This window comes from Sphingomonas sp. Leaf62, from assembly GCF_001421915.1.
GTDB lineage: Bacteria > Pseudomonadota > Alphaproteobacteria > Sphingomonadales > Sphingomonadaceae > Sphingomonas.
Genome location: NZ_LMLN01000004.1, coordinates 1 through 55573 on the forward strand (window position 1 = coordinate 1; position 55573 = coordinate 55573).

62 protein-coding genes, 1 tRNA gene and 1 pseudogene (1 of these 64 cut by a window edge) are annotated in these 55573 nt (G+C 66.0%); 27 read left to right on the forward strand and 37 right to left on the reverse strand.

What is annotated here, in order from left to right; genetic code table 11:
• Nucleotides 1-487, forward strand: a 487-nt coding sequence (locus ASE91_RS20360; RefSeq protein WP_162233608.1) for a hypothetical protein, incomplete at its 5' end; no start/stop codon positions are given.
• A gap of 39 nt (nt 488-526) precedes the next feature.
• Here the strand turns inward: ASE91_RS20360 and ASE91_RS03065 are convergent.
• The 3 genes from ASE91_RS03065 to ASE91_RS03075 form a co-directional block, all read right to left on the reverse strand.
• Nucleotides 527-835, reverse strand: a complete 309-nt coding sequence (locus ASE91_RS03065; RefSeq protein WP_056622552.1) for a hypothetical protein — start codon at nt 833-835, stop codon at nt 527-529.
• A gap of 154 nt (nt 836-989) precedes the next feature.
• Complete coding sequence (locus ASE91_RS03070; protein WP_327196755.1) at nt 990-1523, reverse strand: spore photoproduct lyase family protein; 534 nt, start codon at nt 1521-1523, stop codon at nt 990-992.
• Between the two features lie 274 nt (nt 1524-1797).
• Nucleotides 1798-1888: transfer RNA gene (locus tag ASE91_RS03075), tRNA-Ser, on the reverse strand.
• A gap of 90 nt (nt 1889-1978) precedes the next feature.
• Here ASE91_RS03075 and ASE91_RS03080 point away from each other — a divergent pair.
• A complete protein-coding gene (locus ASE91_RS03080) occupies nt 1979-2845 on the forward strand; it encodes a peptidylprolyl isomerase (protein WP_056622554.1) in 867 nt (288 codons plus the stop codon).
• A 3-nt stretch (nt 2846-2848) separates the two neighbouring features.
• Here the strand turns inward: ASE91_RS03080 and ASE91_RS03085 are convergent, their stop codons facing one another.
• The 5 genes from ASE91_RS03085 to ASE91_RS03105 are packed head-to-tail and all read right to left on the reverse strand — an operon-like array spanning nt 2849 to nt 6994.
• Complete coding sequence (locus ASE91_RS03085; protein WP_056622556.1) at nt 2849-3463, reverse strand: LysE family translocator; 615 nt, start codon at nt 3461-3463, stop codon at nt 2849-2851.
• 12 nt (nt 3464-3475) lie between these two features.
• A complete protein-coding gene (locus ASE91_RS03090) occupies nt 3476-4054 on the reverse strand; it encodes an ABC-type transport auxiliary lipoprotein family protein (protein WP_056622558.1) in 579 nt (192 codons plus the stop codon).
• 23 nt (nt 4055-4077) lie between these two features.
• Entirely contained in the window at nt 4078-5043 is a 966-nt protein-coding gene (locus ASE91_RS03095; RefSeq protein WP_056001491.1) for an MlaD family protein, read from the reverse strand.
• On the reverse strand, nt 5043-5888 hold the full coding sequence (locus ASE91_RS03100; protein ID WP_200910899.1) for an ABC transporter ATP-binding protein: 846 nt from the start codon (nt 5886-5888) through the stop codon (nt 5043-5045). Before ASE91_RS03100 ends, ASE91_RS03095 begins: the two co-directional genes overlap by 1 nt.
• Nucleotides 5885-6994, reverse strand: a complete 1110-nt coding sequence (locus ASE91_RS03105; RefSeq protein WP_056001485.1) for an ABC transporter permease — start codon at nt 6992-6994, stop codon at nt 5885-5887. Before ASE91_RS03105 ends, ASE91_RS03100 begins: the two co-directional genes overlap by 4 nt.
• Nucleotides 6995-7050: 56 nt before the next feature.
• Here ASE91_RS03105 and ASE91_RS03110 point away from each other — a divergent pair, with 56 nt between their 5' ends.
• Complete coding sequence (locus ASE91_RS03110) at nt 7051-7731, forward strand: HAD family hydrolase (RefSeq protein ID WP_056622560.1); 681 nt, start codon at nt 7051-7053, stop codon at nt 7729-7731.
• A 144-nt stretch (nt 7732-7875) separates the two neighbouring features.
• Here ASE91_RS03110 and ASE91_RS03115 read toward each other — a convergent pair whose 3' ends face one another.
• A complete protein-coding gene (locus ASE91_RS03115; protein ID WP_056622562.1) occupies nt 7876-8319 on the reverse strand; it encodes a hypothetical protein in 444 nt (147 codons plus the stop codon).
• Nucleotides 8320-8448: 129 nt separating this feature from the next.
• On the opposite strand from ASE91_RS03115, the gene ppc reads away from it, so the two are divergent.
• Entirely contained in the window at nt 8449-11124 is a 2676-nt protein-coding gene (ppc, locus tag ASE91_RS03120) for a phosphoenolpyruvate carboxylase (protein ID WP_056622564.1), read from the forward strand.
• Nucleotides 11125-11221: 97 nt separating this feature from the next.
• On the opposite strand, the gene ASE91_RS03125 is transcribed toward ppc, so the two are convergent.
• The 3 genes from ASE91_RS03125 to ASE91_RS03135 form a co-directional block, all read right to left on the reverse strand.
• A complete protein-coding gene (locus ASE91_RS03125) occupies nt 11222-13381 on the reverse strand; it encodes a M3 family metallopeptidase (protein WP_056622566.1) in 2160 nt (719 codons plus the stop codon).
• A gap of 69 nt (nt 13382-13450) precedes the next feature.
• Entirely contained in the window at nt 13451-13948 is a 498-nt protein-coding gene (locus ASE91_RS03130) for a hypothetical protein (protein ID WP_235530284.1), read from the reverse strand.
• 135 nt (nt 13949-14083) lie between these two features.
• Nucleotides 14084-15550: a deoxyribodipyrimidine photo-lyase gene (locus ASE91_RS03135; protein WP_056622998.1), complete on the reverse strand. Its 1467-nt coding sequence runs from the start codon at nt 15548-15550 to the stop codon at nt 14084-14086.
• 216 nt (nt 15551-15766) lie between these two features.
• Between ASE91_RS03135 and ASE91_RS03140 the strand changes: the two genes are divergently transcribed.
• The 13 genes from ASE91_RS03140 (at nt 15767) to ASE91_RS03195 (ending at nt 26869) form a co-directional block, all read left to right on the forward strand.
• Entirely contained in the window at nt 15767-16510 is a 744-nt protein-coding gene (locus tag ASE91_RS03140) for a 3-keto-disaccharide hydrolase (protein WP_200911187.1), read from the forward strand.
• Nucleotides 16507-18201, forward strand: a complete 1695-nt coding sequence (locus tag ASE91_RS03145; RefSeq protein WP_200911188.1) for a GMC oxidoreductase — start codon at nt 16507-16509, stop codon at nt 18199-18201. The genes ASE91_RS03140 and ASE91_RS03145 overlap by 4 nt, the downstream gene beginning before the upstream one ends.
• Nucleotides 18198-18911, forward strand: a complete 714-nt coding sequence (locus ASE91_RS03150; RefSeq protein WP_056622570.1) for a gluconate 2-dehydrogenase subunit 3 family protein — start codon at nt 18198-18200, stop codon at nt 18909-18911. The genes ASE91_RS03145 and ASE91_RS03150 overlap by 4 nt, the downstream gene beginning before the upstream one ends.
• A 188-nt stretch (nt 18912-19099) precedes the next feature.
• Nucleotides 19100-19600, forward strand: coding sequence for a helix-turn-helix domain-containing protein (locus ASE91_RS19845; RefSeq protein WP_056622572.1), 501 nt, complete (start codon nt 19100-19102; stop codon nt 19598-19600).
• A gap of 143 nt (nt 19601-19743) precedes the next feature.
• Nucleotides 19744-20211 carry a hypothetical protein gene (locus ASE91_RS19850; protein ID WP_056622574.1) on the forward strand — a complete coding sequence of 156 codons (468 nt, stop codon included), beginning with the start codon at nt 19744-19746 and terminating at the stop codon, nt 20209-20211.
• Nucleotides 20163-20504 (forward strand): MarR family transcriptional regulator, encoded by a 342-nt coding sequence (locus tag ASE91_RS03165; RefSeq protein ID WP_056622575.1) that lies wholly within the window; start codon nt 20163-20165, stop codon nt 20502-20504. Before ASE91_RS19850 ends, ASE91_RS03165 begins: the two co-directional genes overlap by 49 nt.
• A gap of 304 nt (nt 20505-20808) precedes the next feature.
• Nucleotides 20809-21129: a hypothetical protein gene (locus ASE91_RS03170; RefSeq protein WP_056623008.1), complete on the forward strand. Its 321-nt coding sequence runs from the start codon at nt 20809-20811 to the stop codon at nt 21127-21129.
• A 36-nt stretch (nt 21130-21165) separates the two neighbouring features.
• The gene (locus ASE91_RS03175) at nt 21166-21531 is read left to right on the forward strand and encodes a CsbD family protein (protein WP_056622578.1); all 366 of its coding nucleotides are present in this window, start codon (nt 21166-21168) and stop codon (nt 21529-21531) included.
• Between the two features lie 7 nt (nt 21532-21538).
• A complete protein-coding gene (locus ASE91_RS03180; protein ID WP_056622580.1) occupies nt 21539-23056 on the forward strand; it encodes a helix-turn-helix transcriptional regulator in 1518 nt (505 codons plus the stop codon).
• The gene (locus ASE91_RS03185) at nt 23053-23235 is read left to right on the forward strand and encodes a hypothetical protein (protein WP_056622582.1); all 183 of its coding nucleotides are present in this window, start codon (nt 23053-23055) and stop codon (nt 23233-23235) included. Before ASE91_RS03180 ends, ASE91_RS03185 begins: the two co-directional genes overlap by 4 nt.
• A 31-nt stretch (nt 23236-23266) precedes the next feature.
• The gene (locus tag ASE91_RS03190) at nt 23267-24178 is read left to right on the forward strand and encodes a hypothetical protein (protein ID WP_056001442.1); all 912 of its coding nucleotides are present in this window, start codon (nt 23267-23269) and stop codon (nt 24176-24178) included.
• A gap of 66 nt (nt 24179-24244) precedes the next feature.
• Nucleotides 24245-24385: an entericidin A/B family lipoprotein gene (locus ASE91_RS18560; protein WP_082449796.1), complete on the forward strand. Its 141-nt coding sequence runs from the start codon at nt 24245-24247 to the stop codon at nt 24383-24385.
• 75 nt (nt 24386-24460) lie between these two features.
• Nucleotides 24461-26869 (forward strand): ligase-associated DNA damage response DEXH box helicase, encoded by a 2409-nt coding sequence (locus tag ASE91_RS03195; RefSeq protein WP_082453778.1) that lies wholly within the window; start codon nt 24461-24463, stop codon nt 26867-26869.
• A gap of 278 nt (nt 26870-27147) precedes the next feature.
• On the opposite strand, the gene ASE91_RS03200 is transcribed toward ASE91_RS03195, so the two are convergent.
• Complete coding sequence (locus ASE91_RS03200) at nt 27148-27417, reverse strand: I78 family peptidase inhibitor (RefSeq protein ID WP_235530303.1); 270 nt, start codon at nt 27415-27417, stop codon at nt 27148-27150.
• Nucleotides 27418-27506: 89 nt separating this feature from the next.
• On the reverse strand, nt 27507-30011 hold the full coding sequence (locus ASE91_RS20825) for a S8 family serine peptidase (protein ID WP_056622586.1): 2505 nt from the start codon (nt 30009-30011) through the stop codon (nt 27507-27509).
• 1141 nt (nt 30012-31152) lie between these two features.
• Between ASE91_RS20825 and ASE91_RS03210 the strand changes: the two genes are divergently transcribed.
• Nucleotides 31153-31980 carry a TrmB family transcriptional regulator gene (locus ASE91_RS03210; RefSeq protein ID WP_056001430.1) on the forward strand — a complete coding sequence of 276 codons (828 nt, stop codon included), beginning with the start codon at nt 31153-31155 and terminating at the stop codon, nt 31978-31980.
• 202 nt (nt 31981-32182) lie between these two features.
• Here the strand turns inward: ASE91_RS03210 and ASE91_RS19860 are convergent, their stop codons facing one another.
• From ASE91_RS19860 to ASE91_RS03255, 11 genes and pseudogenes are all read right to left on the reverse strand, one after another.
• The gene (locus ASE91_RS19860) at nt 32183-32674 is read right to left on the reverse strand and encodes a hypothetical protein (RefSeq protein ID WP_056001428.1); all 492 of its coding nucleotides are present in this window, start codon (nt 32672-32674) and stop codon (nt 32183-32185) included.
• 22 nt (nt 32675-32696) lie between these two features.
• Nucleotides 32697-33479, reverse strand: coding sequence for a 3-hydroxybutyrate dehydrogenase (locus ASE91_RS03220; protein ID WP_056622588.1), 783 nt, complete (start codon nt 33477-33479; stop codon nt 32697-32699).
• Nucleotides 33476-33883: a DUF3734 domain-containing protein gene (locus ASE91_RS20375; RefSeq protein WP_235530304.1), complete on the reverse strand. Its 408-nt coding sequence runs from the start codon at nt 33881-33883 to the stop codon at nt 33476-33478. Before ASE91_RS20375 ends, ASE91_RS03220 begins: the two co-directional genes overlap by 4 nt.
• A 117-nt stretch (nt 33884-34000) precedes the next feature.
• Nucleotides 34001-34693 (reverse strand): annotated as a pseudogene (locus ASE91_RS21000) (patatin-like phospholipase family protein); the annotation flags it as partial.
• Nucleotides 34686-35252 carry a carboxymuconolactone decarboxylase family protein gene (locus ASE91_RS03230; protein ID WP_056622590.1) on the reverse strand — a complete coding sequence of 189 codons (567 nt, stop codon included), beginning with the start codon at nt 35250-35252 and terminating at the stop codon, nt 34686-34688. The pseudogene ASE91_RS21000 and the gene ASE91_RS03230, both read right to left, overlap by 8 nt.
• A gap of 129 nt (nt 35253-35381) precedes the next feature.
• On the reverse strand, nt 35382-35804 hold the full coding sequence (locus tag ASE91_RS03235; protein ID WP_056623011.1) for a nuclear transport factor 2 family protein: 423 nt from the start codon (nt 35802-35804) through the stop codon (nt 35382-35384).
• An 84-nt stretch (nt 35805-35888) separates the two neighbouring features.
• Nucleotides 35889-36533 (reverse strand): NADPH-dependent F420 reductase, encoded by a 645-nt coding sequence (locus ASE91_RS03240; protein WP_056622592.1) that lies wholly within the window; start codon nt 36531-36533, stop codon nt 35889-35891.
• 17 nt (nt 36534-36550) lie between these two features.
• Nucleotides 36551-36745: a hypothetical protein gene (locus tag ASE91_RS20385; RefSeq protein WP_235530285.1), complete on the reverse strand. Its 195-nt coding sequence runs from the start codon at nt 36743-36745 to the stop codon at nt 36551-36553.
• A 21-nt stretch (nt 36746-36766) separates the two neighbouring features.
• The gene (locus ASE91_RS03245; RefSeq protein ID WP_056622594.1) at nt 36767-37000 is read right to left on the reverse strand and encodes a DMT family transporter; all 234 of its coding nucleotides are present in this window, start codon (nt 36998-37000) and stop codon (nt 36767-36769) included.
• A gap of 24 nt (nt 37001-37024) precedes the next feature.
• Nucleotides 37025-37405 (reverse strand): hypothetical protein, encoded by a 381-nt coding sequence (locus tag ASE91_RS03250; protein WP_156357634.1) that lies wholly within the window; start codon nt 37403-37405, stop codon nt 37025-37027.
• A gap of 180 nt (nt 37406-37585) precedes the next feature.
• Entirely contained in the window at nt 37586-38479 is an 894-nt protein-coding gene (locus ASE91_RS03255; RefSeq protein ID WP_056622597.1) for a LysR family transcriptional regulator, read from the reverse strand.
• A 198-nt stretch (nt 38480-38677) separates the two neighbouring features.
• Here ASE91_RS03255 and ASE91_RS03260 point away from each other — a divergent pair, with 198 nt between their 5' ends.
• The 5 genes from ASE91_RS03260 to ASE91_RS03280 are packed head-to-tail and all read left to right on the forward strand — an operon-like array spanning nt 38678 to nt 42604.
• A complete protein-coding gene (locus ASE91_RS03260) occupies nt 38678-39595 on the forward strand; it encodes a pirin family protein (protein WP_056622600.1) in 918 nt (305 codons plus the stop codon).
• 35 nt (nt 39596-39630) lie between these two features.
• A complete protein-coding gene (locus tag ASE91_RS03265; protein ID WP_056622602.1) occupies nt 39631-40239 on the forward strand; it encodes an FMN-dependent NADH-azoreductase in 609 nt (202 codons plus the stop codon).
• A 23-nt stretch (nt 40240-40262) separates the two neighbouring features.
• Nucleotides 40263-41093 carry a pirin family protein gene (locus ASE91_RS03270; protein WP_056622603.1) on the forward strand — a complete coding sequence of 277 codons (831 nt, stop codon included), beginning with the start codon at nt 40263-40265 and terminating at the stop codon, nt 41091-41093.
• Between the two features lie 20 nt (nt 41094-41113).
• Entirely contained in the window at nt 41114-41548 is a 435-nt protein-coding gene (locus ASE91_RS03275) for a nuclear transport factor 2 family protein (protein WP_162233609.1), read from the forward strand.
• 33 nt (nt 41549-41581) lie between these two features.
• On the forward strand, nt 41582-42604 hold the full coding sequence (locus ASE91_RS03280) for an Atu2307/SP_0267 family LLM class monooxygenase (protein WP_056623014.1): 1023 nt from the start codon (nt 41582-41584) through the stop codon (nt 42602-42604).
• 3 nt (nt 42605-42607) lie between these two features.
• Here ASE91_RS03280 and ASE91_RS03285 read toward each other — a convergent pair whose 3' ends face one another.
• Complete coding sequence (locus ASE91_RS03285; protein ID WP_056622607.1) at nt 42608-43534, reverse strand: LysR family transcriptional regulator; 927 nt, start codon at nt 43532-43534, stop codon at nt 42608-42610.
• Between the two features lie 77 nt (nt 43535-43611).
• Here ASE91_RS03285 and ASE91_RS03290 point away from each other — a divergent pair, with 77 nt between their 5' ends.
• The 3 genes from ASE91_RS03290 to ASE91_RS03300 are packed head-to-tail and all read left to right on the forward strand — an operon-like array spanning nt 43612 to nt 45485.
• Entirely contained in the window at nt 43612-44238 is a 627-nt protein-coding gene (locus ASE91_RS03290; protein WP_056622609.1) for a hypothetical protein, read from the forward strand.
• A gap of 23 nt (nt 44239-44261) precedes the next feature.
• On the forward strand, nt 44262-45083 hold the full coding sequence (locus tag ASE91_RS03295; RefSeq protein WP_056622610.1) for an MBL fold metallo-hydrolase: 822 nt from the start codon (nt 44262-44264) through the stop codon (nt 45081-45083).
• A gap of 3 nt (nt 45084-45086) precedes the next feature.
• Nucleotides 45087-45485 carry a nuclear transport factor 2 family protein gene (locus ASE91_RS03300; RefSeq protein WP_056622613.1) on the forward strand — a complete coding sequence of 133 codons (399 nt, stop codon included), beginning with the start codon at nt 45087-45089 and terminating at the stop codon, nt 45483-45485.
• Between the two features lie 20 nt (nt 45486-45505).
• Here ASE91_RS03300 and ASE91_RS03305 read toward each other — a convergent pair whose 3' ends face one another.
• The 10 genes from ASE91_RS03305 to pobA all read right to left on the reverse strand — a co-directional run bounded on the left by ASE91_RS03305 (nt 45506) and on the right by pobA (nt 54416).
• Entirely contained in the window at nt 45506-46369 is an 864-nt protein-coding gene (locus ASE91_RS03305; RefSeq protein ID WP_156357635.1) for a hypothetical protein, read from the reverse strand.
• Nucleotides 46370-46589: 220 nt separating this feature from the next.
• Entirely contained in the window at nt 46590-46727 is a 138-nt protein-coding gene (locus tag ASE91_RS18565; protein ID WP_443024521.1) for a hypothetical protein, read from the reverse strand.
• A 294-nt stretch (nt 46728-47021) separates the two neighbouring features.
• The gene (gene pcaF, locus ASE91_RS03310) at nt 47022-48224 is read right to left on the reverse strand and encodes a 3-oxoadipyl-CoA thiolase (RefSeq protein WP_056622617.1); all 1203 of its coding nucleotides are present in this window, start codon (nt 48222-48224) and stop codon (nt 47022-47024) included.
• Nucleotides 48224-49402, reverse strand: coding sequence for a bifunctional 3-oxoadipate enol-lactonase/4-carboxymuconolactone decarboxylase PcaDC (gene pcaDC / locus ASE91_RS03315; protein ID WP_056622619.1), 1179 nt, complete (start codon nt 49400-49402; stop codon nt 48224-48226). The genes pcaF and pcaDC overlap by 1 nt, the downstream gene beginning before the upstream one ends.
• Before the next feature lie 4 nt (nt 49403-49406).
• Complete coding sequence (locus ASE91_RS03320) at nt 49407-50549, reverse strand: lyase family protein (protein WP_056622621.1); 1143 nt, start codon at nt 50547-50549, stop codon at nt 49407-49409.
• The gene (gene pcaG, locus ASE91_RS03325) at nt 50546-51205 is read right to left on the reverse strand and encodes a protocatechuate 3,4-dioxygenase subunit alpha (RefSeq protein ID WP_056622623.1); all 660 of its coding nucleotides are present in this window, start codon (nt 51203-51205) and stop codon (nt 50546-50548) included. Before pcaG ends, ASE91_RS03320 begins: the two co-directional genes overlap by 4 nt.
• Nucleotides 51195-51896: a protocatechuate 3,4-dioxygenase subunit beta gene (pcaH, locus tag ASE91_RS03330; protein ID WP_056622625.1), complete on the reverse strand. Its 702-nt coding sequence runs from the start codon at nt 51894-51896 to the stop codon at nt 51195-51197. The genes pcaG and pcaH overlap by 11 nt, the downstream gene beginning before the upstream one ends.
• Nucleotides 51893-52522, reverse strand: coding sequence for a 3-oxoacid CoA-transferase subunit B (locus tag ASE91_RS03335; RefSeq protein ID WP_056622627.1), 630 nt, complete (start codon nt 52520-52522; stop codon nt 51893-51895). Before ASE91_RS03335 ends, pcaH begins: the two co-directional genes overlap by 4 nt.
• On the reverse strand, nt 52519-53232 hold the full coding sequence (locus ASE91_RS03340) for a CoA transferase subunit A (protein WP_056622628.1): 714 nt from the start codon (nt 53230-53232) through the stop codon (nt 52519-52521). Before ASE91_RS03340 ends, ASE91_RS03335 begins: the two co-directional genes overlap by 4 nt.
• Entirely contained in the window at nt 53229-54416 is a 1188-nt protein-coding gene (gene pobA, locus ASE91_RS03345) for a 4-hydroxybenzoate 3-monooxygenase (RefSeq protein WP_056622630.1), read from the reverse strand. The genes ASE91_RS03340 and pobA overlap by 4 nt, the downstream gene beginning before the upstream one ends.
• A 125-nt stretch (nt 54417-54541) precedes the next feature.
• Between pobA and ASE91_RS03350 the strand changes: the two genes are divergently transcribed.
• Nucleotides 54542-55420, forward strand: coding sequence for a helix-turn-helix domain-containing protein (locus ASE91_RS03350; protein ID WP_056001357.1), 879 nt, complete (start codon nt 54542-54544; stop codon nt 55418-55420).
• Nucleotides 55421-55513: 93 nt separating this feature from the next.
• On the opposite strand, the gene ASE91_RS03355 is transcribed toward ASE91_RS03350, so the two are convergent.
• Nucleotides 55514-55573, reverse strand: the 3' end of a protein-coding gene (locus ASE91_RS03355; protein ID WP_056622631.1) for a sugar phosphate isomerase/epimerase family protein. 864 nt of this gene lie beyond the right edge of the window; 60 of the gene's 924 nt are visible here — the last part of the coding sequence; its start codon lies off the right edge, out of view; it ends in the stop codon at nt 55514-55516.

A 55573-nucleotide genomic window follows, 5' to 3' on the forward strand; every position in this document is an offset into this window, starting at 1 on the left:
TTTGTCGTACCAGCTGATAAAATCGCTCATCATGCTTGGTGAAAAGCTGCCGTTGTGGGTCTCGGCGTACCGTGAATCTGCTGCGAAGGCATCGGAGGCAGCCCGGCTTTCCTTTGCCGCAACCCGCAGGGCCTTCGCACACCGGTCGTCGGATCCCGAATTGGAAGCGGATTGGCCAGGAACGGCCGCGATCAGGAGGGCAGCGGTGAACAACATGCTTTCCTTATTAGCGGTGAAGGAGCAGCCGGCTACACCAAACGCCACTACTGAAGGCAGCGACGATACAGCGGGCAAAGGTGCAACCGGCCCAAAACCCGGGCCGACCGGACCGGATCAGGACCTTTCCGCAGAGTATCCCCGCGAAACGACTATCGATGGTAAGAAAATCAAAATTATTGATACCTCAGGCATAGCTGCTGCAGAAGCAGCTGGCACCACCGGCACTGACGGAAAACCCAATGCCACGGAACACCCCGGTTCGGGGTGATGAACGAGGGCGCTCACCGTTTTAGGTGAGCGCCGCCTGTCACTTTTGCTTTATTTCATCAGCGTGGAATTCGGCGAATGCGGAGCGGACCTCTGCAACCAGGTCGTCATCCTGGATGTCGACCGCCACGGTAACTCGACCCGTCAGTTCGGAATCATTGCGGCTCTCCGTACTTGGCTCTCCCGCTTCCGTGTCGGACCCTGCCTTTTTAACGCCTGCCGTGTTCTGCTCCCCTTCGGCAGAAACGAACACGTCGGTACGCTCGATGCTAAATTGCTGAACTAGTCGTTCAACCGTCATTTCCGCTTCCCGGCGCGTATCAAATTTTGCAACGAGGCTCGTACTCATGGATTGCTTCTGTCAACCGTCAGTGGCAGCCCGCATCCAACACCTTAGCCGACATTCTGCTTCTTTTCCAGCGGCTTAAATGGCGGACGGCTACGGGCAGCGTCCGCAGGGTTCCACGGCTTTGAAGAACCTTGCAGCAGCCGTTGCTATCGGATCAGAAGGCGTAGCGGACCTCGCAATATGGCATGGCTTCCTTGAGCCATCCCAAAAAACGGTCGAGCCATTGTCGCTTCCAGCCCGCCTTGTATCGCAGGTTCCGCATACCGGACTGGCTCCACTTGGCCTCCTGAATGTCGGGCCGCCACAGCCTTTCCTCGGCCCGGGGGTGCCATTGGAGGTTGAGATCGTGCAGCCCCTCATTGTGGGTAAGGAAGATGACCTCGCACTTGAACTGCGCCCTAGCCGCCGACAAGAGCGCCCCGTCCAGCTCGGCGAACAAGGCCTTCCACTCCGCCTCCCAGTTCTCGTGGACGATCACGGGCGAGAAGTTGACATGAACCTCGTAGCCCGCTGCGACGAAGTCGTTAATGGCGGCGATCCGCTCCAACATCGGCGAGGTGCGCACATCGACCACCTTGGCGATCGTATCAGGCATAAGGCTGAAACAGATGCGGGTACGGCATGCGACTGCCGCAGAGAAAACCTCCCCCAAACCCCGTATCGATGGGTATCGGACGGCTCTCCGCACTACCGAACTGAACGGGAATGGTGCGGAAAGGCGCGCCTTCCGGCTGCGTTATCCAATATAGTCAGTCACTTACGAAGTCTTGGCGGAGCCCATTACATTTCGAACGATCGATATCGGTTCTAGCAAGTCACCGAAATCACGAGAAATTTACTTGTAAAGCGTACCGCTGGAGAAAAGACCCTTGAATCTCGTGAATTAGGTACCGAGAGAGGCCAAATTCGTACAATTCGGAACCTAGGTTCCGGAATAATTTTAATTAAAAACAACGACTTGGTGGCGGAGCGGGAGGGATTCGAACCCTCGATACGGTTTTGCCGTATACTCACTTTCCAGGCGAGCGCCTTCGACCACTCGGCCACCGCTCCGCATTGCCGGAAGGTGGGTTCCCTAGGGCGCGGCGGGGTTTCGTGCAAGCGGGAGTTGCGGGGACGGCGCGCGGCGGGCAGAATGGCGCGATGCATTTCGTCTCGCTGATCGCCGCGCTGCTTCAGGCCGCCGCCGCTCCCGCCGCCCCGCCGACCCCGGCCGATCCGGTCGACAGCGACTGGCGGACGATCCCCGACGACGAACTGCTCGTAATGACGCTGGCCGGGGACAAGCCGGTCGTGATCCGGCTGGCGCCGCGCTATGCGCCGGTCCATGTCGACAATCTGCGCAAGCTGGCGCGGGCGCATTGGTGGGACGGCAGCTCGGTGTACCGCGTGCAGGACAATTATGTCGCGCAGTGGGGCGACGTCACCGAGAAGAAGCCTTTGCCGGCCGGCGTCGTCGCCAATCCGCCGGCCGAATATGTGACCGGCCGCTATGATGCGGTCACGCAGATGACGCGGCGCGATCCTTATGCCGCGAAGAGTGGGCATAGCGCCGATGGCTGGCCGGTGGCGAGCGATGGCAAGGGGGCGTGGCTGACGCACTGTTATACGATGGTCGGCGTCGGACGCGATATGGCGCCGAGCACCGGAAGCGGTGCCGAACTCTATGCGGTAATCGGCCATGGCCCGCGCCATCTCGACCGCAATATCGCACTGGTCGGGCGCGTGGTCGAGGGGATGGAGGTTCTGTCGTCGCTGCCGCGCGGCACCGGCACGATGGGATTTTACGCGCCCGATCAAACGGCGACGCCGATCCGGTCGGTGCGGCTGGCCAGCGAGATTCCGGCAGGGGAGCGGCCCCATTTCCAGTATCGCGCTGTCGACAATATCCGCTATGCCGCATGGGTAAAAGGGCGCGAAAATCGCGAGCCGCCCTTTTTCGAAGTACCGGCGGGCGGGGCGGACATCTGTAACGCCATGCCGCCAGTCCGGCCGACGCCCGCAAGATAGCGATCAGACGCGCGAAACGAGCAGCGCCGCGCCGAAGCCGATGAAAATGCCGCCGGTCGCGCGGTCGAACCAGCGGCGGACGCGCGGACGGGTCAGATGGCGCGCGAGGGAGCGACCGCCCACCGCATAGGCGGCGTACCACAGGCATTCGACCACCGCGAACGTCGCGACCAGAATGGCGAACTGCACCGGCTGCGGACCCTCAGGATCGACGAACTGCGGAAGGAAGGCGGTTGCGAACAGCAACAGCTTGGGGTTGCTGATCCCGACCAGAAAACCACCGCGGAACAAATGGCCGGACGGTATGGTGTCGGGTGCGACGTCCAGCGGTGCCGACCGCGCCGTGATCGCGCGGAAACCGAGCCATGCCAGATAGGCGGCACCGGCATAGCGGAGCATGTCGAATAGTCCCGGTACCGCCGTCAGCAGCGCCGCCAGTCCCGCCGCCGACGCCATCAACACGCCGACCAGCGCGGTCAGGCAGCCTGCCATCGCCGGCAGGCTACCGCGCCAGCCGAGCGTCACGCTGCGCGTCAGAACATGGAGCATGTTCGGTCCGGGCGTGCCGCACAGCACGACCACCGCCGCGACGAAGAGCAGCCAGCTATGCAGTGCCATGCCGGGCCGCGATCAGCCCCGGACCCAGTCGGCGACGGCGGTCGCAACGGTGTTCGCGGCCTGATTAATCGCCGGACCGACGCTGTTCGCGTCGATCGTCGCGACCGGCGCGCGCGCCTCGAAGCGGCGCTTTTCGAACGTGGTCGACCCGGCGCGCTGCAGGGTCGCATCGTAGACGACAACCGCTTCGCTGCGCCCGGCATCGATGCCGAATTCGCGCAGTTCGCCGTTCAATTGCGCACCTGGATCGGCAAAGCCCTGCCGCGTGCTCAGCACAACCATGTTCGCACGCGACGTCAGTGTATCCGACAGCAGCCGTGCGAACAGGCGCGCGGGCGGTTCGACCCATTGCGCTTCCTTGACATAGGCGATGCTGGTCGCGCTCGACTGCACCGGCACGCGCGTCACCGCCAGTTCCTGCGGCACGACCGGTACCTGTACGGTGATCGAGCGCGCCTGCGCCGAACTCTGCGTCGCACCGGCGGCGATCGGCGCAACGGGAGCCAGCGTTAGCAGCGCGGGCGGCGGTTCGGCACCGAAGCGGATGCACCCGGCAAGCGGCAGGAGCAGCAGGACCGACAGCTTCTTCATGGGGCGCATCCTTGTCTTCCGCGTCACTTCTTGGGGTCGTAGTCGGGCAGCTTCGAGCGGCCGACCAGCGCGGTCGCGCCACCCTGATCGACCTTTTCCGCGACCGAGGCGAGCGCGCCGGTCATCGCGCGCAGATCGCCGACCAGCTGGTTGACCTGCGGGATGGTCTGCTTGCTGAACGCCTGCAGCCCCGGCTTCGCATCGCCGATCGCGTCGTTCAGCGTGTCGGCGCTCTTCTGCGCGCTGGCGATGGTGCGATTGAGCTGCTGGATCGTCGGCTGGATGTCGTTGGCCAGCACGCCGTTGGTCGTCGCCGCCAGGTCACCAATCTGTTGCGAGGCAACGCCCGCGCGCTGGATCGCGATCCTCGTTTCCGCCAACGTCGCGGCGATTTCCGGGCCACGATCGGCCAGCGCATCGGTCAGCCGGTTGGTGCTGTCGAGGATCGCGGCGATCGAATTCTGGTTGCGGTCGGACAGGACGTCAGCCAGCCGCTCGGTCAGGGTGGTGACGCGTTCGAGCAGTTGCGGCGCGGAGCTGAGCAGGGCCGCGACGCCGCCGGCCTTGGGCGGAATGACCGGCACGCCCATCGGGCACGACTGTTCGGCGTTCGCTGCAGGACAGGTGATCGGCGGCGCGCCCTTGACCGCGCCGTCCAGCGTGATCGTCGACACGCCGGTGAAGCTGCCGACGATCGTCGCGGTCGTGCCGAGCAGGACCGGGGTCTCGTCCTTCACCTTGATGCGGACGCGGACGAATTGCGGGTCTTTCGGCCACAGGGCGATATCCTCGACCTGCCCCGAGGGGACACCCGAAAACGATACCGGCGACCCCTTGGCAAGGCCGTCGACGGCCTGTTTGAAGAAGACGTCATATTCCTTTTCACTGCCGCCGCCGATACGGGCGAGCCACACCGTGAACAGCGCCAGCATGACCAGCAGGATCAGCACCACCGCGCCGACAAGGACATGGTTCGACCGGGTTTCCATCAGCGCCTCTGGGCTTGCAGCGAGGCCGGCTCTGCGCCGGCGTCGCGGTCGTGGTTGCGGGCGGCGATGCGATCCTGCGCATCGGTCGCGGCGCGGCCACGGGGTCCGTTGAAATATTCCTGGATCCACGGATGGTCCAGCGCGAGCAGTTCGTCGATCGTCCCGACGGCAATGACCTTCTTGTCCGCCAGCACGGCCACGCGGTCGCAGATGGCATGCAGCGTGTCGAGGTCGTGGGTGATGAGAAAGACGGTCAGCCCCAGCGTCTTTTGCAGCGACGCGGTGAGGTCGTCGAACGCCGCCGCGCCGATCGGATCGAGGCCGGCGGTCGGTTCGTCGAGGAACAGCAATTGCGGGTCGAGCGCGAGGGCACGGGCGAGGCCAGCCCGCTTCTTCATGCCGCCCGACAGTTCCGACGGGTATTTCGGCCCGGCATTGGCGGGCAGGCCGGTCATCACGACCTTGTACCCGGCGATCTCGTCGAGCAGCGCCGGTTTCAACTTCGGGTAGAATTCCTTCAGCGGCACCTGCACGTTTTCGGCGACGGTCAGCGTCGAGAACAGCGCCCCGCCCTGAAACAGCACGCCCCATTTCTTGCGGATTTCGGTCGCTTCGGTCTCTTCACGGCCGATCGTGTTCTCACCGAACACCTCGATCGTGCCGGCGGCGGGCGTCTGAAGGCCGATGATCGATCGCATCAGCACCGATTTGCCGGTGCCCGACCCGCCGACCACGCCGAGGATTTCACCCCGCCGCACGTCGAGGTCAAGATCCTCGTGGATGACCTGGTCGCCGAACTGGTTCTTGAGACCACGGACGCGGATGAGGGATTCGTGCTCGCTCATATCCACCCGATCCATGCGAAGAAGATCGCGAAAAACGCATCGAGCACGATCACCAAGAAGATCGCCTGCACCACCGCCGCCGTCGTACGGCTGCCGACCTGTTCGGCATCGCTTTCGACCTGCATGCCGTGGAAACAACCGGCCATGCCGATGATCGCGCCGAATACCGGCGCCTTGATCAGGCCGATATACAGGTCGGTGATCGGCACGACTTCGCGGATTCGGGTGACGAAGGTGATCGGCGGGATGCCGAGCTGTGCCCAGCTGAGCAGTCCGCCGCCGATGATCGCGATGATCGACGCATAGAAGCCGAGCAACAGCATCATCACGATCGCGGCGATGACGCGCGGCAGAACCAGTGCCTCCATCGGCGACACGCCGATGGTGCGCATCGCGTCGATCTCTTCGGTCAGCTTCATCGTACCGAGCTGCGCCGCGAACGCCGAGCCCGAGCGACCCGCGACCATGATCGCGGTCATCAACACACCCAGTTCGCGGAACGTCAGGCGACCGATCAGGTTGATCGTGAACACCTCCGCGCCGAACTGTCGCAGCTGCACCGCGCCCTGCTGCGCGATGACCATGCCGATCAGGAAGCTCATCAACCCGATGATGCCGAGCGCCGAGACGCCGACGACCTCGAACCGCTGTACCGTCGCATTGAAGCGGAAACGGCGCGGATGACGCAGGATGTTGAGGAACGCGATGACGGTCGCGCCCATGAAGCCGAGCAGGCCCAGCATCTGCCGCGCACTGCCCGATACCGCTTCGCCGATCTCCTCCAGCACTCGCAGCGGCGGGCTGAGCGCCTTGCCCTTGCGGACGACCGGATCGTCGGCGGCCGCGACCTGATCGAACAGGTGCTGGCTGTCGGTGTTCAATCCCTCAATAGTGACATCGCGGTCGCGTGCGAAGCGGTGGACCAGCCACGCACCGACCGTATCGATCCGGTCGACCTGCGACAGGTCGATCCGGCTGACCGGTCCGTCGACCTCGTTCAGTCGTTCGGGCAGGTCGCCGACATGGGCGAGCGACAGGTTGCCGGTAAAACGCAGCACGCCACCGCCATCGGCCCGGTCGTGCGAAAAATCGGCGGAAGCGCTCATCACAGCCATCCATCGGCGATTTGCGGCGTCGCGGCAAGATGGTACGCGCTTGGCGCATGCGCCACCGCGACCTCGCCATCTATGACATGGACAAGACCATCACCCGCGTCGCGACATGGACGCCGTTCCTGCGCCATGCGCTTAGGGAACGCGGACGAGGTGCGTTGTGGCTGCTGCCGATCGCGGGAGTGGCCGTCACCGGCTATGTCCTGCGCCTGTACGGGCGCGACCGATTGAAGGAGATGACCCACCGGCTGGTGCTGGGTCGCACGGTGCCGGGCGAACGATTGACCGATACGGCGCGCGCCTTTGCACGGGCGACGGTCGCCACCGGCCTGCTCGACGGCGCGCGGGCGCGAATCGAAGCCGACCGTGCCGATGGTCGGATGCTGGTGCTCGCCACCGCATCCTATCGTTTCTATGCACAGGAGATCGCGGACCTGCTCGGCTTCGACGCGGTCATCGCCACCAACTGCGCGCAGGAGCAAGGCGGGAACGTGCTGGCGCGAATCGACGGCGAGAATTGCTACGGCGCGGCCAAGCTGCGCGCGATCGAGGCATGGACCGCCGAACAGGGGATTGCGCGCGGCGATGTAGCGGTCCGGTTCTACAGCGACCACGTCTCCGACGCGCCGGTATTCGACTGGGCCGACGAACCGTTCCCGGTCAACGCCCATGCCCCGCTGAAGGCGCTGGCGCGCAAACGGGGCTGGCCGGTGCTCGACTGGCGCGACTGACGCTGGGGCGGATCGGGTCGGAATGGGGCGGCTCGTCTTCCGTGCGGTTCGACCGCTGTAAACGTTACGCGGGCTAAACGGTTCAATGCCCGCGGCGGACCCTTCTCCGACAGGCTTCCCCTCACTGATCAGGAGGCGAAGCCGTCAGCGCTTCGGCGTCCCCAACCGCTTCGCATTCGCCGTCGCCTTGGCATGAATCGGGGTCAATGCTCGGCCGCCGGCACCGATCACGCCCGCGGTCAGCCGCATCGCCCGGTCCTGTCCTGCCGCGATCCTGCGCGCGGACGGCATGCGGCCAGCGGTCCCGAGCGACCACGCGTCCTGCATCACCTGCATCCACAGCCCCTGCATCGCCGCCATGTCCTTTGCCAGCGAATCGCCCGCCTTCGAAAAGGCCTGCGTCTTTTCGGTGACCATGCCGGTCAGTTCGACATGATCGGCGGTCCATGGATTGCGCAGGCCGGCATCGATCATCGGCATCCGGCGGTCGATCACCACGGCAGAGGCGGCCATCGTTTCCCACAGGCGCAGGCTGGTCTGGGCAGCGTCGGTCCACATCTGCCACCACAGGGTCATGGGCATCGTCATCGCTGGTTCCTTCGGAGGGTCCGCCGCGCATCGGGTGCAGCGCCGCCGCCTTACCCGATGGCCATTCTTTATACCATGCGCGTCATCGTCGCTTGACCCGCATCCTGCCGCATTGCAGCAAGTGTGCCCATGACGACTCTGCCCCCGATCACGAACAATCCCGACATCCGCTTTCTCGGCCGGCTGCTCGGTGACGTCATCCGCACCTATGGCGGGGAGGCGCTGTTCAAACGGATCGAGCATATCCGATCGACGTCGGTCGACCGGCATCGCGGCGTGGCAGGTGCAGATACGATCGACTTGGGGCTCGACAGCCTCAGCCTCGACGACACGATCGCGTTCGTGCGCGGGTTCATGATGTTCTCGATGCTCGCCAATCTGGCCGAGGATCGGCAGGGCATCGCCGCCGAACCGGGGGCCGATGTCGCGACCGCGATCGAGAAGCTGCAGGCCGAAGGGATCGGGCGCGATGCGGTGCTGGCACTGCTCGACCATGCGCTGATCGCGCCGGTACTGACCGCGCACCCGACCGAGGTGCGGCGCAAGTCGATGATCGACCACAAGAACCGCATCGCCGACCTGATGCTGCTGAAGGATCAGGGGGCCGAGGAAACGCCCGAGGGCGACCGGGTCGACGAAGCGATCCTGCGCCAGATCGCGCTGCTGTGGCAGACTCGCGTCCTGCGTCGCGAGCGGCTGTACGTCGCCGACGAGGTCGAAACCGCGCTCAGTTATCTGCGCGACGTGTTCCTGCCCACCCTGCCCGCGCTGTATGCCCGGTGGGAACGGGTGCTGGGCCAGCGCCCACCATCGTTCCTGAAACCCGGCAGCTGGATCGGCGGCGACCGCGACGGCAATCCCTTCGTCGATGCCGCAGCGCTCAAGCTGGCGCTGGCGAAGGCGGCCGAAGCGGTGCTCGGCTATTATCTCGACCAGCTCCACAGCCTCGGTGCCGAACTGTCGATCTCGACCGAGCATGTCGCGGTCGACGAGGCGATCGCGGCGCTGGCCGACAAGAGCGGTGACAATGCCGCATCCCGTGCCGACGAACCGTTCCGCCGGGCGATCAGCGGCATCTATGCGCGCCTTGCCGCCACCCACCAGAAGCTGACCGGAAAGGTCGCGCCGCGCCCCGGCAATTTGACCGGCGAACCCTATGCCGATCCGGCGGCGTTCCGTGCCGACCTGGCGTCGCTCGCGCGGGGGTTGGTGCAACAGAATAACGGTCCGCTGTCGACCGGCGGTGCGCTCGGGCGGCTGATCCGCGCGGTCGAGACGTTCGGTTTCCATCTCGCCACGCTCGACATGCGCCAGAACAGCGTGATCCATGAGAGCGTCGTCGCCGAACTGCTGAAGGTCGCCGGGGTCGAGGCGGACTATAAGGCGCTGGACGAGGATGCGCGGGTCGAACTGTTGCGCCGCGAACTCGAAAGCCCGCGCCCGCTGACCAGCCCCTATGCCGAATATTCGGAGCAGACCGCTTCCGAACTGGCGATCCTGCGCGCCGCCGCCGACGCCCATGCCCGCTACGGCCGCGAATGCATCCGCCATTACATCGTGTCGATGGCGCAGTCGGTATCGGACCTGCTCGAAGTACATCTGCTGCTGAAGGAAAGCGGCCTGTACGTGCCTGGCGAAACCCCGCAGGCGCATATCATGGCGATCCCGCTGTTCGAGACGGTCGCCGATCTGGAGGCGGCACCGGCGATCATGACCCGCTGGCTGGCGCTGCCCGAGGTCGCGGCGATCGCGCAGGCGCGCGGCCATCAGGAGGTGATGATCGGCTATTCCGATTCGAACAAGGATGGCGGCTACCTCACCTCGACCTGGCAATTGTCGAAGGGCTCGACGGCGCTGGCGCCGGTGTTCGAGGAGGCGGGGATCGGGATGCAGTTGTTCCACGGGCGCGGGGGCGCGGTGGGGCGCGGCGGCGGGTCGTCGTTCGCCGCGATCCGGGCGCAGCCGCACGATACGGTGCAGGGCCGCATCCGCATCACCGAGCAGGGCGAGGTGATCGCCGCCAAATACGGCACCCGCGACAGTGCGGTCACGAACCTCGAAGCGATGACGTCGGCGACGTTGCTCGCCAGCCTCGAACCCGATTCGCTGAACCCAGCCGATGCGGCACGCTTCGCCGCTGCCATGGACACGCTGTCGGATACGGCGTTCAAGGCCTATCGCGGCCTCGTCTATGGCACCGACGGTTTCACCACCTTCTTCCGACAGGCGACGCCGATTGCCGAGATCGCCGGCCTGAAGATCGGGTCGCGCCCGGCGAGCCGCAAGAAATCCGACGCGATCGAGGATCTGCGCGCGATACCGTGGGTGTTCAGCTGGGCACAGGCGCGGATCATGCTACCGGGCTGGTATGGGGTCGGTGCGGCGCTGCAATCGTTCGAGGACAAGGGGTTGCTGCGCGAAATGGCGACAGCATGGCCGCTGTTCGCGGCGACGCTGGCCAATATGGAAATGGTGCTCGCTAAGTCCGACATGGACGTCGCGGCGCGCTATGCCGGGCTGGTCGAGGACAAGGCGCTGAGCGAAGCGATCTTCGGCCGGATTCGCGAAGGCTGGCAGGCGACGCATGACGGGTTGCTGTCGGTCACCCGCCAGACACGGCTGCTGGAAAAAAGCCCCGCCCTCGAAGCGTCGATCCGGCTGCGCACACCCTATATCGAGCCGCTGAACCTGCTCCAGATCGAACTTCTGAAGCGGCACCGCGCGGGCGAGGCCGATGCCCGGATCGGCGAGGGCATCCTGCTGTCGATCAACGCCATCGCCACGGCACTGCGCAACAGCGGCTGACGGGCGAGCCTATCCAGCCTGCGGGCGGTTCGACCCGCAGGGTCGCGCCAGGAACGCAACCCCGATCCGGCGCAGCAGCACCGGATCGGGCGCGTGGTTACTTCGCGGCGGCCGGTGTGCCGGCGGCGGCGATGCGCGATCCGTCGGCATTCAGCCCGAGGTCGCGTAGCAGCGGCCCGACCTGCGGATCGGCCCCGTTGAAGTTGCGGAACATAGTCGCGTAATCCTCGGTATGGCCCTTCGACAGGATCATCTCGCGGAACCGCTGGCCATTGGCGCGGGTCATGCCGCCGTTGCGCTCGAACCAGTCGAACGCGTTCGCGCTCAGCATCTTGGTCCAGCTGTACGCATAATAGCCGGCGGCATAGCCATTGCCCCAGATGTGCAGGAAATAGGTCGATCGATAGCGCGGCGGCACGTCGGCGACGTCCAGCCCGGTGGCGGCCAGCGCCTTCGTCTCGAACGCATCGGCGTCCTGCGCCCCCTGTGCGGCGGTCAGCGAGTGCCAGCTCATGTCCATTTCGGCGGCGGCCAGCGCCTCGCCGAACGAATAGCCCGAATTGAACGTGCCGGCGCGCTTGATCTTGTCGATCAGGGTCTGCGAAATGACCTGTCCGGTCCGGTAATGGACGGCGTAATGCGGCAGGATCTTGGGGTTCAGCGCCCAGTGTTCGTTGAACTGCGACGGGAATTCGACGAAATCGCGCGCGGTGTTGGTGCCCGAAATGCTGGGATAGGTCTGGTTCGCGAACAGGCCGTGCAGTGCGTGACCGAATTCGTGGAACATGGTCGTCACGTCGTCGAAACTGATCAGCGCGGGCTGACCGGCGGCGGGCTTGGTGAAATTGCTGACATTATAGATGACCGGCTTCGTCCCGATCAGCTTCGACTGGTTGACGAAGTTCGACATCCACGCGCCGCCATTCTTGTTGTCGCGCTTCCACAGGTCGAAATACATCAGCCCGACCGGGGTGCCGTTCGCCTCCAGCACCTCGTAGACGCTGATGTCGGGATGATAGACCGGAATGTCGGTCCGCCGCTTGAACGTCAGCCCGTATAGCTGGTTGGCGGCATAGAAGACGCCGTCGGTCAGCACCTTGTCGATTTCGAAATAGGGCTTCAGCTCGTCCTGGTTCAGGTCGTAGCGCGCCTTGCGGACCTGTTCGGAATAATAGTCCCAGTCCCATGGCTTCAGCTGGAAATCGCCGCCGGTCGCGGCGATCCGCGCCTGTAGTTCCGCCGCCTCGCGCCGTTGTTCGGCGGCGACCGGCGTTCCCAGTTGCTGCATGAAACCGAGCGCGGTCTTCGGATTCTGCGCCATCTGGTCCTGCAACACGTAATCGGCCCAGGTGGCGAAGCCGAGCAGCTTCGCCTTTTGCGCGCGCAGCGCCGCGATCTTCACGATCGTCGCGCGGGTGTCGTTCGCATCGCCCTTTGCCGCGCGGGTCCAGCTGGCGTTGAACAGCGCCTCGCGCGTCGCGCGGTTCTTCAACGTCGCCAGCTCGGGCTGCTGGGTCGTGTTCTGCAACGTCAGCACATATTTGCCGGCCAGCCCGCGCGCCTTCGCCGCATCGGCGGCCGCCGCGATCTCACCCTCCGACAAGCCGTCCAGCTTTGCCCGGTCGTCGATCACCAGCGCGCCGGCCTTTGCCGCCGCCAGCAGCTTTTGCTGGAACGCCGTCTCCAGTGTCGACAATTGCGCGTTATAGGCGCTCAGCGTCTTCTTGTCCGCCGGCAACAGCAAGGCACCGGCGCGGACCATCCCTTGATAGGTCAGGGTCAGCACCTGCAACTGTTCGGCGTTCAGCCGCAGCGACTGGCGCTGATCGTACAGCGTCTTGACCCGGGCGAACAAGGCAGGGTCGAGGTTGATCGCATCCTGATGCGCGGCATAGGCGGGGGCCAGTTCGGCCTGCGTCGCCTGCAACGTGTCATCGGTATTGGCACCGACCACCCCGTAAAAGGCGAGGCTGGCCCGTTCGAGCAGACGGCCCGACCGCTCCATCGCGGCGATCGTGTTGTCGAAGGTCGGTGCGCTGCGGGCACGGGTGATCGCGGTGATCTCGGCACGCTGTTCGGCCATGCCGGCGCGGATCGCGGGGCCGTAATCGGCGCTCTTGATCCGGTCGAACGGCGGCGCTTCGAACGGCAGCGTGCTGGCGCGCGCGAACGGGTTGGTCGCGGGCAGCGGCGCGGCAAGGGCGGTCGTCGACAGCATCAGGAAAGTAGCGGCGGCGGTAACGGGAAACAGGCGCATGACAGCTCCGTCGATACAGGGAGAACCACCTGTGTCGCACCCCCCGCCCCGCCGGGCAATGCCCGCCGGTCAGCGCAGCATCAGCCAGCCGAGGACGGTCAGCGCCGCCAGCGCCTGCCACCCCCCCTCGGTCCGGATCAGATAGACCAGGCCGATCACCCCGGCGGCGGCCAGCGCGCCCGCCGTGGCCTGTCGCGTGGCGATACGGTCGAGCACCACGATCCCGGCGACGACGTTCGCCGCGATGTTGACGACGATCCATCCATAGGACGGGATCACGCCGATCGATCCCCATAACGGCAGCTTGATGGTCGCAAAGCCGCGCATCGTCCGTGGAAACAGGTCGGCGGCGAGATGCAGCCCGATCCCGAACGCCAGCCCCGCCGCCACCGGCCAGGTCCGCGGGTCGAGTAGCGCGATACCCGGCGGCAGGATACTGTGGAGCAGCGCGCTACGATGGCGCAGTCGCAACGGGGTATCGAGATCGGGCAAGGTGCTGCCCGACGCCATCGCGAGGGTGACGGTCGCGATCAACGTCCAGTTCCCGGCCCCCCCGACAAAGGCCATCACCACCGCACACAGAAGAAACAACGCCGCCGCCATCGACGCGCGTTAATCATCTGTACCCGGTTTGTCCATCGGAACACACGAAAGCTCGATCGCCTAACACGCCGTAAAGGATGCGATTCCCGATGCGATCGGTCAGGACATCAGATAGCGGTCGCGCGGCACGTCGGCCGGGACATCGATCGCCGGCACCGGCCGCGATGCCGCCCGGGCCAGCCACGCATCGCCGCCGTCGCGGTGGCGCGTCGATCCGTCGCCCCGTGTGGCGACCCGCCCATAGACCGGCCGTTCGCGGTCGCCGGGCGAACCGCCGAACATTGCCGCGATATTGCCGTAGGTCGCCGGATCGCGCCCATCGAGGCTGAGCCGGTCGTTCAGATAGCACGCCGTCGCCCATGCCGTTTCAGGGTCGGGTGTCATCGCGATGATCCGTTTCGCCCAGTACATCCGCAGATTATTGTGCATCCAGCCGAAGCGCAGAAACTGGCGCTGACAGGCATTCCAGCTTTCGTCGCGCGTCTCGCCCCGCGCCATTGCCGACAGGCTTTCCAGATCGGGGCGCGGATCGCCGGCATGATCGGCCAGCGTCGTTCGCGCCCATTGAGCGACCCGGTCATAGCGTTCGGGCGCGGCCGACGCGCATGCCTGATACTGGAACCATTCGCGCCACCCGAGCAGCTCGTCGGCGAATTTCGTGCGGTGCTTGGCACCTGCATCGGCGTCCCCCACCGCGCGCATCACCTCACGCGGGCCGAGCACGCCGAAATGGAGATAGGGGGACAGGCCGCTGGCCCCGTCGCGCCGGGTCGCGTCGTTGCGCGCGCTGGCATAGCCCGGCAGCACGTCGCGGACCAGCCGCGCCAACCGTTCCTCCGCCGCCGCGCGCCCGGCGGGAAAGGCGGCGCTGACCGGCAGGCTGTGGTCGATCGCCAGACCGGCGACGACGGCGTCGAGGTCGATCGTGTCGAGCCGGTCGGGCGTGAACGGCAAATCTCCGGCATAGGGCGCGACCATCGGCTTTTCGACATCGGCATCGATCCAGTCCCCGCGCGCGGGTTCGTGGCGACGCAGGAAGCCCGACCGGCCGCCGATCCCGTCGCCGACGACGGCGGGCGGCACCAGACAGGCGGCATTCACCGCATAGACCGCGACCGCCGCGCGGTCGGCGACGCGATCCACCTGCCAGCGCGCGACGAAGGTCGGCTGATCCTCCACCACCAGCGCGGCGGCATCGGCGGCGAGGCGGTGGACCAGCCCCTTCTCGCGGTGGCCCGCCCGGTCGATATGATGGACGCAGGTCAGCCCCCGCGCGCGGCACCCCGCCGCCAGATCGCGACCGGCCCCGAGGATGAAATGGTGCAGCCGGTCGGAGGCGTAAGGGTAATCCTCGCGCACGCCGTGATAGACCAGCACCGGCAGCGACAGCGCATTGCCGAGGCGGATCGCCGCGTCGATCACCGGATTGTCGTCCGCGCGCAGTGCCTGTTGCAGCCAGCACAGCACATAGAGTCCGCCGTCCGCGACGCCGGACGCGTTGCGCGCCCGGACGCGCGGTGCCTCCCGCCATTCCGCAAGTGCCGGGGGCAGTGCGACGCTCACCATGCCATGCCGCCCGTACCCGCGCATTCGGTGTCTTGCCGGCGGCGGGGGCAAGCTGGGATCGGAAGGGGGCGGTGCATCGGACAATCTCCTGTGCGCCGCATAACGATCGGGAACGGCTTCGGTCGCGCGGGCGGACGCGCCTTGAAAACGAACGCACAGTCGGTAAGCCGTTGGCAACGGCGGCGACGAAGCACGCCGATCGACAGGAGAACCCCCATGCGCACGGCACTCGGCATCGGCTTGGCCATGGTGATGCTCGCATCGCCGCTCGCCGCCGGACCGGTTCGCGACAATGTCCTGAGTGCGCAGGAACGCGCGCAGGGCTGGCGACTGCTGTTCAACGGGCGCGACCTGTCGGGATGGCGGTCGTTCGACGGCGGGACGCCGCCCGCGACGTGGACGGTCCGCGACGGTACGCTGGCGCTGATCAAGGCCGACGGACAGATGAGCGGAACCGATCTGGTGACCGCCGATCGCTATGGCGCATTCGAACTGACGCTCGACTGGAAGGTGGCGCGCGGCGGCAATAGCGGCATCCTCTATCTCGCGCGCAAGGTGCCGGGCGCGCCGCTGCTGTATCAGACCGGGCTGGAGATGCAGGTGCTCGACGATGCCGGCCATTCCGACGGCAAGATCCCGACGCACCGCGCCGGCGCGCTGTACGACATGACGGTGCCCCCCGCCGGCGCGGCGCGACCGGCGGGCAGCTGGAACCATGCCCGCCTGCTGGTGGAGCGCGGCCGGATCCGGCAATGGCTGAACGGGACGCCGACCGCCGACGTTTCCTATGGCGACGAAGGCTGGCGTCGCCGGGTGGCGGGATCGAAATTTGCCGGGATGCCGCAGTTCGGCACCTTTCCCAGCGGGGTCATCGGCCTGCAGGACCATGGCGAACCGGTCGCGTTCCGCAACATCAAGCTGCGCCCGATCGGGCCATCGGCCACCGGGGCGGCCAAGTGACCGGCGCGGCCGACGCCGCGATCGACGTCGTCATCGTCGGGTCGGGCGCGGCGGGCGGGATGGCGGCGTACAGCCTGACCAAATCGGGCCTCCGCTGCCTGATCCTCGAGGCCGGGCGCGACTATGATCCGCAGAAGGAGGTGAACATGTTCGCCCCCGAAAGCGCGGCACCGCTGCGCGGCACGGGCACCCCCGACAAGCCGTTCGGCTATTTTGACGCGACGGTCGATGGCGGCTGGCAGGTCGATGGCGAGCCGTACACGATGCGCGAAGGCACCGACTTCCGCTGGTATCGTCCCCGGATGCTGGGCGGACGCACCAATCACTGGGGGCGGCACGTGCCGCGCTTCGGTCCGTACGACTTCAAACCCTTTTCCCGCGACGGGCTGGGGGTCGACTGGCCGATCGGCTATGACGATGTCGCGCCGTTCTACGACCGGGTCGAACGGATGATCGGCGTCAATGGCGGGCCGATCGGACTGGAGAACCACCCGGATTCGCCGGCGGACTGCCTGATGCCGCCGCCCAAACCCCGCGTGCCCGAAATGCTGATCACCGCGGCGGCCGAAAGCCTCGGCATTCCCGTGCGCGCCGCGCATACCGCGGTGCTGACGCGCGACATGCCGGACCCGGTCGCACCGCGCAGCGCGTGTTTCAACGCGAGCCCATGTACGCGCGGCTGCACCATCGGCGCGATGTTCCAGACCACGACCTCGCTGCTGCCGATGGCGAAGGCGACCGGGCGGCTGCGCGTCGTCACCGATGCGATGGTATCGCGGGTGGTGATGGCGTCGGGCAACCGCGCCGGTGGCGTCGAATATGTCGACCGCAAGACCGGCATGCGGCACCAGGTCACGGCACGCGCGGTCGTGCTGGCCGCCGGCACCGGAGAGACGACGCGCCTGTTGCTCAATTCGGGACAAGACGGACGCGCCCTTGCCAACACCTCGGGCGAACTGGGCCGCAACCTGACCGATTCCACCGGCGCGTCGTTCCGCGCCTATATTCCCGGCCTCGCAAACCGCCCGCGCTATAACGAGGACGGGATTGGCGGGCAGCATATCTACATCCCGTTCTGGCTGTACGGCCAGCAGCATCGCGGCGAACTAGATTTCGCGCGTGGCTATCATTTCGAGATCAACGGCCGGTTCGGCATCCCGCCCGACACCGCATTGCCGCGCGCATGGGGACCGGCGTTGAAACAGGCGGTGCGCGAACGGTCTGGCGCGACGATCGGACTGACGCTGCGCGGCGAGATGATCCCCAACAAGGATTCCTATTGCGAGATCGATCCGGGGGTGAAGGACCGCTTCGGCATTCCGGTGCTGCGCTTCGCGTTCAAATGGTCGCAGCATGAGATCAATCAGGTCGCGCATGGCCGTCGCGCTGCGCATTCGGTGTTCCGCCGGCTGAACGGCACGATCCTCGACCCTGACCTGCCACCCGAAAAGATCATGACGGCGGGCGGCGAGATCATCCACGAACTCGGCACCGCGCGCATGGGCAGCGACCGGCGATCCTCCGTCGTCGACGGCTATGGCCAGACATGGGACGTCGACAATATCGTGCTGATGGACGGTGCGACCTTCGCATCGGGACCGCACAAGAATCCGACCCTGACGATCCTCGCGCTCGCGCTGCGCGCATCGGAACGATTGGCGACGCGCCTGCGGTCGGGAGCGCTCGCATGACCTTCAGCCGCCGCACGACCCTGCAATGGTTCGCGACCGCGACCGCCCTGACGCTCACCGCACGGCTGCCGGCCATCGCGCCGGTGGTGAGCGAGGCCGGCATCCCGCCGCCCTTCGGGGTGGTCGACTGGCCCGCACAGGTCCCCGACCTGCCGCCGGCAAAGGGCTATGGCCGCGATCCCGACCTGACCGATCCCAAGGTGCCATGGCCGCTCACCCTGACCAGGGGGCAGCGCGCGACCATCGACCTGCTCGGCGACCTGATCCTGCCCGCCGACAAGGCATCGCCCGGTGCCGGCACCCTTGGCGTCGGAGCGTTCATCGACGAATGGATCAGCGCCCCCTATCCGCGACAGCAGGAGGATCGCGGCAGGATCCTCGCCGGGCTCCTCTGGCTCGACGCGCAGAGCCGGGCGCTGCACGGTGCGACGTTCGCCGCATCGACGCCCGCCCGGCGGACGATGCTGCTCGACGCGCTGACCGTCGCCACCCCGTCGCCGGCCATGGCCCAGCCGGTCGCGTTCATGGACCGACTGCGCAACCTCTTCATCCTGGGCTTCTACAGCCTGCCCGAGGGGAAGGCGGATATGGGCTATATCGGCGACCAGCCGACCGAGGGCCCCTATCCCGGCCCGACCGATGCCGCCCTGACGCATTTCGCCGCCTTGCTCGACGAACTGAAACTGACGGACGCCACCCGGCAGGGATAGCCGGACGCCACCCCCCGAGGCGGAGTTTGGAAGCACGGCCTGCGCCGGTCGCAACGAGCATACCGTGCCGGTACACGTACCCGCATCGCCCTGTTCGCAAGGTGGGTAGCGTACCGAAGTCCGAATTTTTCTGGCAACCGAGAGGCGCGGGCGTTGGAAAGGCCGGGCATGGCGGTAAACGTCCGGTTGTGACCGAATCGGAAGCCCTCGCCCGCCTGACACCGCGTGAACGCCGTTGCCTTGATCTGGTGGCGCAGCATTATGACACGGGACAGATCGCCGCCGAACTCGGCATTTCGGTCGCGACGGTCAACGGCTATCTCGCCGATGCGCGGCGGAAGCTGGGCGCGCGCAACCGCAAGGAAGCGGCACGGATGCTGGGCGCGGCACCCGTTGCCTCGCGGGAACCGCCGATCGCCGATGCCCCCTCCGAACATGGGGGTATGTTCGAACGGGTTGCGCCAGTGCCCCCGCCCCCGACACTGTCCGCCGCGCGGGTCGAGCGTGGATCGGCGGGATGGTTGTCCCGGCTGCTCTATCTCGAACGAACGACCGAACCGCATCGCGTCGGCGCACGCGGTCGGACGTTGATGATCGTCGGGCTGGTCGTGGCGATGTGCGCTGCGCTGGCGATGGCGGTCGTCGCCGCCGTGGGCCTCGTATCGATCTTCGCGAGCCTGCGTTCCTGAAGCGACCAAGGGACACGTCATGTACCAGCCATCCTGTCGGGCGACCACCGCGATCGCCCAGCGGTCACCGACCGCCAAAGGGTCGACCGGCGATGCGATCCGCGCACCGCTGCCGGTCACGGCCTGACCGATCGGGCGACGCCGTGAACGTCTGGCTCTTTCTGGCGCTGCTGGGGACCGTATCGGTCTGGACGCTGTGGCGTGGCGGAGCACCCGAACGGATCGCGATGCTCGCGATCCTGGTCGCGGTTGTCGCCACGCTCGCGGTCGTTTCCGACCGGCCGTTCGCCGACCGCGAGACCGGCATCTTCGCGGTCGACCTTATCCTCACTCTGGCATTTTGTACGCTGGCGATGCTGGCGGAAAGGTTCTGGCCGATATGGCTAAGCGCAATTCTGATCGTTGGCCTGATGCTGCATCTGGCGATCTGGTACGCCCCGCGCCCGTACCGGGAAGTCTATCTGATCCTGCACGCGATGAGTGCCTATCCGACGCTCCTCCTGATCCTTGCGGGAACGCTGCGCCATCGCCACCGGCTGCGGCGCGACGGGCACGATCCGGCATGGTCGAGGACGGCACGTCGGAAAATGCCGCCCGCGCCCGCCGCCTGATCGCGATGAAGGACCGCATCGCCGGCCTGTATCCGGTGAAGGTGACCGATCCGGTCTATGACGCGCTGTTCCAGCTCTACATCGCCGAAGAGGAAGGCCGGCCGATGTCGGTATCGGCGGTGGCACCGATGATCCGCGTACCATCGACCACCTGGCTGCGCTGGGTATCGTTAATGGAAGAGGCGGGGCTGGTCGTGCGTCAGCCCGATCCGGCCGATGGTCGCCGCTGCTGGATCGCGCTGACCCGCGACTGCAAGGCGCGGCTGGACCAGTTGATCACCGATCTGTGGTAAGCGGTGAATGTGCGATATCGTACGCTGGCTGTCGCTCGGGCCTACTGTCGCCGTTATGTCAGTGAAACCGGCTCGGCCGACACCGCATCGGCACGCTTGGGACAACTTCCTGAACGCGCTGTACAAATATCGTTTAGCAATTCGCTCGACATTGAATTTGTCACATTTCGTCGCGAAACATTCCGAACGACGTGGTAGTTTGCTACTAGTCTTTGCAGCAGAAATACCAGGAACGGTAATCCGGCCGGTCGGTTGATGCGCCCGAACCGGCCGCGTGTTTACGCCCCGGTCGGAGGAACCGACGATGAAACCATTGGCGCTGATCTTGATCGGTGCGGCCACGCTATCGGCATGTGCTGCACCCGCCACCCGTATTTCTACAGGGTTGCAGCGCTATGGTCTCGATACGCAGCGTGCCGATTGCGTCGGCACCCGTTTGCAGGGTGACCTCTCGCTCGGACAGTTGCAGCAGCTCGGTCGCGCCGCCGCCGCCTATGGCAAGAACGACCCCAATCCGGGCGTCCTGACCGTCGGCGACCTGATCCGCGTCGCGACCGAGCTGAAGGACCCGGCGATCCCGCTGGCGGTCGGCAAGGCCGCGGCGGGTTGCAACGTCCTGCCCTGACGCCCCGATCCCATTCATGCATACAGGAGACGATCGATGAACAGCGACGAATTCGAAGGCGGTATCCGCTATGCGACCGGCAAGGTTGAAAAGGCCGTAGGCGATGTCGCCGGCCGCCGCGACTGGCAGGCCGATGGCGTGGTCGATCAGGTCGCGGGTGGCGCGCAGCACGGCTATGGCCGCGCCAAGTCGATCCTGAACGACGCGATCGACAGTGCGCCGGGCCTGCTGAAGGATGCCCGCGACCGTCTGGAATCGACCGGCAAGCAGGTGGCCGTTGCCGCACAGCGCGGTGGCGAGACCACCGTGCGCGCTGCACAGGAACAGCCGCTGGTCTGGGCGCTGGGTGCGATCGCGCTCGGCTATGGTCTGGGCTGGCTGATCCACGGACGGCACGACTGATCGCAGCGTGACGAAGGCGTCGTTCACCTCGCTGCGCCAGACGGCCGATCTGCGGCATTTGCGGCAGATCATCGTCGGTCTCGACGAAGGCGTGATCCTGATCGATCCCGATCAGAGCCTGTTATGGGCGAACGACGCCGCGCTCGCGATGCACGGCGTGAAGGATATTGCCGATCTGGGGGCGACGGTCGACGAATACCGGTCGCGCTTTCAGCTCCACTATCGCAACAATCACCGCCTGTCCGCCGACGATTACCCGATCGACCGGGTCGTATCGGGCGACCGTTTTTCGGAAGTGGTGGTTGAGGTGACGGTGGCGGGCGAGGACAAGCCGCGCTGGACGCATCAGGTGCGCAGCCTCGTGCTGAACGATGCCGACGATGCCGAACCGGCCTGTCTGGTGCTGGTCGTGCAGGACGTGACCGCCCGGTATGAGGCCGAGGACCGGTTCGAACAGTCGTTCAACGCGAACCCCGCGCCCGCCGTCATCTGCCGCCTGCGCGATCTGCGGTTCGTGAAGGTCAATCAGGGGTTCCTCGACATGACCGGCTATGACCGCGATCAGGTGATGGATCGGACGGTGTACGACATCGACGTGCTGGGCGGTGCCGAGCGGCGCGAGCTGGCCAAGGAACGGCTGGCCGAGGGGCGCACCATTCCGCAGATGGAGGCAGAACTGGACCTGCCGAACGGTGAGACCAAGCTGGTGATCGTCGCCGGACAGCCGATCGAGATGGGCGACGAACCCTGCCTGTTGTTCACCTTCGCCGATCTCGAACCCCGCCGTCGCGCGCAAGACGCGCTGCGCCACAGCGAAGAACGCTTCACCCGGACGTTCCAGATGGCACCGGTGCCGATGGCGATCGGCGCGCGCGACGGCCACCTGCTGTGTGAGGTGAATGCCAGTTTCGTGCAGATGACCGGCTATTCGTCCGAGGAGATCATCGGCCGGCCGCTCGGCGACGTCGGGCTCTGGGAAAGTCCCGCCGTCCGCCGCCGCGTCGAGGCAGCGATCGATGCCGGGCAGGATCTGCGCGATGAAGAGGTGCGCATCCATGCCAAGGACGGCGCGATCCTCGACTGTATCGTGTCGACCGAAGCGATCCGGCTGGGCGACGGTGCCTGTGTGTTGTGGGCGATGCAGGACATCACCCAGCGCAAGGCGACCGAAGTCGAGCTGGTCGAGGCGATCGAGGCGGTGATGAAGGATACCAGCTGGTTCAGCCGGTCGGTGATGGACAAGCTGGCCCGGCTGCGCACGCCGCCGGGCAACAAGACCGGCCCCGGTCTGAACGACCTGACGCCACGCGAACGCGACGTGCTGGCGCTGATCTGTCGGGGTCAGGACGACAAGACGATCGCGCGCACGCTGGACGTATCGTCCAACACCGTTCGCAACCATGTCGCCCGCATCTACGCGAAAATCGGCGTCAACCGCCGGATCGCGGCGGTGGCATGGGCACGCACCCGCGGCTTCGACGACGGCACGCGGCTGGAAACCGGCGATCGGGAGGCAGCCGAATGAACGACAAGACTCCCCCGGACCCCAAGGGTGCCGACGACAAGCCGTCGGTCCGCGCCGTCAAGGGATCGGTCCACGAAGCGATCGGCAAGCTGATTGGCGACGACGACGCCCGCGATCACGGCTTCGCCGAAAAGGCTGCGGGCGAAGCTGCCGGGGAAAAACCATCGTCGCGGCGCTGACCGCGACGTTCCGTAACCAACAGGAGTAACTATGGCGACCAATCTGAACACCGGCTATCGGCCGGCCGACCCCGCGTATGTCGACAAGACGCCGACCCGCATCTCGTGGGGCGCGGTATTTGCCGGGGTCGTGATCGCGGTCGCGGTGCAGCTGGTGCTCGGCATCCTCGGTGCCGGCATCGGCCTGACGATGGTCGATCCGGTGGAGGGCACCACCCCCGGCGCGGCCGGCTTCGGCATCGGTGCGGGCCTGTACTGGCTGATCACCACCGTCGTCGCACTGGGCGCGGGCGGCTATGCGGCGGCACGCGTGTCGGGCGTGACCGAACGGTTCGACGCGCTGGTCCATGGGCTGGTCGTGTGGGGCGTCACACTGATCCTGACGCTGTATCTGCTGACCTCGGCGGTCGGCGGCATCATCGGCGGCGCATTCCGCACCGTCGGCGCGGTCGCCGGTACGGCGGGCAGCGCGGTGGGTACGGTCGCTTCGACAGCGCCCGTCGCCGCGTCGGTCGCGGGTGTCGATGCCAATGACGTCAAGGACGTCGCGCAGGATGTGCGGAGCGAGGCCGCCGCCTATCTCTCGGACGCGCCCAATGATCCGGCGCAGATGACCCCCGAACAGGCGCAGACCGAAATCGCGAGGCAGCTGCCCGCACTCGCCCGTGGCGGTGCCGATGGCCAGCGTGCCGAAAGCCGCATCGTCGATATCGTCGCGGCACAGCGCAAGATCAGCCGCCCCGAGGCGCAGGCGCAGGTCACGCGCGCCAAGCAGCAGTTCGTCCAGACCAAGGACGAAGCGGTCGCGACCGCCAAGTCGGCAACCGACAAGGCAGCCGGTGCGGCAGCCGGTACCTCGTTCGTCCTCGTGCTCGCGCTGCTGATCGGTGCGGCAGCGGCAAGTTTCGGTGCAACCACGGCGGCACGTCGTAAGTTGCGCTGAGTGTAGGTGGCGGGTCGGCGTATCTCGGCCCGCCACAACCCGGTTTTATCACGAAGGAGAAATGCCATGACCCGCAAGATCGGTCTCATCGTCGCCCTTGCCGCCACCGTCACGCTCGGCGCGTGCAACACGGTGAACGGCGCCGGCAAGGACCTGAAATCGGCCGGATCGGCCATCGAAGGTGCCGCCGGCACGGACAAGAAGTAAGTTCGGCAACGGGCGGGGTACGGAAGCGCCCCGCCCGCTTTGCAGTCGTGCGACCGCGATCCTACATCGTGGTTCGTGCGAAACCTTCCTGCTCCCCTGTCCGACTGGTTCGCCGCACGCGGCTGGACCCCCCGCCGCCATCAGCTAGAAATGCTCGAACAGGCGCGCGGCGGATGCCATGCCCTGCTGGTCGCCGCGACCGGGGCGGGCAAGACGCTGGCGGGCTTCCTGCCGACGCTGGTCGACCTGATCGATACCCCGCGCGACGGGCTCCATACCCTCTACATCTCGCCGCTCAAGGCGCTTGCGGTCGACGTGCAGCGCAACCTGCTGACCCCGATCGCCGACATGGGGCTGCCGATCCGGGTCGAGACGCGCACCGGCGACACTCCCTCCGACCGCAAGGCACGCCAGCGCGCCAAACCGCCGCATATCCTGCTGACGACGCCGGAATCGCTCAGCCTGCTGCTGTCCTACCCCGACAGCGACAAGTTGTTCGCGTCGCTGTCGACGATCGTGATCGACGAAGTCCATGCCTTTGCCACCGACAAGCGCGGCGACCTGTTGTCGCTGTGCCTGACCCGGTTACAGAAATTCGCGCCCACGCTGCGCCGCGTCGCGCTGTCGGCGACGGTCGCCGATCCCGACGGCTATCGCGCGTGGCTCGGCCCCGATGGCGATATCGATACGGTGGCGCTGGTGCAGGGCGAGGCGGGGGCCGAACCCGATATCCGCATCCTGCTGCCGCAGGAACGCATTCCATGGTCGGGCCATTCGGGGCGCTACGCCGCCGAACAGGTGATGCGCGAAATCCGCGCCCACCGCACGACCATCGTCTTCTGCAACACCCGCAGCCTCGCCGAACTGATCTTTCAGGACCTCTGGAAGGCGAATGACGATCAGTTGCCGATCGGCGTTCATCACGGCAGCCTCGACCGCGAAGCGCGGCGCAAGGTCGAACAGGCGATGGCCGACGGCCGATTGCGCGCGCTGGTCGCCACCGCCAGCCTCGACCTCGGTGTCGACTGGGGCAATGTCGATTGCGTGATCCAGATGGGCGCGCCCAAGGGGTCGTCGCGCCTGCTCCAGCGGATCGGCCGCGCCAACCACCGGCTGGACGAATCGTCGAAGGCGCTGCTGGTCCCCGGCAACCGCTTCGAATTTCTGGAGGCGCAGGCGGCCCTCGACGCGGTCGATGCCGGCGAGCTCGACCGCGACGTGTTTCGCCCCGGCACGCTCGACGTACTGGCGCAGCATCTGATGGGCTGCGCCTGCGCCGAACCGTTCGACACTGCCGACATGCTCGACGAAGTGCGTGGGGCCCTGCCCTATTCGGCGCTCGACCGCGACACGTTCGACCGCGTCCTGCACTATATCGCCGAGGGCGGCTACGCGCTGAAGGCATATGATAAATTCAAGCGCCTGCGCTTGGGGAGCGATGGCCGCTGGACCGTCACCAAACCGGGTTTTATCGCGCAACACCGCTTGAACGCCGGCATCATCGTCGACGCCCCGACGCTCGACGTGCGGTTCAAGAACGGGCGGCGGCTGGGCACGGTCGAGGAATATTTCGCCTCGACCCTGTCGCCGGGCGACACCTTCTTCTTCTCCGGCTTGAGCCTCGAGGTCGAGAAGATCGAGCTGACCGATCTGGTCGTCCGCGCGACCAGCAAGCCCGCCCGCATCCCGAAATATGGCGGCACGCGCATGGCGTTGTCGACCAACCTCGCCGACCGGGTGCGCGGGTTCCTCGCCGATCCCGGCGAGTGGCACCGCTTTCCCGACGATGTCCGCGAATGGCTCGAAATACAGGCGCGGCGATCGGTGCTGCCGCGCGCGGGCGAACTGCTGGTCGAAACCTTCCCACATGACGGGCGGCATTATATGGTCGCTTATAGTTTCGAGGGGTGGAACGCGCACCAGTCGCTCGGCATGTTGATCACGCGGCGGATGGAGGCACTGGGGCTGAACCCGATCGGGTTCGTGTCGAACGACTATGCACTCGCCTGCTACGCGCTCGAGCCGATTACCGATCCGGGAGCGTTGTTTTCGCCCGACATTCTCGAACATGAGTTCGTCGACTGGGTACAGGGATCGGCGCTGCTCAAGCGTGCGTTCCGCGAGGTGGCGGTCATCGGCGGCCTTGTCGAACGCCAGCATCCCGGCAAGCGCAAGACTGGCAAGCAGGTCACCTTCTCGACCGACCTGATCTACGACGTGCTGCGCAAATACGAACCCGGCCATCTGTTGTTGCAGGCGGCGTGGGAAGATGCGCGGGCAAGAATGACCGATGTCGGACGATTGGCCGTCTTGCTCGAAACCGCCCAATCCCGGATGCGACACATCACGCTGGAACGGGTCAGCCCGCTGGCGGTCCCGGTGCTGGTGCTGATCGGCCGCGAACGGGTGACGCAGGGGTCGGCCGACGATGCGCTGCTGGTTGAGGCCGAAGCGCTGGCCGCGCAGGCGATGGCGCTGGATTAAGGCCTTTGGCCGTCGTCCCGCCCCCATCCGTTGGCTCCGAACGCGGGTTCCAGCCTGTCGAGAAGGACTAACCCCAAGCGATCAGCCCCGCCCGTTGCGTTACCCGTGCTCGTGCGACACCATCGGCTGGTCCCGGGTCGTCACCGGGTGAAAGAATGGGAGCACGTCACCCGGTGCGCAATTCACCGAATGGTCAGGCCTGGCGACCGGTGGACCCGGAATTTCCCGTCCTTGTCGCATGGTTCGAGGCGGGGCAACACCTGTTCATCGACGACAGCTTATCCGCACCGAATTTCGATGATGGTTCCATCGCCGTCCACGATCAGGTTGATGCGGTCCTGCACGAAGTCCATTGTCGCCATGTTACCCGGCCGCAGGATACGCAATCGAGAATTGCCGACGGCCGCCTGACGGACATCGTCCGAAAGCTTTGTACCGACCTTCAACTCCGCCATGCCGCGTTCCGCCAGCATGGTACCAATATCGCCGCCGAGACCAAGCCCGCCCAGCCTTCCGGGCCATGGCGGCGGCGCTGCCGGTATCGTCATCGCGATCACTCCTGCCCAGATAAAAATCGAGATACATGACTCGGTCGACACCGGTGCAGGCAACGCGCCTGCACCGGTGCTGCGTGGTATCAGGCGTACGCGGCCGGCATGTGGGTGCCGTCGTTCATGGCATACACATAATAGCCGTCCTGCATGCCCATATAGACGAGCCCCTTCGTCGCGTCCAAGCCGTCGATGGCGACCCGATCCCCGCTGTTGCCCGTATCGAGATTGAGGAGCTTGTTCGTTCCCAGACCGATATAGCCGTCGCGGTTGGTGTCGCGGATCGCGCGGGTCGTGTACAACAGGTCGTCCGAAGCGAAGTCGGTGATGCGGTCCACCCCGGAGGTACGGGCGTTGTCGAAGAAGAAGATATCCGCGCCTGCGCCGCCGGTGAGGATATCCGCACCGGTACCGCCGTCGAGCCAGTCGCGACCGGCCCCGCCGTCCAGCTTGTCGGCACCCGCCGCGCCGAACAGCATGTCATTGCCGCGCATGCCATGGAGTTCGTTGGCAAGGCTGTTGCCCGTCACGTTGTCGTTGCCGTCGCCGGTGACGACATTCTCGATCTTGCTGCGCGATGCGATCGTGAAGGCATCCTTCCCGCCGATCGTGTTGGTGACGCCGGCGACGAGTGAGACATTGACGCTGGCCGTCACCGCCGCCGCGTTGATCCAGTCGACGCCGCCATCGGTGTCCGACAACAATGCGCGCTTCGCGCCCTCACCCTCGATCGCCTTCATCGTGAAGAATTCGTTGGTGTAGGTGTACACGTCGTCGGCCGACGGTGCCGATCCGAACACGTCCATCTTCAGGCTGTCGACGGTCAGCGTGTTGTCGGAAAAGCCTTCGCTACCAGCACCCCAAATACCCTTCAGGTCCATATCGAGCGACTGGAACTCCAGTGTCCACGTCCCCTTGGTTTCGACCCCCCGGAAACCGGAGAAGCCATAGACGAACTCCTGAGCCGGTCCCGACTGATCAACTAACTGGCCCATCTGGGCGGTGAAACCGACCGTGCCATCCGGCGCGATCAGCTTGAACTGTGCCTCCTGCGGCATACCGGTGAACTTCGCAAACTCCTGGCCAGCCCACAGATATTTGACCAGCGTCGATCCCGTGATGGTGAGGTCGATATGCTCCACGTCGATGTTCGCGCCGAATTCGAACGTGAAACGCTGCGGATCGCCGATGATGTCGCTGTTGAACGCGATCAGGCCGTTCGTGAAAAGCTCGAGATCCGTACTGGCGCTCATCCCGACGGGCAGCACGCCGGTGGTTGCCGTCACCTCGTTCGCCGAGGTCTTGGCCGGGCCGAACAACGACCACACTTCCGCCATGCGGGCCGCGCCATAGGCATCGACCGCGCCATAGCCATAGCTGTTGTTGAAGTGCATCGCGCCGCCGTTCCAGCCGGCCGACTGCCCGTTGAGCTGGGTCGACGTTTCGTTCAGGCCGTACAGCGCGGTTCCCCCGCCGGCGGACACCCTGTAGCCGGTCGGTCCGGTGTCGTAGGCCACCGCCATCTTGGCCGAGGCGGCAAGGATGTCCTTCACATCGCGCCAGCCGAGCCCGGCATTGGCATCGAGCATCAGCGACACGACGCCCGTCACGATCGGCGTCGCGCCCGACGTGCCACCGAACCCGTCGGTATAGTCGGCGGCCGCGCCCGGATCGATCCCCATGTTGTAACCGGCCTCACCGCGAATATCGGTCGTCACCTGCCCGCTGCCGCCGAGGTCGGTAAAGTCGCTCGACGGACCGGCGACGAGGATATGGGCGCCGTAGGAGGTGTAGAAGGATGATGAGCCGTCGGCCTCGCGATAGGCGGACACCGCGGTGATGTGACGATCGGTCTTCGATCCCTGCGACTGGTGGTCGCGGCCGTCATTGCCCGCAGCCCCGACCGAGATCGTACCCAGACCGCCCCGGCCGGTTTCCGCGATATAGGCAAAGGACTTCGCCAGATCGTAATAGAATGTGCCTTCGGTCGAACGCGACATGCTGGTTTTGATGGCGGCGCTGCTGTCGCCCCAGCTGTGGTTGACGACATCGAACCGGTTGGCCTGGTTCATCGCCTCCATGAAGGCGCCGTAATTGCTGCCGTTGACGTAGACGGGCGACTCGGAATCGAAGATGTTGACGCCGGTGACCTTGGCGTCGAACGCGACGCCGACACCGCCGCGGCCGTTGGCGGCCCCCGCGATCAGCCCCGCCACCGACGTGCCGTGCCCTTCCATCGATGCACCGAGGCCGCCGTTGATGGCGACGCCGTCGATGACCAGTTCCTTCGACGCGTCGTAATTGGCCGCAAGGTCCCAATGGTCCTTTTCGACGCCCGAATCATAGATGCCGACGCTGACGCCGCGGCCGGTATAGTCCTGCCACACCGAAGCGATGTCGCCGAGCCGGTTCAGATGCCATTGCCGGCCGAATTCCGCGCCGAGCGCCGCACCGGGGTTGAAGATGTCGAACGCCGTCGTCACCGTCTTGCCGGTGTAGAGATCATAGGACTGTCCGACCGGACCATCACGGACCAGAGGGGGGGTATTGGTCGCGGCATTGGCGGCGGTTGCCTGCAATGCGGTGTCCACTACCAGACTCTCGAAATCCGGAAGCTTTTCATACGTTGAAAATCTGTTCGCCATCGGTTTTAAACCCCCGCTCAGTGTAGAATTTTGAATATTATCGGCCGGACCAGCGGCCCGCGATCAGGCGTAAAACGCAACAATGGTTCGCCATGTAATCGATGCCAATAATGACGCGTTTCATCGGGTCGCAAGTTTTCATGGAAGCAGATTCCGCTTCCGATAAAGGGCTTGTACGCGGCAGAACTGTCGAGGTGCCGTCATCCGACGACGCATTAAATGCATCGTCAGTGTAAAAACCTTCCCCCAGGACCCTTGATGACGATTAAGTACGAATCTTACTTATGTGTCAATGATCGGACATATCGATCCCGCAATGCGCAATGCCCGAAAATTGAACACCATCTGCTCAAAACTACGGCAGGCTAAAAAAGACGTCAGCAAATATAGATACTTGAGATGCCTGTCGCAGGTCACACGCCGGATTTTGCCATTTTGTCGAGAATATCCATACTTCCTAACACGTTGCGTGAATTCTTCACCGCTTGTTATAATCAAACCTGCAAAGTGACAGCGCAGAAGCAAGTATGATGCGCTTGCATCGGCCCGTGGAGATCGAAAATTTTGTTCATTTATTCATAATCCCGCAACCTGCCGGTGATTGCCAGGCACCGCAGCGCAACATCGCCAGCCGCAGACAAGCGGCGCGAAAGCGGCTTTCCGGCATCCGAACTTCAAAAGGTATTCGCAGGGACGTACCGGTCTGATCTGGCGTCAGAATGTCGTTTCTCGATCGATTTCCGAAGCGACGGATTCCCATGACGAGAAACCCGTGGCGCAGCGGGCATCGATCGAAACGACGCTAGGAATGGGCCTCGTCACCGCGCGGCATGAGGATGCCGATGCGGCGATTGTTCGGCGCGATGACGCTGCGCGGCGTCGGTCGGGAAGATTGCGGGATGGGGCGGTCGGGGCAACGCAGCGTCCCGCTGCGGCAACGGCCTGCATAGTCGTGGCTACTATCAGTTTTCCGCCGCTTTGATAACCATTGTCGCATGGCCAAATGGTCCGGGAAACGGCAATGCTTTCCTTTAAATGCAACCCGCTCTAACGCATGGTTCACTGCAACAGGGTATGTCAGTTAGATATGGCGGACGACGGCGCGATAGAGACGACATTGGCCTCGCTTGGATTCACCGAGATGGAGGCCCGATTATATTGCGATTTGCTGCGCCACGGCCCAGCGTCGGGCTATCGACTGGCGCAGCGCACCGGAAAGGCCGCCGCCAATACCTATCAGACATTGGGTACGCTCAGTCAGAAGGGAGCGGTCATCTTCAGCGATGAAGGCGGTGACAAGAAGGTCTACAGTCCGTTTCCGCCGCGCCAGTTGCTGAACATGCTGCGCCGACAGTTCGAGTTGCGTCACGATACTGCGCTGACCGGACTGGAGGCGCTGCACGAGCCGAAAAGCGACGAGCGCGTCTATTCCATCGGCACCGTGGCACAGGTGCTCGAACGCGCCCGCACGATGCTGGAGCAGGCGACCGAGATCGTCCTGTTCGACTTCTTCCCGCAAATCTACGACCTGTTGCGGGAGGAGGTGGACGCCGTGCGCGCCCGTGGCGTGACGGTGGCAGGCATAGCCTATGAAGAGCGCCATGCGGTGCGCGATATGCCCCTCAACCGCGAGTCGACCGAACTGGTCGGATCGCGCTGGCCCGGTCTGGGACTGATCCTGATCGTCGATGCGTCCCAGCATCTGATTGCTCAATTGTCCAAGGATATGCAGCGTGTTCTAAACGCAGTGTGGACGGACAGCGTCTTCATCAGTTGCGTTTTCCACAGCGCGGTTGCCGCCGATATCCGACTGGTCGCGCTGCGGGCAGATCCATCGGATCCCCTACGCAAGCTATCGCTGCAGGGGGCCGCGCCGATCGGGTTGAAACGCATGCTGGAGAGCGATCGGCGTTAGAGGCGGACCTGTTCAGATCGTGTGGCGCGACATTGCCCGGCGTGACGCAGGTCGTTCAAACTGATCCTCGCCCAAGGGTGTGCATACGGTTTCGATGGTCATAACCGTCGATATGTTCGGACAGCGCCTGCTGTGCCTTTGCGTGCGTGGACCATCCGCAATTGCCGGTGCGGCTCATCAGGGGCACCGCGCCGTTATATCTCTATTTCGCTTCGATCCGTAGCATATCGATCATTGGCGATATTTCGCCGCAATGCTGACGAAATATTTCGAACGATTCGGCCATTACGGTCGCACGTCTGATCGGGTCGGTGTCGATAACCTGACTTTCGTCGATAAGGAAATCCAGCGGGATAGCGAGCCGGATCATCAGGTCGTGCAGGCGGAAGCGTAGGTCAGTATCGCCGATATCAAACATCGCCTCGCGGTTGCGTTCGTACAGTTCAATCTCGCGGCGCGCGGACCGGATGAGACGCATCGTCAGGCGCCCGAACGGATCGCCCCGATCATGGACCTCGTTGAGGGTAGCAACGACGTGCCGTAGCGAGGTGAGAACCTCATGCCCGATCGTCGCCGCGAACCGCGCGCGGCGACGTTGCTCGACCCTCGCTGCCAACCGCCCGGATATGAACCCGCCGGTGGTCGCGAGAACCGCGCCGATCGTGACGCTGAGGAGAGGCAGATATGGCGTCACGGCGTCACGACCCTCCGAAGCATCACTGCATGAACCAGCCGTGGCTGACGACGATCGACTGCCCGGTCAGCGCATTGGTCGGAAACCCCGCAAGGAACACGGCGGTCTGCGCGACGTCGTCGACTGTGGTGAATTCGCCGTCGACCGTCTCTTTCAGCATCACGTCGTGAATCACCGCGTCCTCGGTGATACCCAGTGCCTTGGCCTGTTCCGGTATCTGTTTCTCGACCAGCGGCGTGCGAACGAAACCGGGGCAGATGACGTTGGCGCGAACGCCGTGTTCGGCCCCTTCCTTGGCGACGACCTTGGCCAGCCCGACCAGCCCGTGCTTGGCGGTGACGTACGGCCCTTTCAGTTTCGACGCCTCCTTCGAGTGCACCGATCCCATATAGATGATGCTGCCGCCGCGCCCCTGTGCGTACATATGGCGCAGGCAGGCGCGCGTGGTCAGGAACGCACCGTCAAGGTGGATCGCCAGCAGCTTCTTCCAGTCGGCGAACGCGAACTGGTCGATCGGCGCGACGATCTGGATGCCGGCGTTGGACACCAGTATGTCGATCCCGCCGAACCGGGCGGCGACCGCTTCGATTCCCGCATCGACCTGTGCTTCGTCGGTGACGTTCATCGCCACCCCCATCGCGCGGGTGCCGTCCGGATCGAACGCCAGCGCGGTCGCATTCGCCGCATCGATGTCGAGATCCGCGATCGCGACCTTCGCACCGGCATCGAGGAAGTGTTTGGCGATATCCTTGCCGATACCGCTCGCTGCTCCGGTAATGACGGCGACCTTGTCCTGAAGAGTCATGCTGGGTCTTTCACCGTTGCGGGCAAGGCTTGCGCCCCGGCCCTGGGGGTCAGGAAATCGTGGACGGCAACGCCGGGCGGTTCGGCCGGCGGCACGAGTATCTCGGGGTGCGCGAGCGTCGTCAGCGCATTTTCGTACCCGGTCCGCCAGTGGTCCTCCATCGTCTGACGCGAGAATTCGTAATCCTTCGAATCCCCTTCGTAGGTCGGCGAGCGATAGACGAGCTGGACGATGCTGTACGCGGCCGGGTCCGACGCACCGGCCAGCAGCTGTGCCTCCGGACTGTGCTTCAATGCGTCCGGCAGGCTGTTGAACAGCGTGTTGAACGCCGCGCGATAGGTCTGGAGTTCGCGGAACGTGTCGGTCGCGGCGCGCGTGCGGCTGGAGAACTGGATCTCCTTCATCCGCACCGCCACCGAGGCGAGGTCGCGCGGAACGACACCCCCCGCGCTCCACAGATCGACCTGAAAGATCAGCGTGTCGAGACCGGCGGGTGCGGACAATACCCAATCGAGCGGCGTGTTCGACACCAGACCGCCGTCCCAATATTGCTCGCCGTCGATCTCTACCGCCGGAAAGCCCGGCGGCAGCGCGCCCGACGCCATGATATGGTCTGCACGGATCGTGTCGGTGGCATTGTCGAAATAGGCGAAATTGCCGGTCCGGACATTCACCGCGCCGACGCTGAACCGCATTTCGCGCGCGTTGATCCGGTCGAAGTCGATCAGCCGCTCCAGCGTCGGCCGCAGCGCGCTGGTGTCGTACTAGCTGGTCGCGCCCGTCGTGCCGGCGAGCTGGAACGGCGGCGACGGGAAACGCGGCGCGAAGAAACCGGACACGCCGTTCAGCATCGTTCCGCTTGCCGCGATCTGGTTCACCCATCCACGTACGTGCGTATCGTCGATCAGGTGCGGCACCCAGTTTGGCCAACCGCCTGGACCGGAAGACACCCCTTCCCAGAAGTCGCGCAGCCGGTCGATTCGGTGTTCGGGCGCGTTGCCGGCGATGATCGCGCTGTTGATCGCACCGATCGAAATGCCCGCGACCCAGGTCGGCTCGATCCGGTGTTCGGACAATGCCTGGTAGACGCCGGCCTGATACGCCCCCAGCGCGCCGCCACCCTGCAACAGCAGCGCGATGCTGGGGAACGGCGTCGCCGTGGCGCAGGCGGTAGCGGCCGGGGCGCGGGCTTTCCGCGTGATGGGCCTATTCACGTTCGGGAACCGGCACGTTGAAGCCGTTTAGCGTCGTCGAAACGAGGCTGTACAGCCCCACGAGGTAGACCAGTTCGTTGGTGCCATGCTGGCCGAAGGTATCCACCGCAAGTCGATAGAGCGGCTCGGGCAGAACCCCGCCACGGACCAGCGCATAGGCGAAGTCGTAGGCGATGCTCTCTTCGGGCAGGAAGTCGGTCGGCTTGACGCCCGCGACCAGCGTCGCGAGCCGCTCGATCGCCATGCCCTCGCGTTCCGCGACGGCGATATGCGCGTAGATCTCATACGCGGCATCGAACCGCGCCCCGACGACGAGAATGGCGATTTGCCGGACGTTGTCGGGCAGGCTTGCTTCGGCAGTCATCGCCAGCGTCAGATCCCAGATCGCCTTGCCGATCCGCGGTTCGTGGAGCCACGGATTCCACGGTCCCATCAATGCGCCGTCTTTCCGCTCGACCTGGAACGCATTGAAGTTGCTGGCGATGCCTTTACGCATATCGTCGTACAGCGGCCGTTGTTCGGACGTCAGATCGCTTGGCTGAATCAACGGGAGGCGCATCGGATAAATCCTTTTACAATCACCGCTCCTATTGCGGATGCCGCGTTGGGACCGCGTGACGCGTGCGTGAAACTTTGGTCATCGCAGCGCCGGCAGTGGCGGGGAATGCCACCGCCGGCACCATCGGGATCAGCGGTCGAAGCTGCCACCGCTCATGGCGGTCATGAATGCCTGCGGATTCCAGTATTCACGGTAGCTGACGATCAACCCGTCGCGGAACGTCACGAAGGTGGCGTAGCGCATCTCGTATGGATTGCCGTTCGAGAGCACCTTGCCCGATGCGCTCCATTCCGCGATCGCGACATTGGCATCGTCGGTGGTGTACACCCTGAGCGTCGGCAGCGACGCGATGTCGATCGCATCGGGATAGCCACGCAGATAGTCGTAGAGCGCCGTCTTCCCTTCGATACGGCCTGGCGAACCTTCGGGTGCGAACGGGAATTCGGCGACGACATCTTCGGCGCAAAGATCGGCCCAGCCCTTCATATCCTTGGCGAGAAAGGTGTCGAGGCTCTTGCGCAGCAGGTCGGCGGCGGTCGGAATGTTGGTCATCTTCAGTTTCCGAAAAAAGATAATATAGTTACCCGTCGTCCCGTTGTGCGGGCACAACGCCCCGGTGCCGACGGGCAACGACGATCATATCCGCACGAAATTGTGCGTCGCAAGCGGACCGAACGGCAGCGATGCAAGCGGCCCGCCGATGTCGAGCGTTCCCAGATCGATCGGCAGGAAACCGGTCGCCTCCAGAATTGTACGGACCTGCGCCTTGGCGTCGGCATCGTCCCCCGAATAGAACAATACGCGCTGTCCGCCGGCGGCTTCGGGATGCGGCAGGACGTTGACGTCGAGGTGGTTGAACGCCTTCACGACGCGTGCACCGGGAACGAGGTCGGCGACGATCGCGCTCGAATGGCGGTCACCGATATCGGCGGCCTTGATGCCATAGGCGGCGAGCGGGTTCGCCGGGTCCTTGGCGTCGGGGGAATCGGGATCGAGGAACAGCACGGGGTTGGTGCCGTCGATCACGATCCGGCCGTTCCAGTCGGACAGGCCCGAGAGCACGTCTTCCAACGCGACCCATGGCATCGCCAGCACGACGATGTCCGCAGCCGCCGCCTCGGCGACGGTGCCGGCGGTGATGGTGTTGCCCAGTTCGCTGACGAGATCCTTCAGCGATTCCGGGCCGCGCTTGTTGGCGATGATCGCGGACCGGCCCTTCTGCGCCAGCGCCCGCGCCACGTTCGAACCGAGTGCGCCCGAACCGATGATACCGATGGTCATGTTATCTTTTCTTTATGTCACGGAATGATGGAGAAACGGATCGATGCTTTCCCGATGTCGGGCGTCGCACATGCGGTGACGGCTATGCGCATGGGACGGGAGAGTAGCCCTTCAGCGGCGCTGTCAGTTCGGACGGACCGAACCGCATAATTGACCGTCTCGAATGTGGCGGCGATCTGCGATGCCCGGGACGGCGCGATGCCGGACAGCATCAGGGCTAGCGGAAGCCAGGGTCATCGCTGGTCGGCTCTGGGTGCGATGACGACGAGAAACGCCATCACCGCCAGCAACGTTATGATCGCCGCCGGCAGCGGATCGCCCAGCGCACGATAGAGGCGCGAGTAGATCGAGGCGGTCGCGGCCACACCCAGCCCGATACACACCGCCCTGACGGCGAGACGGATGGTGTGGAGGCAGAGGACGGCCGACCAGTCGTTGCCCGAGCCAGCGCGTATGATGACGTTCATGACGAATTCCTTCGATCAAGGGAGTCAGGCCATTACCCGCCCGGGCGCACGGACCAGTTGGCGGATTTCGGCAAGTGTCTCGCGGACGAAGCCGGCATGGATCAGGCGATCGACCTCCGCGTCAGGCAGCGCATCGCCATACACCCGCGCCATCACGGCGAAGCGGCGCAGCGCCTCCAGCCGCGGCTCCGCGAGGCGATTGGCCGGTTTCACGGCAAATACCCAACGCAGCATCCTGCCGATCCGTCCCGTTTCGTTCAGGCTCGACTGTGCATCTGTGGAGGCGAGTTGCAGGACCTTCCGCTCCAGTGGCGCGATCCGTGATACCGTATCGCGCACCGGGCCGGTGGCTGGCGCAACCAACGCGGCACGGGGGAGGTCGAACGCCAGATCCAGATACGCCATGCCGAACATCCTTTCTCATCGCCGGCGGCGCGTTGCCGTCGTGAGACTGTATGTGGCAGCGACCCGACGATCGCGTCAGCTGAAAAAGATCGACGAGAACGTTCGAGAAAATAGATCGATAGCGAGGCGCACTTACGTGTTCTCCGGTTGCATTGGCGCAATAGGGCGGCGGTTCCGGGCCTAAATCTGGTTGCGCAGGCGTTCGATCAGCCAGGACGCGGCGGGACCGGGCAGCGTATCGCTGCGATGGATCGCATGGAGCGAGTAGTCCCCGCTCGCCGCGTCGGGCATGTCGAGCACGACGAGACGGCCCGCAGCCACGTCTTCGCGAACCATTGGTTCGGGCATATAGCCCCAGCCGATCCCCGCATTCAGCAGCATGTGCTTCGACGAGACGTCGGCCAGCTTCCACATCCGGCTGCTCATCACCCCGAATGTCCGTCCCTCGGTCAGCGGAGATCGGTCGGTCAGTACCAGCTGGATATGCTCGCGCCCGGCACCCGGCGCGTTGCGTCCCGCCATCGCCAGCGGATGGGTCGTGGCGGCCACCGGAATCATCCGCACCCCGCCGATCGAGATCCGCTCGATCCCGTCCATCGTGTCGAGCGGACCACTGACGCCGATCGTCGCCCGGCGGTTGAGTATCAGCTGCGTCACCGCGCCCAGCGTTTCGACCGACAGATGAAGCGACACCGTTGGGAAGGCCGCGAAGAAACCGGTCAGCGCGTCGACGACCCGGTCTTTCGGCAGGAAGGTGTCGAGGACGACATGGAGTTCGGACTCCAGCCCTTGCAGCAGACCCTTCGTCTTGGCGCGCAGGGTATCGATGCCGCTGGCGACGAGCCGCGCCTCGCCCAGCACCATCCGGCCGGCATCGGTCAGCTGCGGCTTGCGGGTCGATTCACGATCGAACAGCCGGACACCGAGCTGCGCCTCCAGATTGGCGATCGTGTAGCTGATGACAGAGGTGGCGCGATTGAGCTTGCGGGCGGCGCCCGCGAAGCTGCCGACCTCCACCACGGTCACGAGGACGCGCAACTGGTCGAGGGTCGGCGTGCCGGGTTCCGAACTCATGCTTCCTCCACATACGTCTGCCGAACGAACGGCAACCGTAGCAGCATACCGATTTAATCGAACATATCGATCTAAACTTGGCCGGTTTTCGCGAACCTTCATTCCCCATAGCTAGAGGCCAAGGCAACGTTTCCGGGCACACCGTCCCCCCCAGTCCGGAAGCACTGTCGGCCCGAACATCGTCCGAGGAGACGCCAGATGACGCTTTCATCCCACACCGGTCCGGTCGAGCAGATGATCCTGCCCGCGACCCGCGACCTCGGCGACTTCTCGGTGCGCCGCGCGCTGCCGTCGGCCAAGCGCCGCATGGTCGGCCCGTTCGTGTTCCTCGACAGCTTCGGCCCGGTCGTGCTCGGCCCCGGCCAGGGCGCCGACACCCGCCCGCACCCGCATATCGGGCTGAGCACGCTCACCTATCTGATCGAGGGCGAGAGCGATCACCGCGACAGCGAGGGCTATGTCCAGACGATCCGCCCGGGCGAGGTCAACCTGATGACCGCCGGTCGCGGCATCGTCCATTCCGAACGCAGCGGCCCCGCCAGCCGCGGTCGCGAGGAGACGATGTTCGGCTTCCAGGCCTGGCTCGGCCTGCCGCAGGCGCTGGAGGAAACCGACCCCGGTTTCCAGCATGTCGACGCGGCGGACGTCCCCGTCCTGACGGACAGCGGCATCCAGATGAAGCTGCTGGCCGGCAGCTTCGGCGGTCGCACCGCGCCGACCCGCCTGTTCTCCGACACGCTCTATGCCGACATCGTGCTGGCACCGGGCGCGCGTTTCGCGATCGAGAGCAGCCACATCGAGCGCGCCGTCTATGTCGTCGAGGGCGGCATCGAGGTGACGGGACAGGTCGGCATCTTCTGCAAGGACGAGCTGGTCGTGTTCCGTCCAGGCGCCGAGATCGTCGTCCGCGCCGATGGTCCGACCCGGCTGATGCTGATGGGCGGCGAACCGCTCGACGGGCCGCGCCACATCTTCTGGAACTTCGTCTCCAGCCGCCGGGACCGCATCGACCAGGCCGCCGCCGACTGGCGCGAGCGCCGCTTCCCCGGCGTGCCGGGCGACGACGTCGAATTCATTCCGCTTCCCGAAACCCCGCCGTTGCGCGCGGCGGCCTGAACCCTCCCCTCTCCATCCACCGAAAGGATTCCATCATGAAACTCCTCCACATCGATTCGAGCATTCTCGGCGCCTATTCGGTCAGCCGCCAGCTGTCGGCCAAGGCCGTTGCGCAACTGACCGCCGGTCGCGACGATATCGAGGTCGTCTATCGCGACGTCGCCGCCGATCCGATCCCACACCTGTCGGGCGGCTATCTCGCCGCACTGCAAAGCGCCGAAGCCGATCGCACGCCCGAGCTTCAGGCAGAGATCGCGCAAAGCGCTGCGGTGCTCGACGAATTCATCGCCGCCGACATCGTCGTGATCGGCGCCGGCCTCTACAATTTCGGCATCCCCAGCCAGCTGAAAGCGTGGATCGACCGCATCATGGTGGCGGGCAAGACGTTCAAATATGTCGATGGCACGCCGGTCGGCCTCGTCCCCGGCAAGCGCATCGTCCTGACGGTCGCGCGCGGCGGCTTCTACACCGGTGACTCGCCGATCGTGTCGTTCGAGCACACCGAAACCTATCTGAAGACCGCCTTCGCCTTCATCGGCCTGAACGCGGAGGCGATCATCGCCGAAGGCATCGCCGTCGGCCCCGAACAGCGCGCCGCCGCGATCGAGGCGGCCGAGGCGCAGATCGCCGCCCTCACCGCCTGAACCCACTGATCGGAGACGCCGCCATGGCCACCCTCGCCACCACGCGAGCCATCATCCACCGGACCCGTGGCACCCGCCACGGGCCGATCACCCGGCTGATGAGCCCGGGCGACCTCGGCCAGCTGGTCAAGCCGTTCGTCTTCCTCGACCTGTTCGAGGCGGACCGCTTCACCGCCGGCGTCTCCGCGCATCCCCATTCGGGGATCGCGACGCACACCACCTTCCTGCGCGGCGGCATGACCTATGCCGATTCGACGGGCGAGGCGGGGGCGCTCCACGACGGCGCGGTCGAATGGATGCGCGCCGGGCGCGGCGTCTGGCATACCGGCCAGCCGCTGGGCGGACAGCCAATCCTCGGTTTCCAGCTCTGGCTGGCCTTGCCGCCCGAGCTGGAGCTGTCGGCACCCGAGAGCCGCTATCTCGATCCGGACACCCTCACCACCGTCGGGCCGGCGCGCGTCCTGCTGGGTACGCATGACGGCGTGTCGGGACCGATCGACCTGCCGATGCCGCTGACCTATCTCCATGTCCGCCTGTCCGACGGCGAGCGCTGGACCTACACGCCGCCCGCCGGACATGACGTGGCGTGGGCAGCGGTGAGCGGCGGACGGCTGGGCGTGGGCGACACGATCGCCGAGCGCGAGATGATCGTGTTCGCCGATGGCGACACGCCGATCGACGTCGTCGCGCACGGGGCCACCGAGTTCGTGCTCGGCTCGGCGGCCCGCCATCCCCATCCGCTCGTGCTGGGCAGCCATTCGGTCCACACCAGTGCCGCGGCGCTGGCGGAAGGACAACGGACCATCGCCGCGCTCGCCCGTACGCCCGCCGTCGCCGCGCTGCTGCACGCCTGACCCGAACCGGGAAACACATGATGACCGATCAGGACAACCGCAACGTCGAAGTTGCGAAGGAATATTTCATCCGCAGCGACGCGCAGGATCCCCGGCTGATGGAGCTGTTCCATCCCGACCTGCAATTCTATTTCCCGAAATTCGGCATCGGCCACGGGCTGCAATCGGTGCTCGACATGGTGGCGGGCTTCGCCGGACAGCTGGAGGCGATCGAGCACGACAAGGAAAACCTCCTGTACGTCGCGCGCGATCCCCATGTCATCGTCGAGGGGACATCGCGCGGGCGGCTGAACGGCGTGGAATGGGACGGCGGCAGGACCGCGGGCGGGCGTTTCTGCAACGTCTTCGAATTTCGCGACGGGCTGATCGCGCGGTGTCACGTCTATCTCGATCCCGATTATACCGGGCAGGACGAGGCGCGCTTCCGCTGGGGCCATGACGGCCGTGAGTGGTAGGATGACGGGTTCGCCCGCAACGAAGGACAGATGATGGACATCGGCATCGACAGTTTCGCCGCCACCTCCGCGGCACTCGGCGAGGAGCCGCCGGTCGGCGACGCCGATCGCATGGCGTTCCTGCTCGACGAGATCGTCGCGGCGGACCGCGCCGGGCTGGACGTGTTCGGCGTCGGCGAACACCATCGCGGCGACTATCTCGACAGCGCGACCGCGGTGATCCTCGCCGCCGCCGCGGCGCGGACGCGGACGATCCGGCTGACCAGCGCGGTCACCGTGCTGAGCGCCGCCGACCCGGTGCGCGTGTTCCAGGAGTTCGCGACGCTCGACCTGATCGCGCGCGGCCGGGCGGAGATGGTGGTCGGGCGCGGATCGTCGATCGAGGCCTATCCGCTGTTCGGGTTCGACCTGAACGATTACGACGCGCTGTTCGCCGAGAAGCTCGACCTGCTGCTCAGGGTCCGCGAGCGCGCCAGCATCGACTGGTCGGGCCGGTTCCGCGCGCCGCTGCGCGGGCAAGGCATCTATCCGCGCCCGCAGCAGCCGGTGCTGCCGATATGGCTGGGTGTCGGCGGGACGCCGCAATCCTTCGTCCGCGCGGGTACGCTGGGCCTGCCGTTGATGATCGCGATCATCGGCGGGGAGATCGCGCGCTTCCGCCCGCTGGTCGACCTGTATCGCCACGCCGGGGCGGCCGCGGGGCACGCGCCGGCGGTGCTGAAGGTCGGCGTCCATGCATTGGGCTTCGTCGCCGACACCGACGGCGAGGCGCGCGACGCCTTCTTCCCCGGCTGGCAATATATGTTCACCAAGGTCGGTGCGGAGCGCGGCTGGCCGCCGGCGACGCGCGCGCAATACGACCAGATGACCGGTCCGCGCGGCGCCTTCCTGATCGGCAGCCCCGACACGGTGGTCGCGCAAGTGCGGCAGGCCGACCGCGATCTGGGCGGCATCGACCGGGTGACGTTCCAGATGAGCTCGGCCGCGCGCGACCAGCCGGCGATGCTGCGCTCGATCGAGCTGCTCGGGCAGGCGGTGCGGCCGCGCGTGCGATAGGCGTCAGCGTCGCCGTTCGCGCCCGGCGAGGATGTCGAGAAACGCGGTGACGCGCGCGGGGCGGAAGCGCGTCCCCGGCATCACCGCGTGGATGCCGCCGCGCGCGAGCTGCCAGTCGGGCAGCAGCCGGACCAGCCGCCCGCTCGCCAGATCGTCCGCCACCGCGAAATCGGGCAGGATCGCGAGGCCCGCGCCGTCGCGCGCCGCCTGCAACACCCCGATCGTCGCGCTGATCGCCAGCGTCGTGGCGAAGCGCACCGTCTGCGTCGTGCCCGTCGCCGACCGGAACGTCCAGCCGAGCGGATCGCCGAGATTGCTGTTGGCGACGAACGGCCGCGCCGCGATGTCCGCGGGCGTCGCGTCCGGCGCGACCGCATGGTCCGGGCCGGCGACCAGCACCTGCCCGAACGTGCCGATCCGCCGCGCGCGCAACGCGCTGTCGGTCAGCCAGCCGACCCGGATCGCGAGTTCGATGTCGCTGCCGACCGGATCGAGCGTCGCATCGCTCAACACCAGATCGACGGTGCAGGCGGGGAACCGGTCGCGGAACGCGGCGATCGCGGGCACCACCATCGCGACGCCGTAGTCGAGCGGCGCGGTCAGCCGCAACAGCCCGGTCGGCGCGCCGTCCCCCGCCGCCAGCCCGTCGAACGCCTCCTGCGCCTCCGACAGGATCCGGGCGCAGCGTTCGTAGAAGATCCGCCCTTCCTCGGTCGGCCGGACGCTGCGGGTGGTGCGGACCAGCAGTGTGGTTTCGAACGCCTGTTCCAGCCGCGCGACCTGGCTGCTGACCACCGCCTTGGTGATTCCCAGCCGCCCCGCCGCCGCGGTGAACGATCCGGTTTCGACGACCTCCGCAAAATAAGCGAGCCGTTTCAGATTGTTGATGCCGTGATGGGTGGCGGCGCGCGGATTGTATGCTGATGGCATACGGTGTTGAATAGATTGCCGATCTATCCCCGGCAATCGGTCGCGCCCATATCGGCCCCATCATGGAGCCGAGTCACATGCCGAGCCGCTTTCTCTACCTGTTCGATCCGCTGTGCGGCTGGTGCTACGGTGCCTCCGCCGCGATCGCGACGCTGGCGGCGCAACCCGGCGCGAACGTGGAGGCGCTGCCCACCGGCCTGTTCGCGGGGGCGGGCGCACGGACGCTCGACCGCGGCATGGCGACGCACATCCTGACCAGCGACCGCGCGATCGCCGCCGCCACCGGCGCGACGTTCGGCGACGCCTATCGCGCGCGCATCACGGACGGCGGCGACGTGCGGCTCGACAGCGGCGCCGCGACGCTGGCGCTGACCGCGGTCGCGCGCACCGCGCCCGACCGCGAACTGGCGCTGCTCGGCATGATCCAGCGCGCGCGCTATCGCGACGGGCTGGATATCGCCGACATTGGCGTGCTGGCGGACCTGTTGCGCGGCGCGGGGCTGGCGGCGGCCGCGGTCGCGCTGGTCGAGGACGCACCCGATCTGCACGCCGCCAACCGCCAGCGGCTGGCGCGCGCGGGGACGATCATGCACGCGCACGGCCTGCGCGGCGTCCCCGCGCTGTTGCGCGTCGCGGGCGACACGCTGACGCCGATCGACACCGCACAGCTGTACCGCGACCCGCGGTCGCTGCTCGCCGCCTGATTCCCCACCACCGGAGACCGACCATGACGACGACCGACACGCTGCACTGGCAATCGTTTCCCGCCGGCGAGCACGGCTTCTTCCGCGCCCCGGTGCTGCTGTGGGGCGCGACCGAGGCAGTGCTGGTCGATGGCGGCTTCACCCTGCCCGACGGGCGCGCGCTGGCGGAGGCGATCGGGGCGACGGGGCGGACGCTGACGACGATCTATGTCAGCCAGAGCGACCCCGATTATTATTTCAGCCTGGCGCCGATCAAGGCGGCGTTCCCCGACGCGCGCGTGCTGGCCGCGCCCGAGACGATCGCCGCGATCGAGGCGAACGTGTCGAAGAAGCTGGCGACCTGGGGGCCGCAGCTCGGCGACAACGGGCCGAAGACGCTGGACGACGTGGTCATGCCGACCCCGTTCGCCGACACCGCGCTGACCGTCGACGGTGCGCGGGTCGAGATCGTCGCCGCGGACGGCCTCGCCAACCGGCGCTACCTGTGGGTGCCGTCGCTGTCGGCGATCGTCGGCGGGGTGCTGGTGTTCTCGGGCGTCCATGTCTGGACCGCGGACACCAACAGCCCGGCGGGGCGCGCCGCGTGGATCGCGCAGCTCGACGCGATGCTGGCGCGCGACCCGGCGGTCGTCGTGCCGGGGCACATGAGCCCCGACGCGCCGACGGGGGCGGCGGCGCTGGCCTTTACCCGCGATTACCTGCGCGCGTTCGAGGCGGAGCTGGCGACCGCCGCCGACAGTGCGGCGCTGATCGCGGCGATGACCGCGCGCTATCCCGATGCCGGGATGGGCGTGGCGTTGCAGGTCGGCGCGAAGGTCGCGACCGGCGAGATGGCGTGGGGCTGAACCATGGCGACGAACAAGGACATCATCCGCGCCACCTATGAAGGGTCGTCGGAGGAGAACGGCCGCAACCTGCGCGCCGCGCTGGCGCCCGACGCGACCTGGACCGAGGCGGCGGGCTTTCCCTATGCCGGCACCTATGTCGGCCCCGACCGGATCGTCGCGGGCGTGTTCCACCGGCTGGCGACCGAGTGGGACGGCTATGCCGCACGGGTCCACACCTATCTGGAGGATGGCGACCGCGTCGCGGCGTTCGGCGTCTATTCGGGGACGTATCGCGCCACTGGCAAGACGATGACCGCGACCTTCGCGCATCTGTATCGGCTGGAGGGCGGCAGGATCGTGACGATGGAGCAATATGTCGACAGCGCGACGGTGATGGCGGCGCTCTCGCCGGATCGGTGAGGGGCGATGCGACCGCGCGTCTATTCGCGCGCGGTCGCGATCCGTTCCAGACTGCTGCGGACCAGCGCATGAGCCTCGCGGTCGGGCAGGGCCGCGAGCTGGTCCGGCGTGCGGGTCCGCGCCAGATCGTCGGCAACCAGCGCGCCGATATAATATCCCGATCGCGGCGGGAACGCACCGCCCTTCACGCCCAACGCGAAGTAACGATTGGAGACCGCCGGATCGCGACTGTCCAGATCGGCCAGAACGGCGCGTGCGATCTGCTGCCGCAACGGACGCGCCCTGCCTTGCAGGGTCAGGTCCATGAGGCTGCGGTCGCGCCCGATACCGTCGTTCAATCCTTCGCTGACATGGACCGCCAGCCCCTCGGACCACAGCGTCGCATAGAGCGGTTCGTTGCGGTCCGCACTCGCGCCGAACGCGCCGCGGGACGCCTGCGCATGATAGATGTGGAAGAGTTCGTGATCGAACAGCAGCTTGAACTGCGACAGCCGATCGCCGTCATATCGCAGGATCGTCACCGGCGAGAATACCAGCGCCAGCCCGTCGGGCGTCCTCATCGCCGCCGCGTTCATCGTTCCGAACGACGGCGCGACATAGATGGTGAAATTGCAGGTCAGCTTCGGAAACGCCCGGGTGAAGTCGTCGATATAATGCGGCATCTCCTCCACGATGACGCGGGAAACGGATCGGGCGGCGAACGGGTTCTTCGACAGGAAGGTCTGCTCCTCCTGCTCCCATGCCGTGAAATGGTCGCCGCGCAGGGCATTGACGAAATCGCCGGTGTACAGCGCCGGATTCTTGTCTGCCAGGGTCGTCTTATAGTCCCGGAACGGGGCCGCCTTTGCCTGCAACGCCCAATATTGTGGCATGAGGTTCGTCACGGGACAGCGCGGCGCGCCCGATGACGTTGGCATTGCCAGCAGCATCGCACCGAGTATCGCAGATCCAATCATCCTGTGTCCCCGACGCCCCGGCATGTTGCAGGTGCGTCCCTATCGCACACGCCGTCCGTCCGCCACCCATGGCGCATGGATGACGGACGTCCCCAGCGCCCGCCGTTCGGCCGGTTGCGGATTCCGGGAACAGCGGATCGTCGTCCGGTCAGTATCCGACGGTGAAGCGATGGCGGATATGCGAGGGGCGTTCGATGTCGTCGGCCAGCGCGATCGCATAATCCTCGAACGAGATGCTTGAACCCCCGTCATTCGTGAGCAACGTGTCCTCGCCCAGCCGGAACACTCCCGGTCCGCTCGCCCGCGCAGCAACGCCGCCAGCGTGCCGCCATCGGTGACGTCGGGCAGCACCGCGACCCTTCCGGGTGGCGCGCAATCGAGGTGACGTGGTGCCCGCCGCCGGACAATTCCTTCAGGATGCCTTGGTATCGCCGGGCTTGGCAAGCGGGACCAGCATGTCGTCGCGCGACCGGACAGCCCGCGCAGACGATCGCCTGTTATCGCTTCCCCATTCCCGACGCCTTCTGGCAGGCGGTGGCGGCGGAGAATTTGCTGCGGGCGACCCACCACTCCCCGTATGTCAGGGGCGTTCCAGCATCAGCGCGATGCCCTGTCCGACACCGATGCACATGAACGCAATGGCGTAGCGTCCGCCGGTGCGGTGCAGTTCCTCTGCCGCAGTCATCGCAATGCGCGCGCCGGACATGCCGAGCGGATGGCCCAGTGCGATCGCCCCGCCGTTGCGATTCACGCGTGGGTCGTCGGTGGCGAGGTTCAGGTCGCGCAGCGTTGCGATCGCCTGGGCGGCAAAGGCTTCGTTGAGTTCGATCACGTCGATCTGATCGAGGCCGATGCCCGTGATCCGGCACAGCTTGCGCGCCGCCTCGATCGGGCCTGCCCCCATGATGCGCGGCGCGATCCCGGCGGATGCCATCCCCAGAATGCGCGCGCGCGGGGTCAGGCCATGGCGCGCTGCAGCGGCTTCGGACGCGATCAGCATCGCCGCCGCGCCGTCGTTCAGACCCGAGGCATTGCCGGCGGTGATCGTGCCGCCGGCGCGAACGACGGGTTTCAGCCTGGCCAGAGCGTCCAGACTGGTCGCGCGCGGATGTTCGTCCTGGGCGAAGACGATGGGATCGCCCTTGCGCTGCGGGATGGTGACCGGCACGATTTCGACGGCCATGCGACCGCTGGCGATGGCGGCGGCGGTCTTTTGCTGGCTGGCGAGCGCGAAGGCATCCTGATCCTCGCGGCTCACCTGCCACTGGTCGGCGACATTCTCGGCCGTCTGCGGCATCGTGTCGACGCCATAGGCCGCTTTCATCGCCGGGTTGATGAAACGCCAGCCCAGCGTCGTATCCTCGATCTGCTGTGCCCGGTCGAAGGCGCTACCAGCCTTCCCCATCACATAGGGGGCGCGGGTCATGCTTTCGACGCCGCCGGCAATGACGAGGTCGGCGTCGCCGCTGCGGATCGCCTGTGCAGCGCTGCCGACCGCGTTCAGACCCGATCCGCACAGCCGGTTGATCGTGCCGCCGGGTACCGTGTCGGGCAATCCGGCGAGCAGCGCCGCCATGCGCGCGACGTTGCGATTATCCTCGCCCGCCTGATTGGCGCAGCCGAGCAGCACGTCGTCGACCGCCTCCCAATCGACACCGGCGTTGCGCTCGACGAGCACGCGCAACGGGATCGCCGCGAGGTCGTCGGCGCGGACGCTCGACAGCGCCCCGTTCAACCGGCCGATAGGCGTGCGGATCGCGTCGCAGAGATAGGCGTCGGGCATCAGGCTTCCAGTTCGAGCATGGCGATGATCTTCTGCGCCTCGGCAAAACCGGTGTTTGCGGCGGGAACGCCGGCATAAACGGCCGTCTGCATCAGCACTTCCTTGAGGTCGTCGGTGGTGAACCCGCCTTGCGCGAGCCCGGCGCGAACATGCAGCGCGAACTCCTCCCACCGCCCCAGTGCGCAGGTGATGGCGAGAACGAGCAGGCGGCGGGTGCGATCGTCCAGACCCGGCCGACCCCATATTTCGCCCCACGCGACGCGGGTAATCATCGCCTGGAAATCGGCGGTGAACGGCGTGCGCTTTGCAAGGCTCGCATCGACCCAGGCATCGCCCAATACGCGACGGCGGTTGAGAAGGCCGACGTCGAACAGCATATCGGCCGCATCGGACGCCGCATCGGCAGTGCACAGAAAGCGGCAAAGCGCCGTTGCCAGCGCCCCCGGCGCCTCGATCGGCGGAAGGTGCGCGCCATCGACGCCGGCATGGCACGCGCGCGGAATCGTCATCAGATGCTCGCCGTGCCCCGCATAGGGAGTCGAAACGTCGAGCGTGGCAGTGACGACCAGCGTCGGCACCGTTATCCCGCCGATCCGCCCGGCCAACGCCATGTCGCGGATCGCTGCCCCTGCCCCGGCATAGCCGGCATCGCACTGGCGAGCGATGCCGTCGCGCAGGCTGTCGGCGATTTCCGGGTGGCGCGCGGCAAAACCGGTCGACAGGAAACGTCCGACCGCCATGTCGGCGATCGCTGCCGTCCCCTTTTGTCGAACCGTTTCGATCCGGGCGGTCCACGCCGCCGGGTCCATCGTCGCCGAGGTACAGATCAGCGCCAGCGCCGACACGCGTGCCGGATGATCGAGCGCCAGTTGCATCGCGACCATGCCGCCGAGCGACACGCCCGCGACCACCGCCCGTTCGACTCCGGCGTCGTCGAGGATGGCCGCGACATCGTCTGCCAGCATCGACAGGCTATAGTCGCCCGCCGGTGCATCCGACCCACCCGCCCCGCGCGTATCGATGCGCAACAGGCGAAAGGCAGGAAGCAGCAACGGGACCGTCCGGTCCCACAGCGACAGATCGGTGCCGATCGAATTGAGCAGCACCAGCAGCGGGCGATCCGCCGCCCCTTCGAGCCTCCAGTGCAGCCGTACTCCGTCGCGGATGGTCGTGGCCATGGCGTCAGTCCCTCATCCCGTCGAGCAGGTCGGCGATGATCGCCGCGCTTTCGCCAATATCGTCGCCGACCCCCGCTACGGCGAGGTTGCGGGCAATGGCCGCTTCATCGACCTCCAGTCCTTCCGCCACCATCGCCAGCGCGGCGGCGCTGCCCGAAGCGAGGAGGAACAGGTCGGCCAGCGCCGGCCCCTCCGCCTGCCAACCACCCAGCCCCCGTTCCGCTTCCTGTGGCAGCCCGGCCAGCAGCGAAGCGACCAGTCCCGGTGCGCGGGTCGCAGCGGACAGCGCGACCTGACACCCCGTCGGGTTGCGCTTGTGCGCCATGGCCGACGACCCGCCACGCCCGGCGATCAGCGGCTCGCGCGCCTCACCGATGCTATTCTGCGCCAACAGGGCGACATCGCGGGCGAACTTGCCGAGCGCACCGATCAGGATGCCGAGCGTCGCCCCGATCGCGGCGACGCCGCTACGCCGCGCGTGCCAGGGAGCGGACAGTTCCAGCCCGAGCGCCTGGGCAATATGCTCCGCGACCGCTGCGCCCTTGCCGTCCATCCCGGCGCGCGTTCCCGCCGCGCCACCGAGCTGCACGACGGCATTGGCCGCCACTGCGGTGTCGAGCATCGCCAGCGCGTGGCCGATCCCCCGCGCCGCCTGCGCCAGTCGCAGTCCGAAGGCGACCGGCATCGCATCCTGCAACAGCGTCCGCCCGATCGCAGGCCGCTCGCCATGGCTGCGCGCCAATACCGCCAGCGCATCGCATACACGGGTGACATCGGTTGCCAGCAACCGGTGCGCCGCGCGAACCTGCAGCATCAGCACGCTGTCGGCGACGTCCTGGCTGGTGGCGCTCCGGTGCAACGCCCGGGCCGCATCGCCGCCGACCATCCTTCGCAGACGCGCGACCAGCGGGATGGCCAGCGTTCCGGCCAGTGCCGCTTCTTCGCCCAGCTCCACCGGATCGATCCCTGCCGGATCGACACCGGCAACGATCGCCGCGGCAAGGTCGGGCGCGATCACGCCGTAGGCCGCCTGCGCGCGGGCCAAGGCGGTTTCGAAGGCGCAGGCATGGGCGACCGTCGCGGCATCGTCGAACACCGCGATCATTGCAGCCGTCGCGGCCGGGCGGAGGCGCAGCAGGTCGCTCACAGGTCGAAGAACACCGTTTCGCGATCACCCTGCAACACGAAATCGAGCGACCAGACACCATCCCCCCCGGAGGTCGCAATCAACGTCGCCCGCCGTTCCGCGGGAACCCGCGACAGCGTCGCGTCTCCTGCCTCCATACCGGCAAAATACAGCCGCGTCGCCAGTCGCTTGATGACGCCGCGCGCGAAGATCGACACGGCAATATGTGGCGCATGATCCCGCGCGATCCGACCGGGCAGAATGGTACGGAACCGATAGCTGCCATCCTCGGCCGTTGCCGCCCGGCCGAAGCCGACGAAATGCGGGTCGGCGTCCGCCTCAACAGGATAGTGGCCGGCGGCATCGGCCTGCCAGATTTCCAGCATCGCGTCGGGCACCGGCGCGCCATCGCCATCGAATACGCGGCCGGTGAGTTCGATCACCTGCCCATGTGGCGTACCGGTCGGTGCGGACAGGTTCAGCACATAATGCGCTTCGGGAAACAATTCGGGGCGGGCACCCATGTCGGATTGGCCGACAAGGTCCGCGCCCCCCTTCCACGGCAGGCCATAATGGAAGAAGGGACCGACCGTCTGGCTGGGCGTCTGACCGAACAGCGCCGGGTCCTGATTGTCCTGCCGGGGGTCGGGACGGCGATCGGCGACGTCAATGGTCATGGTCGTCCTCCTCGAACGGCGTTTGCTCGCGCCCCTTCAGCACCACGTCGAAACGATAGCCCAGTGCCCGGTTCGGCTCGGTCACGTCCATGTCGAACCGGGCGACCAGCCGCTGCCGAAAAGGCATCGGCACCGCATTCGCGATCGGATCGATCTCGATCAGCGGATCGTCCGGAAAGTAGAGTTGCGTCACCAGTCGCGTCGCAAAGGCCGGACCCAGCAGCGACAGATGGATATGCGCCGGCCGCCACGCATTGCGGTGGTTGCCCCATGGATACGCACCCGGCCGGATCGTAACGAAACGATAGCGCCCGTCCGCATCGGTCACGACACGGCCCGCGCCGGTAAAGTTCGGGTCGTGCGGTGCGTCCCATTGATCCTTGCCATGGATGTAGCGCCCGGCGGCATTCGCCTGCCAGATTTCCAGGACGGTGTTCGGCACCGCCCGACCATCCTCGTCCAGCACGCGGCCGGCGACGATGATCCGCTGTCCCTGCGGCATGGCGCGGTGCTGCGTCGTCAGATCGGCGAGTGCCGGGCCCATCAGCCGCTCCCAGCCCGCCGGGCCCGTCGTCTCGGTCCGCGTCTGCGGCACACGCAACAGCGGTTGCAGCGGGGCACGCCGCCGCGTCGACCCGTAGTCGGGGAAGAGCGACGGTGGCGCCCCGGCGTCGTCTCGCTGGTAGCTCATGCCGACAGCTCCACCCCCGTCCTGGCGCGCACTTCGTCCGCCGTGACGCCGGGTGCGCATTCGATCAGGCGCAGGCCCGGCTTGTCGCAGGCGATGACGGCAAGGTCGGTAACGATCAGGTCGACACAGGCCTTGCCGGTCAATGGCAGCGTGCAGTCGGGGAGGATTTTCGGATCGCCATGTTTCGACAGATGGTCCATCACCACGACGACTCGGCGGACCCCGGCGACGAGGTCCATGGCCCCGCCCATCCCCTTCACCATCTTGCCCGGAATGGTCCAGTTGGCGAGGTCGCCCGCCTGGCTCACCTCCATCGCGCCAAGGATCGCCATGTCGATATGGCCACCCCGGATCATCGCGAAACTGTCGGCGCTGGAAAAGAAGCTGGACGTCGGCAACGCGGTGATCGTCTGCTTGCCGGCGTTGATAAGGTCCGGGTCCGCTTCGCCTTCATACGGGAACGGGCCGATGCCGAGCATTCCGTTTTCCGATTGCAGCGTTACCTCGATGCCCTCGGGTACATGATTGGCGACCAGCGTCGGAATGCCGATGCCGAGATTGACGTAGAAACCGTCTTGCAGCTCGCGTGCGGCTCGGGCCGCCATCTCGTCACGGGTCCAGCTCATGCTGCTTCCCCCCGGCTGCGCGTGGTCAGCTTCTCGATCCGCTTCTCGTTGATCGTGCTCTTGACGATCCGGTCGACATAGATGCCGGGCGTGTGGATGCAGTCGGGATCGAAGCTGCCTTCGGGCACGATCTCCTCGACCTCCGCCACGGTCACCTTGCCCGCGGTCGCCATGTTCGGGTTGAAGTTGCGCGCGGTCTTGCGGAACATCAGATTGCCCGCCGGATCGGCCTTCCACGCCTTCACGATCGACAGGTCGGCGCGCAGCCATGTCTCGCGGACATAGTCCTCGCCCTCGAAGGTTTCGACAGGCTTGCCTTGCGCGACGACCGTGCCGACGCCGGTCTTCGTATAGAAAGCCGGGATGCCCGCCCCGCCCGCCCGGATCCGCTCGGCAAGCGTCCCTTGCGGGTTCAGTTCCAGTTCCAGTTCGCCCGAGAGATACTGTTGCTCGAACAGCTTGTTCTCACCGACATAGGACGAGATCATCTTCGCGACCTGCCGGCTTTCCAGCAGCATCCACAAGCCGAAGCCGTCGGCGCCGGCATTGTTGGAGATGACCGTCAACCGCTTCACCCCGCTCGCCCGGATTTCGGGGATCAGGCTTTCGGGATTGCCCGACAGGCCGAAGCCACCCGACATGATCGTCATGCCGTCGAACAGCAGCCCGTCCAGCGCCGCACCGGGGGTATCGTAGATCTTGCGCTTCATGCCGCCTCCAGCGGTAGGCCGACGTAATTTTCGGCCAAGGTACGTTGCGCCGCCATCGAGCCGCGCAGATAGTCCAGTTCGGCCATCTGGATGCGCCGGTCGAAACCATCCATGGTCGGGAAACGGTGGGTGACCGAAGTGAACCACCACGAGAACCGCTCGGCCTTCCACACCCGCGCCAGCGCGCGTGCCGAATAGCCGTCGATGCCGGTATCGCTGCGTTCGCGGTAATGTTCGGTCAGCGCCTCGCCCAGCATCGTCACGTCGGACACGGCAAGGTTCATGCCCTTGGCACCCGTCGGCGGCACGATATGCGCGGCGTCGCCGGCAAGGAACAACCGACCCCAGCGCATCGGTTCCGCGACGAACGAACGCAGCGGCGCTATCGACTTTTCGAACGACGCTCCGCGCGTGACCTTCGCCGCCGTCTCCGGTCCCAGGCGCAGGCACAGTTCGTCCCAGAACCGATCGTCCGACCAGTCGGCGATATTCTCGTCCAGTCCGCACTGGATATAATAGCGGCTGCGCGTCGTCGATCGCATCGATGCCAGTGCGAAGCCGCGTTCGTGATTGGCGTAGACCAGCTCATGTTCGGCCGGCGGCACTTCGGCCAGGACCCCCAGCCAACCGAACGGGTAAACGCGTTCGAAGACGCGCAGAACATCGGCCGGGATCGCCGCGCGGCTGACGCCATGATAGCCATCGCAACCAACGACGAAATCGCACTCCAGTCGCCGCGCCTCGCTTCCGTCGCGCCACGTCACCACCGGCCGGTCGCTGTTAAGGTCGGACAGCGTCACGTCGGCGCTATTCCAGCGAATGTCGAGCCCTCGGTCCGCAGCGGCATCGAACAGATCGCGCATGACTTCCTGTTGCCCATAGACGGTGACGGTCGACCCTCCGGTCAGTGCCGCCATGTCGATCCGGAACATCCGTCCGTCGAGGGACACGTTGGTGCCGCCATGGACCAGCCCCTCGCGTTCCAACCGTCCGGCGATACCCAGACGTCGCATCAGGTCGACCGTACCCTGTTCGAGCACCCCTGCGCGCACCCGCCCCTCGACATAGTCGCGGTCGCGGCGTTCGATCACGACCGCGGCGATCCCCTCGGCGCGCAGCAGATGGGCAAGGAACATTCCTGCCGGCCCGGCGCCGATGATCGCTACCTGCGTACGATGCCGCATCCCGTCCTCTCCTGTCGGCATTCTTGCCGTTCCGGGAGGCAGCATGCCGTATCGGGGAAGGGCAGACGATGGATACCCCGTGCAAAAAGTTGGACGATCCGGTTGCACATCCGTAGACTTGCGAGATGCGCGGCGGTTCGGTTCCCAGCTTCTATCTATATGGCGAGCCGCATCGCGCGGTGGACGCTGGCTTCGTTCATGCCGAACGACTGGACGATCGGTCGCGCCCCAGCGAATGGACGATCCTGCCGCACGCCCACGCCGATCTGGTTCAGTTGTTCGTTCTCGATCAGGGCGGCGGCGAGATGCGTGCCGAGGACGCGCGGCTTGCCGTCGCCGCACCCGCGCTGTTGCTGGTGCCGCCCGCGGTCGTCCATGGTTTTTCGTGGCAGCGGGAATCGGCCGGATCGGTCGTCACCTTGTCGGTCCGCCATCTGGCATTGCTCGACAGCCGCTATCCCGGCCTAGCAGCCCTGTTCCAATCCGCGCGCGTCATCGCGCTGGACGATGCCGCACACGCCGCACTCGAAGCAGGCGTTACCGCGCTGATGCGCGAACTGGGCTGGGCGGCACCGGGCCATAGCGCAGCGGTCGATGCCGCGCTGCTCGCAATCCTTGCCGAGACATGGCGCGCGGGCGGATCTTCGGTGGCCGATACCGGCGTTGCTCCGGGCCATCAAAGCGCCCTGGTCGCCCGGTTCCGCGCGCGGGTCGACGAACGATTCCGTTTGCGGGAGCAGATCGCGGTCCATGCTGCCGCCCTCGGCGTTAGCGAGAGCCGCCTGCGAACGGCCTGCGCGCAGATCGCCGGCCTGTCGCCCGCGGCAATGCTCGACCAACGCGCGGTCCTCGAGGTCAAGCGCGCGCTACTCTACACCAACCTGTCGATCGCCGAGGTCGGCTATGCGTCCGGCTTCGGCGATCCAGCCTATTTCACGCGGTTCTTCACGCGCCACGCCGGAATGTCGCCGCGCGCCTTCCGATCGAGGGGGAGCTATCGTTGATCGCATACTGTGTTGCGGATGAGGTCGCGGCAGGCGCAGCGAATGGCCGGGAAGGATCGGCGCCGCACGGGACGAGCCAATCCCCCCGAACCGTCAGTCGTAGATTGGACGCAGCACGGTATCGAGATGATAGCGCGTCAGCGCCATCGACGC

Coding starts and splice junctions, on each gene's coding strand:
- ASE91_RS03065 (WP_056622552.1), bottom strand. CDS start 835: ATGAGTACGAGCCTCGTTGCAAAATTTGATACGCGCCGGGAAGCGGAA.
- ASE91_RS03080 (WP_056622554.1), top strand. CDS start 1,979: ATGCATTTCGTCTCGCTGATCGCCGCGCTGCTTCAGGCCGCCGCCGCT.
- ASE91_RS03085 (WP_056622556.1), bottom strand. CDS start 3,463: ATGGCACTGCATAGCTGGCTGCTCTTCGTCGCGGCGGTGGTCGTGCTG.
- ASE91_RS03090 (WP_056622558.1), bottom strand. CDS start 4,054: ATGAAGAAGCTGTCGGTCCTGCTGCTCCTGCCGCTTGCCGGGTGCATC.
- ASE91_RS03095 (WP_056001491.1), bottom strand. CDS start 5,043: ATGGAAACCCGGTCGAACCATGTCCTTGTCGGCGCGGTGGTGCTGATC.
- ASE91_RS03100 (WP_200910899.1), bottom strand. CDS start 5,888: ATGAGCGAGCACGAATCCCTCATCCGCGTCCGTGGTCTCAAGAACCAG.
- ASE91_RS03105 (WP_056001485.1), bottom strand. CDS start 6,994: ATGAGCGCTTCCGCCGATTTTTCGCACGACCGGGCCGATGGCGGTGGC.
- ASE91_RS03110 (WP_056622560.1), top strand. CDS start 7,051: ATGCGCCACCGCGACCTCGCCATCTATGACATGGACAAGACCATCACC.
- ASE91_RS03115 (WP_056622562.1), bottom strand. CDS start 8,319: ATGACGATGCCCATGACCCTGTGGTGGCAGATGTGGACCGACGCTGCC.
- ppc (WP_056622564.1), top strand. CDS start 8,449: ATGACGACTCTGCCCCCGATCACGAACAATCCCGACATCCGCTTTCTC.
- ASE91_RS03125 (WP_056622566.1), bottom strand. CDS start 13,381: ATGCGCCTGTTTCCCGTTACCGCCGCCGCTACTTTCCTGATGCTGTCG.
- ASE91_RS03130 (WP_235530284.1), bottom strand. CDS start 13,948: ATGGCCTTTGTCGGGGGGGCCGGGAACTGGACGTTGATCGCGACCGTC.
- ASE91_RS03135 (WP_056622998.1), bottom strand. CDS start 15,550: ATGGTGAGCGTCGCACTGCCCCCGGCACTTGCGGAATGGCGGGAGGCA.
- ASE91_RS03140 (WP_200911187.1), top strand. CDS start 15,767: ATGCGCACGGCACTCGGCATCGGCTTGGCCATGGTGATGCTCGCATCG.
- ASE91_RS03150 (WP_056622570.1), top strand. CDS start 18,198: ATGACCTTCAGCCGCCGCACGACCCTGCAATGGTTCGCGACCGCGACC.
- ASE91_RS03165 (WP_056622575.1), top strand. CDS start 20,163: ATGGTCGAGGACGGCACGTCGGAAAATGCCGCCCGCGCCCGCCGCCTG.
- ASE91_RS03170 (WP_056623008.1), top strand. CDS start 20,809: ATGAAACCATTGGCGCTGATCTTGATCGGTGCGGCCACGCTATCGGCA.
- ASE91_RS03175 (WP_056622578.1), top strand. CDS start 21,166: ATGAACAGCGACGAATTCGAAGGCGGTATCCGCTATGCGACCGGCAAG.
- ASE91_RS03185 (WP_056622582.1), top strand. CDS start 23,053: ATGAACGACAAGACTCCCCCGGACCCCAAGGGTGCCGACGACAAGCCG.
- ASE91_RS03190 (WP_056001442.1), top strand. CDS start 23,267: ATGGCGACCAATCTGAACACCGGCTATCGGCCGGCCGACCCCGCGTAT.
- ASE91_RS18560 (WP_082449796.1), top strand. CDS start 24,245: ATGACCCGCAAGATCGGTCTCATCGTCGCCCTTGCCGCCACCGTCACG.
- ASE91_RS03200 (WP_235530303.1), bottom strand. CDS start 27,417: ATGACGATACCGGCAGCGCCGCCGCCATGGCCCGGAAGGCTGGGCGGG.
- ASE91_RS03210 (WP_056001430.1), top strand. CDS start 31,153: ATGGCGGACGACGGCGCGATAGAGACGACATTGGCCTCGCTTGGATTC.
- ASE91_RS03220 (WP_056622588.1), bottom strand. CDS start 33,479: ATGACTCTTCAGGACAAGGTCGCCGTCATTACCGGAGCAGCGAGCGGT.
- ASE91_RS20375 (WP_235530304.1), bottom strand. CDS start 33,883: ATGAAGGAGATCCAGTTCTCCAGCCGCACGCGCGCCGCGACCGACACG.
- ASE91_RS03230 (WP_056622590.1), bottom strand. CDS start 35,252: ATGCGCCTCCCGTTGATTCAGCCAAGCGATCTGACGTCCGAACAACGG.
- ASE91_RS03235 (WP_056623011.1), bottom strand. CDS start 35,804: ATGACCAACATTCCGACCGCCGCCGACCTGCTGCGCAAGAGCCTCGAC.
- ASE91_RS03240 (WP_056622592.1), bottom strand. CDS start 36,533: ATGACCATCGGTATCATCGGTTCGGGCGCACTCGGTTCGAACGTGGCG.
- ASE91_RS20385 (WP_235530285.1), bottom strand. CDS start 36,745: ATGCTGTCCGGCATCGCGCCGTCCCGGGCATCGCAGATCGCCGCCACA.
- ASE91_RS03245 (WP_056622594.1), bottom strand. CDS start 37,000: ATGAACGTCATCATACGCGCTGGCTCGGGCAACGACTGGTCGGCCGTC.
- ASE91_RS03250 (WP_156357634.1), bottom strand. CDS start 37,405: ATGGCGTATCTGGATCTGGCGTTCGACCTCCCCCGTGCCGCGTTGGTT.
- ASE91_RS03255 (WP_056622597.1), bottom strand. CDS start 38,479: ATGAGTTCGGAACCCGGCACGCCGACCCTCGACCAGTTGCGCGTCCTC.
- ASE91_RS03260 (WP_056622600.1), top strand. CDS start 38,678: ATGACGCTTTCATCCCACACCGGTCCGGTCGAGCAGATGATCCTGCCC.
- ASE91_RS03265 (WP_056622602.1), top strand. CDS start 39,631: ATGAAACTCCTCCACATCGATTCGAGCATTCTCGGCGCCTATTCGGTC.
- ASE91_RS03270 (WP_056622603.1), top strand. CDS start 40,263: ATGGCCACCCTCGCCACCACGCGAGCCATCATCCACCGGACCCGTGGC.
- ASE91_RS03275 (WP_162233609.1), top strand. CDS start 41,114: ATGACCGATCAGGACAACCGCAACGTCGAAGTTGCGAAGGAATATTTC.
- ASE91_RS03280 (WP_056623014.1), top strand. CDS start 41,582: ATGGACATCGGCATCGACAGTTTCGCCGCCACCTCCGCGGCACTCGGC.
- ASE91_RS03285 (WP_056622607.1), bottom strand. CDS start 43,534: ATGCCATCAGCATACAATCCGCGCGCCGCCACCCATCACGGCATCAAC.
- ASE91_RS03290 (WP_056622609.1), top strand. CDS start 43,612: ATGCCGAGCCGCTTTCTCTACCTGTTCGATCCGCTGTGCGGCTGGTGC.
- ASE91_RS03295 (WP_056622610.1), top strand. CDS start 44,262: ATGACGACGACCGACACGCTGCACTGGCAATCGTTTCCCGCCGGCGAG.
- ASE91_RS03300 (WP_056622613.1), top strand. CDS start 45,087: ATGGCGACGAACAAGGACATCATCCGCGCCACCTATGAAGGGTCGTCG.
- pcaF (WP_056622617.1), bottom strand. CDS start 48,224: ATGCCCGACGCCTATCTCTGCGACGCGATCCGCACGCCTATCGGCCGG.
- pcaDC (WP_056622619.1), bottom strand. CDS start 49,402: ATGGCCACGACCATCCGCGACGGAGTACGGCTGCACTGGAGGCTCGAA.
- pcaG (WP_056622623.1), bottom strand. CDS start 51,205: ATGACCATTGACGTCGCCGATCGCCGTCCCGACCCCCGGCAGGACAAT.
- pcaH (WP_056622625.1), bottom strand. CDS start 51,896: ATGAGCTACCAGCGAGACGACGCCGGGGCGCCACCGTCGCTCTTCCCC.
- ASE91_RS03335 (WP_056622627.1), bottom strand. CDS start 52,522: ATGAGCTGGACCCGTGACGAGATGGCGGCCCGAGCCGCACGCGAGCTG.
- ASE91_RS03340 (WP_056622628.1), bottom strand. CDS start 53,232: ATGAAGCGCAAGATCTACGATACCCCCGGTGCGGCGCTGGACGGGCTG.
- pobA (WP_056622630.1), bottom strand. CDS start 54,416: ATGCGGCATCGTACGCAGGTAGCGATCATCGGCGCCGGGCCGGCAGGA.
- ASE91_RS03350 (WP_056001357.1), top strand. CDS start 54,542: ATGCGCGGCGGTTCGGTTCCCAGCTTCTATCTATATGGCGAGCCGCAT.